The organism is Pseudohongiella sp. (assembly GCF_040877505.1).
GTDB lineage: Bacteria > Pseudomonadota > Gammaproteobacteria > Pseudomonadales > Pseudohongiellaceae > Pseudohongiella.
The window spans coordinates 1-57,036 of the sequence record NZ_JBBDNQ010000013.1; the positions used below are offsets into that span (position 1 = coordinate 1).

The following is a 57,036-nucleotide window of genomic DNA, read 5'->3' on the forward strand; positions in this document are numbered from 1 at the left end:
CAGCGCACGAATCAGCATTTCACCACCAGAAAGCAATTCCACTTTTATAGCCTCTCAAAAATGTGACGTCAGAAATAACGTCAATAAGACACTGTCTTGGGACAGTATCTTCGCAGATAAAGTTATCCTTTTATATTCAGAACCAATCAACAAGATCTTTCAGCAAGTATATCAGCGCGATATGACAGCCTTGAGCGACTTAAACAGCCCTGAGCCAGAAAACAGCCTTGAGCCATAAACAGCCCTGAGCGACATAAGCAGCCCTGATACATGCCGGTTCCGCACGTCGGTAACGTATTGGAACCTAGGTGGATGTTGTCTGACACCTAGCGAGCCCCGGGGCTGACATTTTTCGACGCAACCCGGCCAGAGCAGATTTGGGGAGGGGATTACCTTCTCAGTCTGCGTGCAGTGGAGGAACCGGATACGGCTCCCCCAGCGGCAACGCACAATTTTCCCACGATTTCAGGCATTGTCAAGCGTGAGGCCCGTCTTGCCTGCGTTTGTCGAAAATAAAACCATTTTCATCCACATCAACCAGGATACAGTCGCCGGGCGCATATTCGCCCTGGATGACACGCTGCGCCAGCGGGTTCTCAATCCAGTTCTGCAGCGCACGGCGCAGCGGGCGGGCACCATACACCGGGTCGTAACCCAGCTCGGCAACCTTGTCGAGCACCGCATCGGACACCTCAATGGCCAGATCATTGTAATTCAGACGCTTATTGAGCGAGGCAATCTGAATATCGGCGATACCCCGGATCTGGCTGGCAGCCAGCGGATGGAACACCACCGTTTCATCAATACGGTTAACAAATTCGGGCCGGAAGTGCCGCGTCACCACTGACATCACATCATGCTTCACACGCTCGTAAGCGACCTCGTCGGTCGGATCATTGCCCAGCATATCCTGAATACGGTCGGACCCCAGGTTGGAGGTCATGACGATCACCGTATTGCGGAAATCCACCGTGCGCCCGTGACCATCAGTCAACCGGCCATCATCAAGCACCTGCAGCAGGATATTAAACACATCCGGGTGCGCTTTCTCCACCTCATCCAGCAGCAGCACTGAATACGGCCGGCGGCGCACTGCTTCGGTCAGGTAGCCGCCCTCTTCATAACCGACATACCCCGGAGGGGCGCCGATCAGACGGGCTACCGAATGCTGTTCCATGAACTCGGACATGTCGATGCGCACCATGGCCTCTTCAGTATCAAACAGGAATTCGGCCAGGGCTTTGCACAGTTCGGTTTTGCCGACCCCGGTAGGCCCCAGGAACAGGAAAGAGCCATTGGGCCGGTTGGGATCCGACAGCCCCGAACGCGAGCGCCGCACCGCATTGGCCACCGCGGTAACCGCCTCATGCTGACCGATCACCCGTTTGTGCAGCGCGTCCTCCATCTGCAACAGTTTCTGTTTGTCACTCTGCAGCATTTTGGATACCGGAATACCGGTCCAGCGCGATACCACATCGGCAATTTCTTCCTCGGTGACGCGGCTGCGCAGCAGTTGCATGTCCATCATCTCGGCCTGCGTGGACATATCCAGCGTCTTCTCCAGATTGGGAATGACACCGTATTGCAGTTCCGACATGCGCGCCAGGTCACCGGCACGACGGGCGGACTCAAGATCAGCACGGGCCTTTTCCAGGTTGCTCTTGATCGACTGGGTGCCGTGTACCGAGGCTTTTTCTGCCTTCCAGATCTCGTCCAGATCGGCAAATTCTCTTTCTACGCGCTGAATATCTTCGGCCAGTTTCTCCAGGCGTTTGCGCGAGGCCTCGTCTTCTTCCTTTTTCAGCGCTTCACGCTCGATCTTCAACTGGATCAGGCGACGCTCCAGCTTGTCCATTTCTTCCGGTTTGGAATCGATTTCCATACGGATCATGCTGGCCGCTTCATCAATCAGGTCGATGGCTTTGTCCGGCAACTGGCGATCAGGGATATAGCGCTGCGACAAACGCGCCGCCGCAATGATTGCCGCGTCAGCAATCTGTACACCGTGGTGGACTTCGTAGCGCTCTTTCAGGCCGCGCAAAATGGCAATGGTGTCTTCCTCGGTCGGCTCATCCACCAGCACTTTCTGAAATCGGCGCTCCAGTGCCGCGTCCTTTTCAATATACTTGCGATATTCGTCCAGGGTGGTGGCACCCACACAATGCAGCTCGCCTCGGGCCAATGCCGGTTTCAGCATATTGCCGGCATCCATGGAGCCCTCTGCTTTGCCAGCGCCAACCATGGTATGAATTTCATCAATAAACAGGATGACTGAGCCTTCCTGTTTGGACAGCTCCTTAAGCACGCCTTTCAGGCGTTCCTCAAATTCACCACGGAACTTGGCGCCAGCGATCAAGGCGCCCATGTCCAGTGCCAGGATCTTTTTGTCTTTCAGGCCTTCGGGTACCTCACCGTTGACAATGCGCTGCGCCAGGCCTTCGATGATGGCTGTTTTACCTACACCCGGTTCACCAATGAGCACCGGGTTGTTTTTTGTGCGGCGCTGCAACACCTGAATGGTGCGACGAATCTCACTGTCTCGACCGATGACCGGATCAAGGTCGCCTTTGCCTGCGCGTTCGGTCAGATCGATACAGTATTTGGACAGCGCCTGCCAGGATTCTTCGGCGTCGGCGTCAGTGACTTTCTCACCACCACGCAGATTGCTGATGGCGGTCTCCAGTGCTTTTTCCGAGATCCCGAAACTACCCAGCAAACGCCCCACTTCGCCTTTATCAGCCATGGCGGCCAGAATGACCGATTCACTCGAGATGTATTTGTCACCGTTTTTTTGTGAACTCTTGTCGGCTTGATTCAACAAACGCCCCAGGTCGTTGGACATGGTCACATCAGCGCCATTGCCTTCCACCTTGGGCAGCCTTTGCAGGATGTCGTTCAGGCCTTTACGCAAGCTGGCAATATCGAAACCGGTTTGCGACAACAAAGGCCGGACAGAGCCGCTCTTCTGTTCGAGCAGACTGATCATCAGGTGCACCGGCTCGATAAAATTGTTGTCATTACCCAGCGCCAGCGACTGCGCGTCGGCCAGCGCCGCCTGCAACTTGCTTGTCAGTTGATCCATTCTCATCTGTCACCTCAATAAACCAGCGTCCGCAGCGGACAATGGCTCAGAATAATATGTTACTGGCTCTTTAGATTGAGGTGACGCCGGGCAAATTCAAGCGTGCCCCTGGACATAACAGGCAAACAGAACGCCTGATTCAGTGATTCTTGAGGTAGATCAAGCTGGCCATGCGGCCGGTCACACCGTTGCGTCGATACGAGAAAAACTGTTTGTCATCACACACAGTACATTGCCCGCCGCCATAAACGTTGCTGATGCCTGCCTGTAACAGGCGTTGCCGCGCAACAGCGTAGATATCCATGAGACTTTTGCCTGCTTTGTCAGGCAGTGGGGTAAAAGCACTGGCAGCAGCAGCTTTGGCATCAGCAGCCGCCGCCGCGATAAACGCGGTTCGCACCTCGTCGCCCACTTCGAAACAGCAAGGGCCGATCGCCGGACCCAGCCAGGCCATCAGATCGGAACCCTGTCGGCCCATCGCCAGCGCCGTGTTCTCCAGAACGCCGTCCAGCAATCCCCGCCAGCCAGCGTGAGCCGCTGCAGCAACCCCACCATCACGTGAGCAGAACAATACCGGCAGGCAGTCGGCCGTCAGGATCGCCACCCCGTCCCCTGGCTGCATGATGCAGGCCGCATCGGCCCGGCGACGTCGCAGCGGTGATTCGCCGGCACTTATCGATATGACAGCATTGCCGTGCACCTGGTTCAGCCACTGCAAGCGCTTCAGTCCGGGCACGGCATTGCGCAGCACCCGGCGATTGCGCCGCACCGACGCCAAGTCATCACCGACATGGGTACCAAGGTTAAAGCCGTCATAAGGCGGCAGGCTGAAGCCGCCGGGCCTGGTCGTCACCAGTGCGCCGACTGCTGTGGGCGTCGGCCAATCGGGTGTTTGCCAGGAAAATCCGCCGAACTGTGCCGTGCGGAATCCGACGCTCACAGCTCCCGCCATCAGCCTGCATCCCGTTTCAGAACATCGAGCAGTGTGCGCATATCATCCGGGGCCGGCACTTCCCAGCTCACCTCTTCACCGCTTTCCGGATGCACAAATCCGAGTTTTGCCGCGTGCAGCGCCTGGCGCTTGAACTGCCGCAATTGTTCGGCCAACTCGGGGCTGCACCCTGCCGGGATATGCAGGCGCCCGCCATACATGGGGTCGCCGATCAGCGGGTGCCGGATGTGGCTCATATGAACACGAATCTGATGCGTGCGCCCGGTCTCCAGTTTCAGCTGTACATGTGTATGGGCAGTAAAGCGCCTGATCACTCGGTAATGCGTGACCGACGCCTTGCCGCTTTGCACAACTGCTCTTTTTTTGCGCTGCACCGGGTGGCGACCCAGGGGTTCATCAACCATGCCACCGGCGGTCAGCACGCCCTGAACTACGGCTTCGTACTGACGGGTTACCGAGCGTTTCTGCAACTGGCGAACCAGTCGATGATGGGCGGGCAGTGTCTTGGCCACCACCATTAATCCCGTTGTATCCTTGTCCAGGCGGTGCACGATACCGGCACGCGGCAAATGCTGCAGCGACGGGCAGTAGTGCAGCAGACCGTTCATCAGGGTGCCACTGCGATTGCCCGCTGCCGGATGTACCACCGTGCCCGCCGGTTTGTTCAACACCAGCACAACATCATCTTCATAAACGATGTCCAGCGCCAGCGCCTCGGCCTGCCAGCCATTGTTCTGGGTATCATCCAGTTCCGCTCTCAGCTCCAGCCTGTCACCCGCACTGAGCCGGTCTTTGGCCCGCTTGTGACCGGTGTTGACCAGCAAAAAGCCGTCCTTTATCCATTGTTGCAGACGCCCGCGCGAATAATCTGCGAACAAACTGGCCGCAGCCTGGTCTAATCTGGCGCCATCAAGATCATCGGGTACAACGGCGGTTAAAGAAATTCGTTCTGACATATTTGGGTATAGACCGGATGGTGTGGTTAAATAAGCGATTAATGACAGGCATTATAGTCTGTTTTGCCAGTCGAGAGGTGTTTTGAGCGTGCGAGTCCTGCTAATCATTGCTTTGTTGATAACTGCCGTGTCCTGTTCCTCGTTTGGCGGGGACCGGGATGAGTTTGCGTCCCTGTCAACTGAAGAACAATTCTACCGGACAGCCAATCAGCAGTTGAATGCGTCCAACTTCTCCGGTGCCGTGCAAACCTACCAGGCTCTGGAATCCAGGTTCCCGTTTGGCCAGTACGCCGCGCAGGCGCAACTGGAACTGATTTATGCGCATTATCGCTCCTCTAACCTGGAGGGCGCGCGAGCGGCAGCGGACCGTTTTATTCGCCTGCATCCCGACCATGAGAGTATCGACTACGCCTATTACATGAAAGGCGTGGCGACATTTTCAGAGAACACCGGTTTCATGAGCCGCTTCCTGCCGACTGACCCTGCCAAGCGGGACATCAGCCGCGCCCGCGACGCCTTCAATGAATTTTCTCTGCTGATGACGCTGTACCCGGACAGTGACTACACAGCCGATGCGCGCGCCCGCATGGTGTTTCTGCGCAACAACCTGGCCCAGTACGAAATTCATGTTGCCAACTACTACATGGAACGCCGGGCGTATGTTGCCGCCTTGAATCGTGGCCGATACGTGGTGGAAAACTTTCAGGGCAGCCCTGTCGTCGCTGATGCTGTCGCCATCATGGTGGAGTGTTATCTGCGCCTGGGTCTGAACGATCTGGCAGACACCTCGCTGGCACTGCTGCGCGATAACTATCCTGATCATGAAACACTGAATAACCGCGGCGAGTTTGTCGTGCGCAACCACGTGACCAACCCGTCGTTGCTGTATACCGTCACCTTTGGTCTGCTGGGCAGCAATGAAGACAATACGCCGCTGGCGCCAACCACCCGGCCGCAGCGTTCAATCGAGCCGGAAAGGGCAGTACCTGAACGCAGCCGGTCGCTGCTCAATATACTGACCCTGGGGCGCTTTGGCCGGGATGCAAACACGGTGCCGACGCCGACGGAGCCACCACCGGGCACGCCCGATCCCATCTGACCCCACCCGACCTCATCTGACACACGGGGGGCCGCATCCTGAGGAGTTTGCGGCCCCCCGGGTCAAAACCAACAGACGAATCAGACAGACAGCATTCAGGCCGTGTAATTTTCCGGAAAGAAATCCCGCTCGATCAGCTCGATCAGGATATGAATCACCTTGATATGAACCTCCTGCACCCGATCCGCGTAGCGGCTTGCGCCCGCACTGATATCAACGGTCGCCAGCGTACCCAGCGATGACCCGGGTGCGCCGGTCAGGCTGATCACCTGTATCCCGTTGTCACGGGCATGTTCAGCCGCCTTAAGCACATTCTTGCTGGTGCCACTGGTGCTGATGGCAAACAGGCAATCACCAGGTCGGCCGCGTGCCTGCAGGTAACGCGAAAAAATGTGTTCGTAACCAAAATCATTGGCCACACAACTGATATGCCCCGGATCGCTGATCGCCGTCGCAGAGAGCCCCGGGCGGTTATCACGATAGCGGCCGGTGAGTTCCTCGGCAAAATGCATGGCATCACTCATCGAGCCCCCGTTGCCGCAACTGTAGATGGCACCCCCGCCACGCAGTGCCTCGATCAGCACGGCAGACGCCTTTTCGATGGCGTTGATATTGCTGTCTTCAGATAAAAACCGGCTTAAAAAATCCCGGGCATCTGTCAGTGTGCCGGTAATGATGTGTCTGGTGTCAGTTGCGTTCAAACTATCCTCCTTGTCCTGCACGACTGCTTTATTCTGATTCGGCCTGCCGGGCTGCTCACTCTCCTGCGGCCCAGCCCTGCGTAATGGGGTAGCGGCGGTCACGGCCAAAGGCTCTTTCTGTCAAACGCACACCAATCGGAGCCTGCCGTCGCTTGTACTCATTGATGTCCACCAGACGCAGCACCCGGTGAACCTCCTCTTGTGCAAAACCTCTGGCGACAATGGCATCTGCGCTCAGATCCGCCTCAATATACAATGCCAGGATCTGATCAAGTCGATCGTAGGGTGGCAAGCTGTCGTCATCTTTCTGTCCCGGCGCCAATTCGGCGGAAGGAGCACGCTCGATAACCTCGACCGGGATCACATCGTCCTCCCCATCGGAGGCAGCGACGGCGTTGCGATACGCTGCCAGACGATAAACCAGCGTCTTGCTGGCATCTTTCAGCACATTAAAACCACCTGCCATGTCACCGTACAGGGTAGAGTAACCCACGGCGATCTCGCTTTTGTTACCCGTGGTCAATACCAGAGCGCCTTTTTTATTGGAAATCGCCATCAGCATGACACCCCGGCACCGGGCCTGGATATTCTGTTCTGTCAGATCTGTTGGCAAACCAGCGAACTGCGCTGCCAGAGCACCGGCAAACGCCTGGTAGCAGTCGGTAATCGGAATGACATCGTAGTGTACACCCAAACGTTCGGCCTGAGCGGCGGCCAGCCGAATGCTCAGGTCCGACGTGTAGGTGAAGGGCATCATGAGCGCGGTCACTTGCTCAGCGCCCAGTGCATCAACGGCTATTGCCAGCGTCAGCGCTGAATCAATACCGCCGGACAAACCAAGAATAACCGACGTGAAACGGTTCTTTCGCACGTAATCACGCAAGCCCAGCATCATCGCCTGATAGCAGCGCTGCTCGACGACACTCGCCGTTGGCGCCATCGGCACTGAGTCGGGGGTGACGCCTTCAGCATGGGCATCAATCACCGGCCTGGCCAGTGCGTTGTCAATGCGGAATACCACGGGCATTAGCGCTTCGGCGAATGCCGGACCCACAACGGTTACCTTGCCTTCAGAATCTGCCACCATGGAGTTGCCGTCGAACACCAGTTCATCCTGGCCACCCACCTGATTCACATACATGATCGGCGTGCCCGACTCGAAGGCGCGCCGCGCCAGCAGACGTTGGCGCTGCTCCAGCTTGTCAGTATGGAAGGGAGATGCATTGATATTGATCAACAGGCCGGCACCAGCCTGCGATGCCTGCCGGATCGGCAATGGATCCCACAGATCCTCGCAAATCGTCAACGCAACAGACAAACCCTTTATGTCGACAATGCAGGGTGAATTGCCGGCCTGGAAATATCGGCGCTCATCAAACACCTGGTAATTGGGCAAGCTCTGTTTACGGTAAGTCGTCACGATGCTGCCGTTGTGGATGACCGACAACGCATTGAACAGGAGCCCGTTTTGCGTCAACGGGTAGCCAACTATCAGATAGGCTGGAATCTGTGCCTGACACAACTCATTCAGGGCTGCCTCGATCCTGTTTGCCAGGCTCGGCCGTAGCAACAGGTCCTCGGCAGGATAACCGGTCAAACTCAATTCCGGGAAAACCACGACATCCGCTTTATGCTTACTGACAGCGTCACGCGAGGCCCGCAGGATTGCCTGGGTGTTGCCGGGGATGTCTCCCACCAACAGATTCAATTGCGCCATCACTATCGTCAACTGGCTGATCATACGATCCTCTATAGTCTGTGTCGTCCTGCACCTGCGGAGAAAAGCTGCGGTATTGTCTGTCAATCGAGCAGCGGAAGTAAAACCCCAATCACTTGCAACCTTCGGTATACGCCCTTCAGAGCGAAAGTGATCAGATAAAAATCGGGTTATTCAAGGTTTTACCGCCTTGACGCCGCGTAGCTCAGGGTCATAGGGCCGACCATCCAGCTGACCGGGTGTCCGCGCCAGAATATCCACCAGCAGATCAGCCGACGCCGGCGCCAGCACCAGGCCATTGCGATAGTGACCGGCGTTGATATAAACATTGCTGAAACCCGGAACCCGGCCGATGAACGGAACGCCGCCCGGCGCCCCGGGACGCAGACCGGCCCATTGCTGCAGCACTGGAAGTGAGGACAACACCGGCAGCATCTGTTCCGCCGATGCGCGCAGGCTATCACATGCCTCGGCGGTAATGGATTTGTCGAATTCGGCATGCTCCAGGGTACTGCCCACCAGAATATGATGATCGCGACGAGGGATCAGGTAGCGCCCCTGGCTCAGCACTATACCGTTGAGCAATGCGGTATCGGCCTTGTACAACAGCATTTGTCCTTTGACGGGCACCACCGGCATCTCCAGCCCCAGACGCGCCAGCAACTGCCCGGTCCAGGCACCGGCTGCCAGCACAAAGGCATCTGCCTGCATGCGGGTTTCCTGCCCCTGTTGCCGCACCCACAGCGCCGCCATACGACCACCGTGATGTTCAAAACGCAGGATTTCGGACTGTTCATGAACACGGACGGATTTCTGCAGACCCAGGCTGGCGGCCAGGGCTTTCACCAGTCGGGGATTGCGTATATTGGCAACGGCCGGCATGTGCAGCGCGCGTTCGCTGCCCGGCGCCAACGCTGGCTCATGCGCATAAATCTGTGATGTCTGCCAGGCCTCCATCCGGCGGTCGTGACGTTGCGCCCATAACAGAGCGTCAGCATGGTCATCCGCGTCCAGCATCGTCAGACCGCTTGCTGTCAATTCCGGATCAATGCCGGTTTCATCTGCCAAGGCTTTCGCCAGCTCGGGGTAGGCATCCTGCGCCCTGTTGGCCAGTGCCGTCACCGGTTCGGAATAACGCCAGGGATACAGCGGCGACACAATGCCACCGCCGGCCCAGGAAGCTTCCCGTCCACAGACACCCCGCTCCACAAGCTGCACGCTCGCGCCATGCCGGCTTAACCCCCGCGCAACCAGCATGCCTGACACACCGCCGCCACAAATCAAAAAATCACTCAAAACTGCGCACCCTGTTGCGAGCGGCAACTACACTCTGGATACGGAGGTAGCAAATGCCCGATAAATCAAACGCCCATGCCCAGCGAGGCATGAGCTTGCTGGAACTGTTTTTTACGCTGGCGATTATAACAATACTGACAACACTTGCCCTGCCGGTTTTCTCCATGCTGGAGCAGGAAGAGTCGTCTCGCGTTCTGCGCCAGTTCCTGAATCTGGTCGACAGTGCACGCAGTGCCGCGATCCGGCAAGGCCGGACAATCACCTTGTGCCCCAGTGATGAGCACCACAACTGTGCCGGAGACTGGCAATATGGCGCCATGATTTTCATCGATGATGATGCCAATCGTCAGCGTGACAACAATGAGGAGGCAATCACCCTGGTGCAATGGCGCGACATGAAAGGGGAGCTAAGCTGGCGTGCTTTCGGTAATCGCCAGCGACTCCTTATTGACCGATATGGCGGACTGACAGGTCAGAATGGCAACCTGACCTGGTGTCCTCCGGAACACAGCGCCGTGCCCGCCCATCAACTTGTACTCAACGGCAGCGGTCGCTTCAGGTTTGCCCGGGACAGCGATGGCGATGGTTACCGGGAAAACAGTGGCGGCGATCCGCTGCGCTGTTCCTGAGCGCGGCGCCATGACCGCTCCATCGATACAAAATCGCCCGCCTCGCAGGCCGCCATGTCATCACAGCAGATCCGCCGTTCCAAAACCAGGCTGATCACCGTCCCCGGCCGTCTGCCCGATGCCTGCACTGACACCCGGTACAGCGGCCCGCAAACAACCGCGTCCACCGCTGTGTCTGCCAGCGGTGCAACACTGAACCCGGCAGCGTCGGCCCGATACACAGCGGTGCTTGTGCCGGTTGTTTCGACCGCCCCGGGGGACATCACAATGTCTGTTTCCGATCCGGTCAAACCATCCATGGCAACGCTCAGACCTTCGCGCCTGATCAACCCAAGCAGTGAGGCATCAAGTGCTGTCAGCAAAGATTCTGCAGTACGGAAGGCGCGATCATGATCCCTGTAATTCAACGCCGATCTGGTAGCCAGCGATGCTGCATCCATGCCCGACAATGCCATGGACGCCAACACAGCCATAAAAATCAGTGCGAACAGCAACACGGAACCTCGTTGTGATTTCATCTGTTGCGATCTGCCCTGTTGTGTTGTCACACCAACGCACAGACAAATGCCTGTGGGTGTCATGAATCGCTGCCGGACGAGTGCGGTTCCGCGTGACGCAGCGCTGTGCTGAATTGCACTGTCATCCCGTCAGCAGGGAAATCTGTGGCCGCATCAGCCTGCGCAACCGCATCAGTCAGGGGCTGCACAGACAATGTAATCTCCACGACAAATACGTCAGACCAATCCGCAAGCTGATCAATATCAACATAAGCCAGGACACAGCCGGGCGCAGTGCCAGCCTCTGTCAGAGGCTCTTCAGGGCACACGGTGACACCCACCGACGTTGTCATTGCGCTGACGCCTTCCACCAGCTCTTCTGCGGCCTGGTACGACCCATCGCTTCGCTGCCTGCGCCTGAACAATCCGGCCGGGTTCTCCGCATCATTTGCACGCCGCCCGATGTAATAAAAGTGAGCTGGCGCCTCGCAATCACTGGAACGCAGCCTCAACACCTGACTTTCCGGCAGGGCATCTGGCGCAGCGGCGTGTGAGGCAAAGATCCGGAGCGGGTGACCAGGCTGATCAGACAACATGCCAACAACCGGCGCGCAGGGTGATGCCGATGCGTAAATACCCGATCGCAGCAAAAACTGCGCGTATGCCGTTCGATGTTGAAGATCCTGAACGGCGCTGTGCATGGATTGAATGCGCATGCTGCCCGCGAACAACTGCAGGATCGCCACACTCAGGCTGGCACCCAGCGCAAGAGAGATCAGCAACTCCATCAGCGTCATGCCCCGGCAACAGAACCACGACTGTTTCATCACAACACCACGATAGCACTGCTGCCCGGCAGCGCTAACGGCCCCTGCGCTGTCTGCCAGAGGACAGATACCTGGTAAATCCTCGCCGAGTCCGGATAACCCTGAACTGTCGTCGGCACAATTTCCGCATTACCACCGGGCAGCCGCGTTTCCACCTGATGGTGCCAGCGAGCCAGGTCATGCGCGGCAAGCGCAGCGGGCGAACACCCTGACAAGGTCTCACATCGGGGTGTTATCCGCCCGCGCGGCGTTGTCTGCAGCGACCGGTCAAAGCCTCGAGGATTGGCTTGCATACGCTCCAGCATATCGTTGAGCAACCATTCCGCCTGCAACAGATGGCTGGTGACCTGCGTCCGGCCCAGCGCCATGGTCTGCAGGCTCAACACAGCAAGCATGCCAGTGGTCATAATAAAACTGCTCAGCAGAACTTCGATCAGTGCAATTCCGCGACTTTTGTTCAATTCTCCGGTGGTACCCGCCATCTCATTCACCTCTTCATCCACCTCTCCCTCAAACAGAATGCCCGTCATTCAGTGCCTGTCACTTCCAGTACCTGATACCAGTATAGTCAATCTGCCTGCCCGCCACCGTCGTAGAGACAAGACTGTGCGGCATGCCACAATCCTGTGCTTACAGTCATCAGCTGTGCGCTTTGGCTTTCGTTCAGATTTTTCCCTATAATCCGCGCTTCACCTGCTCAGTGCCACGCGGACCCGCCATGGAATATGATCCTTTTTTACTCGCCTTGCTGGCATTCCTGGGGTTGATCGCGGGCTGGATAAATACACTGGCCGGTGGCGGGTCAAACCTGACCCTGCCCATGCTTATGGTGCTGGGGCTGCCGCCGGATGTTGCCAACGGCACCAACCGGGTCGGGGTGATTCTGCAGGGTGTTGTGGCGGTTCGTGGTTTTCACCACTATGGCAAACTTGACACCCCTTCTATCTGGTCAATTCTGGTACCCAGCATGATCGGCGGAGCCATGGGTGCGCTGATTGCTGCGCTGATGCCTAACGTCGCCCTGAAGCCTTTATTGCTGGGCACCGTTCTCACCATGTCTGCCATTATTTTACTGCGCCCGGGCTTTATTGCGCCGCCGCCCGGCACGCCCGTGAAATCAGTCAATGACAGCCGGGTGGCCTGGTGGGGACTTTTTTTTGCCGGCATCTATGGTGGTTTCGTGCAGGCCGGGGTCGGGTTTATTCTGCTTGCCGCACTGGCCGGCGGCCTGCGTTATGATCTGGTGCGCGCCAATGCGCTGAAGATGGTCTGCACCCTGGCGTTCACGTCCATATCACTGCTGATATTCATCTGGTTTGATCTGGTTGAATGGGTTCCCGGTCTGATTCTGGCAGTGGGCACCATGCTGGGCAGTTACTTCAGCGTACGCTTTGCCATTTCCGTTCAGCAAAACACCATCAAATGGTTTTTGTTTGTCATGACCCTGGTGTCATGTGTGGCCGCCGTGCTGTTCTGAAACTGTCCGCAAACGGGCAACGCTTTTCAATCCGTTATTCGGATGTTGTCAAACACGACTGTGATTGAGGCGCCGCCCAGCGCACTGTCACCGATACTGACCCTGGCGCCATAGCTGGCGGCAATATCAACGACCACGGCAAGACCGATGCCTTGCCCCTGCGCCAATGTGTCCAACCGCACCCCTCGCTGCAGAACACGATCGCGGTCAGCCGGACTGATACCCGGGCCGTTGTCGTCCACTCGCAACAGCATCCGCGGCGGCGCAGCAGACTCAAGTACCGCCGTAGCAGCGACGTTACCATGACCATATTTACAGGCGTTATCCAGCAGATTCCCCAGTATTTCCAGCAGGTCCCGTTCGTCGCCAAGAAAGTTGAATGCATTGTCAATATCAAGCGCAATTGTGACCGGTTTATCCGCATACACCTTTTCCAGCGTTCGGCCGACTTTGGCGGCAGCATCAGCAACGCTTACCTGCCTGGCCAGCGTGCTGGCACTGCCCGCGCTAACCGCACGCTGCAACTGATAGCTGACGATCTGATTCATACGGTCCAGCTGTTCCTGAACAATTCTGCTTTGGCTGCGTGCTTCGGCGTCGCCGCCAAGCTCACCCTGTATCACCGCCAGCGGCGTTTTCAGGCTGTGCGCCAGATCAGCCAGTGTGGTTCGATAGCGCGACTGCTGTTTGCGCTCGGACTGAATCAACAGATTAAGATTCTGGGTGACGGCGCTCAGCTCCCGGGGATATGAAGTATCAAGTACCTCACTTTGGCCTGTTTCGATCTGCTTCAGATCACGCGCCAGTCGGCGCAGGGGTGCCAGACCCCAGCGCAACAGCAATAATTGGAGCACCAGTAACAACACTGCCAGCCCACCCAGCCAGGACCAGAGGCTGCTTCTGAAATTGGCCACTTCGATTTCGAAGGTGTCTGTCGCTTCCAGTACCGAAAACTGAATGGGCGAAGGCCGGTTCTCCCAGGTGACCGCGTAGCTGCTGACAAAAAATTCGCCGCGCCCTGCCATTTGCAAGCGGCCAAAACCTGTTTCACCAATGGCCAGGTCATAACCCAGCCCAAGGGAGTCATAACTGATGTCGAGCGCCGACGCAGTTCGCAGCAGCTCGCCGTCATCGGCGCTGCTGATAAAGCCATAAAGATCCGAGTTCAACTGCGAAAAGCGCGGCTCGCGCAGATTCCCACTGAAGTAGAAATTGCCGCCGGCTTCATCTACCGCCGCCAACAGTACATAGATCTGTACCTGCAGCTGTTCGGCTACGCCGGTTTCCAGACTGTTTCTGAATGCCCGATCAAGCACGGCGCCGGTCAGCCCGAGAAACACCGTCAACAGGACACTGACCGCAATCAGAAGACGATTTTGCAGGGAGTAACCACCGATGATGCGGGCAGTCACCGTTTCAATCCATTGCCCGCATGCGGTAGCCTTGGCCACGCACGGTTTCAATCGGTTGCAGCGTCTGCTCAGGATCCAGTTTCTGCCGCAAACGGCGTACAAAAACTTCCAGCACATTGCTGTCGCGATCAAAGTCCTGGGCGTACAGATGTTCAGTCAGTTCGGCCTTGGAAATGACCTGATCGGGATGCAGCATGAGGTATTCCAGCGTTTTGTACTCATACGCGGTCAGTTCAACACCAGCGCCGTCGACGGTGACGCGTTTGGCAGCGGTGTCCAGCTGCACCGGTCCGCAACTGATGACAGGGCTGGCAAAACCCGCCGCTCGGCGCAGCAGGGCATTCAGCCGGGCCTGTATCTCTTCCAGCCGGAACGGTTTCACCACATAATCATCGGCACCCGCGTCCAGGCCTGCTACTTTATCCTGCCAGTCGCCGCGGGCGGTCAGGATAAGCACCGGATACATTTTACCGGCTTCTCGCAATTTTGAGATAACGCTGATACCGTCAAGCTGCGGCAGCCCAAGATCGATGATGGCGGCATCGTAGTCGTACTCGATGGCCTGGAACAGGCCCGTTTTGCCGTCAGAGGCATCATCAACAACATAACCGGCGCGCTCCAGCCCCATTTTTAATTGCTGACGCAACAAACTCTCATCCTCGATGACCAACAACCGCATATGCCCTACTCCCTGCCCAGGGCGCCGGTCGCCTGATCAACAAAAACCGTGTAGATATTTCCCTCGTTATCCAGCCTGACCCGAAACCGCAGGCGCCCGTCCTGGCGCACCTCGTTAATGCTGATCACCGTGCCGGGGAAATTTGCCCGCACTATTGCCAGTGCCTGTTCCTGATTGACCGGGCGACCCTGCTCTTCGGACGCCTGATCTGCCTGGCCCTGCGGCTGGGCCATGGCTGCCACCGGCATGCCGGCCAGCAGGCCGACAACTATCAAACCCAGTGCGCCAGACCAGACAAGCTTCCGGATGCATTGCAGATGACCCCTTATCCAAACTGGCAGTTCCATATAACCCCACTGAAAATGACTGGTATTGACTGTTCATTACCGGCGCCGCGAGCCAGGCAGCCAATCCGCCACCGGGGCCCTCAGCGCACCGGCTCGACCTGCACCCGCAAGCGGATGCGTTCACCCGGATCATCATCCATACGCACGGAAAAATCTTCACCGTTATAGCGGTATCTGACCTGGTAACCCATCAGCCGCTCCTCGTCGTAATATTCCTCGACAAGCTCGCATTGTTGCACCGTCTGATACCGGGCAGGCTCATGCCGACTGTTGGCAGCCACTATATCACGCCCGACAGAGTGCCCCAACACGGCACCCACAACGGTACCCACTTTGCGACTGGAACTGTTGTTGCCCACAGCATTTCCCAGCGCACCACCCACGATGGCGCTGATCAGTGCCGGTGTACGGCTGCCCGAGCGGTGTGAATCCTTGACCCGCACCTGTTCCTGCCAGCACTCCTCCCGGGGAGCCGAGACGGTTACCGATTGATAAATCGGGCGCGAGTCCAGCACATCGGCATATACATATTGTGTCTGGGCCAGAGCAGATGATGATATCCACATGGCCCCGGCCCCTATACCCAGGGTACCTGCCGCTTTTAACATCTTGCCTACGGACTTTTTCATGGTGCATCTCCATATTGATATGTCACGTCAGTCACTTTAGTGCGCGGCAGCTGAATCGAGACTGAATGGCATGACAATATGTTCCGGGATCTGGTGATTCGGGCTCCGCAAACTGAAACTCAGCCGCATACAGCACGCAGGCAAGACATAGACTATTGATTTTAAGGGAGATGCAGGTACAATCCGGGCTGCTTCATATAACAAAAATTACAATCCACCATGCCTTAGGTACACCGCTGGCCTACGCACCACCAAGAGATGACACATGTTCCGCAAAACCCTTGTTTCCGCCATTTTAGTCACCCTGATCAGTATTCCCGTCATTTTTTTCCTGCATCCACTGATCGACACCCCCATCTTTTATATCGGGCTGATCTTTCTGGCTTGCCTGGCAACAGCCGCGCTGGCACAGCTGGGGACAAAACCAGTCACAAAGCGCAAGTCTGCGCCGCGACGCACCAGCACCAGCACCAGCAATGCGTCGCGGGAACTTGGCAAGGTCAAATGGTTCAACGCCAGCAAAGGCTTCGGTTTTATTACGCGCGACAGCGGTGATGATGTTTTTGTGCACTTCCGCTCGATTCGCGGTGAAGGCCACCGGGTGCTTAAAGACGGCCAGCGCGTTGAGTTCAGTGTCAGTCAGGGCGACAAAGGCCTGCAGGCTGACGACGTCTCTGCCGTTCAGGGCTGAGAACCGGCTGGTTGCAGGATGGATATCGCAGCTGCCGGCCAGTTCAGCTTGTTGCTGATGAGCCCGAATCAGTAATGGGGCGGCCGGTCCTCTGCGACGCCACTTTGAACCATGCTCTCGGATTGCGCCTCCAGAAGCTCAGCCAGTTTTTCCCGATGCAGACCAAGCTCTCGCGTCAGAGTTTCTATCTGCTGCTGCTGTCGGGTGACAACCTCGTTAAGGGCCTGAAGACTGTCCTCTTGAAAGGCAAACCGGGTTTGCAGATCGACCAGCGTTGTATCGGTAGACATAATTAACCCCCTTTCAGTAACACGTAGGTGTTTGCCCGAACTAGGGCAAAGCTCGGCACTGCATTGGTCAGGCCGTGCATTCAGGCTGATGATAACGCGAGGCTGGCCATCACTCCAGCCGGATTCATGCACCTGGCTGTGCCCGGCTGTTTTCATTCATCTTTTTATTAATTGGCAAGTCATGTAATAATCAGCGATAAATAACTGTCTTAATACCCATGACGAGAGACTTGGTTAGCCATCCGAATCCAGGCCCCGATCACTCGTATTATCGTTATGCAGGAGGCACGTCGTCTTGACCGGTCAATCTTCATCACAAACCTCATCACAGAACACGCCAGAGCCCTCAACCAGTGAGAACTGGGAGCATGCACCGGTGAACTGGGTCAACATGATCCTGTTTACGCTGACCCCTTTGTTCGCAGTTACTCTGGTGCCTTTGTACGGCTTCGTTTATGGCTACAGCGCCTACGATTGGCTGGTGTTTATCCTGCTGATGGGTTTCTGCGGCATTTCCATTACCGCAGGCTACCATCGGCTTTGGTCGCACAAGGCATACAAGGCGCATCCGGTGTTGCGCTTCATGTTCGCACTGGGTGGCGCCTGTGCGCTGCAAAACGATGTATTTAACTGGGCCTCCGACCACCGTCGGCATCATGCCTTTGTTGACAACAATGACAAGGACCCCTACTCGGCTGGTCGCGGCTTCTGGTTTTCCCATATCGGCTGGATACTTCGCCATTACCCCAGCAGTTCCAAGGATTTTTCCAATATCAAGGACCTGCAAAAAGACCCCATTCTGCAATGGCAGCACAAACACTACCTGGCGCTGGTGCTCTTCATGAATATCGCGCTACCTGCATTTCTGGGTTACCTGGGCGGCAGCATCATCGCCGGTTTGTTGCTGGGCGGTCTGTTGCGCCTGGTACTGAGCCAGCATGTAACCTACCTGATTAATTCGCTGGCCCACATGTGGGGCAGCCAGACCTTCAGTGAAAAAAGCTCCGCACGTGACAATCCCGTTATCGCACTGCTCACCTATGGCGAGGGTTATCACAATTACCATCACACTTTTCAGTGGGATTACCGCAACGGCATTCGCTGGTGGCACTACGACCCGACCAAATGGCTGATTCGCAGCTGTTCATGGGTTGGCCTGACCAGTGACCTGAAGCGGGTTTCGCCGTTAAGCATCGAAACCGCGCGCCTGGAAATGCAATACCGCAAAGCCACCGAGCGCTGTGATCAGCTGGCCAATGCCGATACCTGGCGTATGCGCCTGGAAGATGAATATCAGCAATTGAAACAAACGCTTGATCTGTGGGCCCAGCACCGTCAGCAGTGGTATGCCGCCAAGTCCAGTCAGATCCATGATCAGATTCATGAAAAATGGGACCGGATCGCCTTGCGCGACAACTATCGGGAAGTTCGTTATCAACTCAAATTGCGCCGCCAGCGCTGGCGCGAGCTGATTCAGAGCTTCTCTGATGTACCCCGGATCACGGCGTAACCGAACTTGCCTGGGCACACTCAAACCAACATTGGCATTAACCTCAGGATAACCATGACTGTTTTACCTGCATTAATCAGCAAACCCATCCTTGCAGCTTGCGCCATGGCACTGGCTTTGCTTGCGCCAGCAATCGCTTCAGCTGTCGAAGAAGGTGATCGTGCACCAGACTTTACGCTGCCGGGTGTGCGCGCCAGCGACCCGGACATTCAGCTCAGTGACCTGCAGGGCAAGATCGTTTACGTCGACTTCTGGGCCTCCTGGTGTCTGCCCTGTTTGCGCTCTCTGCCGCAGGTCAACGGTCTTTACGAGCAATATCGCGACCAGGGTTTTGAGGTGGTGGCCATAACCATCGACGACCCGGTGGCAGACGCCACGGAATTTCTTGACGACCTGGAAGTACCGCTGGCCTACGCCGTTGTACTTGATGCGACTGCCGATGTCATGGACCAGTACCGCGTCGTTGGCATGCCGACCTCCTTTCTCATCGACCGGGACGGTGTCGTGCGAAAAGTCCACAAGGGCTTTCGGGAAGGCGATACCGAGCTGCTGGAAGCGTCGCTGGTACCGCTGTTGGCAGAATGAAGCCGGATCAGGGATACAAACGCAGCAACGGTTCATTAAGCGCTGACATCTGTTCGCGCAACTCCAGGATGTGCTCGGCCCAGTAACGCTCGGTGTTAAACCACGGAAAGCTGTGCGGAAATGCCGGATCCTGCCAGCGCCGCGCCAGCCAGGCACTGTAATGCATGATGCGCAAAGTGCGCAGCGGTTCAATCAGTGCCAGCTCTCGCGCATCAAAGTCATAAAACTCTTCGTAACCTTCAACAATCTCCAGCAGTTGTCCTTGCTGCTGATCGCGATCACCCGCCAGCATCATCCACAGATCCTGAATCGCGGGACCGTTCATGGCATCGTCGAAGTCAACAAAATGCGGTCGCTCGTCGCGCCACAGAATATTGCCCGGATGACAGTCGCCATGTAATCGCAGCACGCGACAGCTGTTGGTTTGCGTAAACACGGGCCGCAACCTGTCGATCAGATCACGGCTCAGGCTGTCGTAGGCGGCCACCAAAGATGATGGGATAAAGTCATTGCCGAGCAGGAATTCGCGGCTGGCGATGGCGAACTGATCCATGCTCAGGGAGACGCGATGATCAAACAGTCGCTGCGCGCCGGCCAGATGCACGCGCCCAAGAAATCGCCCCATCACCAACAGATTGTCGGGATTATCAAGCTCGGGCGCCCTGCCTGCCAGGCGGGGAAACAGCGCAAAACGGAAATTCTGCTCACCGCAGCTGAAATTGTGCAAGGTCTGTTCCGCCTGCCCGGCACCGGGACTGATCCACATCGGCGGCACCACCGGAATATCCAGATCGGCGAGCTCCTGGGCAAAACTGTGTTCCTCAAGAATCTGTTCGTTGCTCCAGCGCTCAGGCCGATAAAATTTGGCGACAACGTATTCACCTGACTCCAGACCGATCTGATAAACCCGGTTTTCATAGCTGTTAAGCCCGAAAACGCGCGCTGTGGTTTCCAGGCCGAGGCTCTCCACCGCGTCCAGCACCTGGTCGGGGCCCAGCAGCTCGTAGGGATGCATCAGCGTCGGGGATGTCATGGTTTTATCCTGCATGTATTTGTAGCCTGTGGATCGAGTTTGGCGCGAGTATACTGTAAAATACCGTTTTGAAGCCGAAAACTTCAACCCGTCCCTATCTCAGCAAGAGCACTCAGCATACGCAATAAAACGCGCAGCCAGAGTCAGCAAGGAGTCTTTCTTGAGCAGCAACAACGCAGCCCAGCATCAGAATCTGTTAGACCAATATCAACAAATTCAGGCAAAGAAACTCAACCTGGATCTGACCCGGGGCAAACCAGCTACCGCCCAGCTCGCCCTGAGTGACGCACTGGATGGCATTCTGCAAGGCAACTATAGCTGCGCCGATGGCAGTGATGCGCGCAACTACGGCGGCGCTCTGGGCATTCCGGAAGCACGCCAGTTTGCGGCAGATTATCTGGGCGCCAAACCCTCTCAGGTATTGGTCGGGGGCAACAGCTCCTTGCAGCTGATGTACCAGGTTGTTACCAACGCCTATTATCATGGGGTGAACAACAGCGAACAGGCATGGATTAAGGAGGCAGGCAGCGCAGGTAAAATCAAGTTTTTGTGCCCGGCACCAGGTTATGATCGCCACTTCAGCATCTGCGAAACCCTGGGCATTGAGATGATCCCGGTCACCATGGACAGCAACGGGCCGGACATGGACCAGGTCGAAGCACTGCTGCGCAATGATCCCCTGATCAAAGGGATTTGGTGTGTGCCCAAATACGCCAACCCGAACGGCGTGGTTTACTCCGATGATGTGGTTGAGCGTTTTGCACAACTGGGCAAGATCGCCGGCGCCAATTTCCGCATCATCTGGGACAACGCCTACGCCGAACATCATCTGGTAGAGAATCCGCCGGAACTGGCAAGCCTGCTGGCTCTGAGCGAGAAGTACGGCACGCTGGACAACGCTGTTGTCATTGGCTCGACGTCAAAGATAACGTTTGCCGGCGCCGGCATCTCCTTCCTGGCGAGCTCGGAGTCGAATATCGCCGGGTTTGTTGACCAGTTGGGCATCGCCACCATCGGTCCGGACAAAGTCAATCAGTTGCGCCATGTGCGCTTCCTGAAAGACCTGCCAGGCCTGCGCGCACTGATGCAGGAGCATCGCAGGATACTGCAACCGAAATTCGAGCTGGTGCTTAAACACCTTGATGAAGGGCTGGCAGGCAAGACCCACAATGGCCGGCCGCTGGGCACCTGGACCCGGCCCGACGGTGGCTACTTCGTCCTGTTTGATACCCAGCCGGGCCTGGCCGATAAAGTCGTCAAATTGTGCGCCGGCGCGGGCGTCAAACTGACGCCTGCCGGCTCTACCTGGCCATACAAAAAAGATCCGGCCAACAGCAACATCCGCCTGGCCCCGTCATTCCCGGGCCTGAGTGAAATCGACGAGGCCATGCAGGTCTTTGTCCTGTGCGTTGAGCTGGCCACGCTGGAACAGTAAGACGACTATAAGCGGGGAGATCAGCGCCGGCGTTCCCGTATGATCACGCTGTTGCGCTCGACCCGCCGATAGTTGGATTTTTTGCGTGCGTCCCTGTCGACGTAAATCACCTCGCGGCGATCGCGTGACCAGCTGCCACGGACAGGCGCATGGCGATCGTAGTGCCGGTCATGGTCATAGTAGTTCCGACCATGGTCATAATGGTGCCGGTCATGGCCGCCGTAACCGTGTTTGCTCCGGTAGCCATGCGCCTTGCCGTAAGGCGCATGGCCAAACGCCGATGAACGGTGACCGTGTGAATTATATCGGGGCGACGTGCGGTGAGAGGTGGTAATCACTCTTGTCGAGTGCGAAGGTCCATAATAAGAGGACCCGTAATAAACCGACAGCGGACCGCTGTGGTACGCCAGCACCGGCGCCGAGTAGATGGTTTCACGAACGACCACCCTGCGGTCATGATCAGCCAGTGCCTGTGTCGCACCCAGTGCGGCCACCAGCGTTGCTGCCAGACCTGATATCAATAACGTCTTTCGCATTTTCATTTGCTGCTCCTCCATAATGCCGGGTTCACGGACTTAGTTATAGAGCAGCACGGCTGAACACAGACTGAATGAGCGGGACGATATGATGGCGCTGGCGGGCCGCCGGCTAGTTGTCACTCAGATTGCGGGTACCAAAACCCGGCATCGGGAAAGGCATGATGTTGTCGCCACTGGAGATTTTAGCCACACCGGTTTTTTCGACCTCATCAATGCGCAGAATTGCCTGTAGCGGTATAAAGCTGCGCTTGACGTCCTGAAACTCCATCTTCAGCTTCTCTTCACTGGGATCCACCACGACCTGACTGCGCTCATCGAACAGGAACTCTTCCACCTCGATAAAGCCGTAAAGCTCGCTCTGGTATACCTGGCGGGCGAAGACTTCATAGACTTTGCCCTTGTTGAGGAAGGTAATGCGGTAGATTTCCTGGCGGCTGGCCATTGTGCTGAATACTCTTGCGTCGTGGGTGTTTGCGCGGTTGTCTATCGGTGACCCCATATTGTAGCCTAAACCAACCCTCCAGATACAGCATCTGCATCAATTTGCTGTTATAATCCGCGGCTTTTCGACGTTTTCCGGATACGCTATGAGCACCACCACCGACCCGACAGCACCGCGCAAAAAAGTCTACATCAAGACCCACGGCTGCCAGATGAATGAATATGATTCATCGCGCATGCTGGATCTGCTGCGTGAGTCACAGCAGGCCGACCTGGTCGACACGCCGGAAGAAGCCGATATCCTGTTGCTCAACACCTGCTCGATCCGCGAAAAAGCCCAGGAGAAGGTGTTCCATCAGCTTGGGCGCTGGCGCGCACTGAAGGAAGCCCGCCCGGGCGTCAAAATCGCAGTGGGTGGCTGCGTCGCCAGCCAGGAGGGCGCGGCTATCGGCAAACGTGCACCCTATGTCGATGTTGTATTTGGTCCGCAGACCCTGCACAAACTGCCCGACATGCTTAACGCATCCGGTGGCAAAGGCCCGGTGGTTGACATCACTTTCCCGGAAATCGAGAAATTTGACCGCCTGCCTGAACCCAAAGCATCAGGCTGTGAAGCCTTCCTGACCATCATGGAAGGCTGCAGCAAATATTGCTCCTTTTGTGTTGTGCCGTATACCCGCGGTGAGGAAGTCAGCCGTCCGCTTGACGATGTGCTGGCCGAAGCCGTTCACCTTGCCGGACAGGGCGTGCGCGAAATCAATCTGCTGGGCCAGAATGTGAATGCCTATCGCGGACTCAGCCACGACGGCCAGATTGTCAACATGGCCACCCTGATACAATATATCGCAGGTATCGACGGCATTGACCGCATCCGCTTCACGACATCGCATCCGGTCGAATTCAACACCCATCTGATCGACATGTACCGACACGTCCCCGAGCTGGTAAGCCACCTGCATCTGCCTGTACAAAGTGGTTCAGATCGCATTCTGGCCGCCATGAAACGAGGCCATACCGTTCTGGAGTACAAGTCCATTATCCGCAAGCTGAAGGCCATACGTCCTGGTATCAGCATGTCATCGGACTTCATTATCGGCTTTCCGGGTGAAACCCAGAAAGACTTTGAAGACACCATGAATCTGATCATTGATGTGGGTTACGACCACTCTTTCAGCTTCATTTACAGCCCCCGCCCGGGCACGCCAGCTGCCGACCTGCCCGATCACACCAGTGAGCAGGAAAAGAAACATCGTCTGGCAGTATTGCAGGCGCAGATATTGCGGCAGGCGGCGGCGATCAGCGAAGGCATGGTCGGCAGCACACAGCGCATTCTGGTCAGCGGCCCCTCCAAGCGTGGCGATGCCATGATGCAAGGGCGCACCGAAAACAATCGTGTTGTTAATTTCCGCTGCGACGATCTGTCGCTGGCGGGCAGCTTTACCGATGTGAAGATTGTGGAAGCATTCCCCAACTCACTGGCGGGTGAACTTTAACTTGCACTATACTGATCCGACCGGCCCGTGTGTCCTGAACGGACACACGGGCTGAGGACTCTCAATTCTGACGCACACTCATGTCTGCTGCGCACAAAGGCGCCAGACTGACCGGAGGTATGACCCCAGCTGCATGGCTACTGAACAACAGACTCAACAGTTCACACTGGAACCTGAAAATGCGCTTCGCCTGGCCAATCTGTGCGGACACCTGAACGAACATATCCACCAGATTGCCAAGTCACTGACCCTGGAAATACGTCAGCGTGGCAGTGTGTTCCAGCTCTCCGGCAGTCAGCCCGCCATCAGGGAAGGCACGCGCGTGCTCGATACCCTGTATCAGGCAACGGCAGATGGGTCGGTGATCAGCCCGGACATGGTGCACCTGACCTTAAAAGAATCAGGTTATCAGGGTGCGCCTGACCCGGCGTCTGGCGACAGCCAAGCGGCCCAGGACATTGAGGACAATTTCAAGGCGGTGCTGATCAAGACGCCGCAAAGTTCCGTCAAGCCCCGTGGCAAACACCAGCGCCAGTATGTCGAGTCCATCCGGCAGCTTGACATCAACTTTGGCATCGGCCCGGCCGGCACCGGCAAGACCTACCTGGCGGTGGCCTGCGCTGTAGAGGCCCTGTTACAGGACAAGGTCAAACGCGTATTGCTGGTACGCCCGGCGGTTGAGGCTGGCGAAAAACTCGGCTTCCTGCCTGGTGACCTGGCGCAAAAAATCGACCCCTACCTGCGTCCTCTGTACGATGCACTTTACGAGATGCTGGGTTTTGAAAAAGTCACTCGCCTGATCGAGAAAAATGTTATTGAGGTTGCGCCCCTGGCGTATATGCGAGGGCGCACATTAAACGGCGCCTTTATCATCCTGGACGAAAGCCAGAATACAACGGTGGCGCAAATGAAAATGTTCCTGACCCGTATCGGTTTTGGCTCGACGGCGGTGATCACTGGCGACGTCACACAGATCGATCTGCCCAGAGGCACCCGCTCAGGCCTGGTCCACGTATTGAAAGTACTGCATGACGTCCAGGGCATCGGCTTCAATTTCTTTGACTCCAAGGATGTGGTCCGGCATTCACTGGTGCAGAAAATCGTGGAAGCCTATGACCAATACGAGCGTAAAAACACGATCACCTCTCTGAATCAGGACAGCGGCTCAAGCCATGACCGTGATAACTGACCTGATCAATGACAGCGGTGAAACTGACATTCCCGAAGCAGCCCGCTTTCAGCAATGGGCAGAAACCACACTGATCGGGATCAACGCACCGGGCACGGCGGAGAAACCTGTGTCACTCAGCATTCGTATCGTGGACAGCCTGGAGTCTGCCGCACTCAACAAGTCCTACCGGGGCAAAACTCATGCAACCAATGTATTGTCATTCGGCTGCGACCTGCCCGATCTGATGCTGGCACAGCTCGATGAGACGCCATTGGGGGATCTGGTGATCTGCGCGGCCGTGGTTAGGCAGGAGGCACAGGAACAGAACAAACCCGCCACTGCGCACTGGGCGCACATGGTAGTGCACGGCGTCCTGCACCTGAATGGCTACGATCATGTTAACGATCACGATGCCGAACAGATGGAAACCGAAGAGATTCAGATCCTGGCGAAACTGGGTTTCGGCAACCCCTATATCACGCAATAAAACGGAGACTATTTCAGGCATGACTGAAGAACCACCGAGTACAGAACCCAAACAACGATCCTGGCTGGAACGCATTGTTCAGGTTTTTTCCGATGAACCCACAGACACCAAAAGTCTGCTGACACTGCTGCGCAACGCTGAACAGGACCAGGTGCTGGACGCCGAGGCCCTGAGCATTATTGAAGGCGCACTGCAGGTTTCCCAGATGCAGGTGCGTGAAATCATGATCCCCCGCTCACAGATGGTGACGGTATCGGTTCGCCAGTCCTTGCAGGAGATTCTGGACATCGTGGTCGAAGCGGCACATTCTCGCTTCCCCGTCACCGGCGAGAACCCCGATCAGGTTATCGGTATCCTGCTGGCCAAAGATCTGCTGCCCCTGGCGCTGGCAGACAACGCCGAACGCTTCAACCTGAAGGACATCATGCGCCCGGCTACCTGTGTGCCGGAAAGCAAACGCCTTAACGTGCTGTTGAAAGAGTTTCGCGAAACCCGCAATCATATGGCGGTGGTGATTGACGAGTACGGTGTGGTCTGCGGCCTGGTCACCATCGAGGATATCCTTGAGCAGATTGTAGGTGAAATTGATGACGAGTATGATGTCGACGATGAAAGTTACATCAAAAAATTCGATGACAATCAGTACATCGTCAAGGCACTGACACCCATCGACGAGTTCAACGAACACTTTGCGACCGAATTCAGTGACGACGAAGCCGACACGGTTGGCGGCCTGGTGTTACAGCACCTGAGGCACATCCCGGAGCGCGACGAAACCGTCACCATCGGATCATTTTTGTTTACCGTGTTAAATGCGGACAGCAGGCAGGTGCGTCTGCTGAAGCTGACCCTGCTGGATGATCCGGCGGCAAGTGACAGTATCGACGGGTAACAATATCCCGGCAAACGTTTATCAGTAGCAGACCTATCAGAGACAGACGGAAATCCATGAGCACAACAAGCGAAACCCGGTACCAGCCTCAGGAAGTCGAGGCTCAGGCCCAGCAATACTGGGACAGCAAGCAATCATTCAAGGCAGTTGAAGACAGCAGCAAGGAAAAATTCTATTGCCTGGCCATGTTCCCCTACCCCAGTGGCCACCTGCACATGGGCCATGTGCGCAATTACCTGATCGGCGATGTGATCGCCCGCTTTCAGCGCATGCAAGGTAAGAACGTGCTGCAACCCATGGGCTGGGATGCTTTTGGCCTGCCGGCTGAAAACGCCGCCATGCAGCGCAAAACTGCGCCGGCCAAATGGACCTGGAGCAACATCGACTACATGCGCAGCCAGCTCAAACAGCTGGGGTATGCCTACGACTGGAGCCGCGAACTGGCTACCTGCCACCCGGATTACTACCGCTGGGAACAGTGGTTTTTCACCCGCCTGTTTGAAAAGGGTCTGGTTTACAAAAAAGAAGCAGAAGTGAACTGGGACCCGGTGGATCAGACCGTGCTCGCAAACGAGCAGGTGGTTGATGGTCGCGGCTGGCGCTCCGGCGCACTGGTTGAACGCCGCAAAATACCGCAGTGGTTTATCCGTATTACCGCGTATGCGCAGGAATTGCTGGATGATCTCGACAAACTGGATGGCTGGCCCGAAGAAGTGCGCATCATGCAGGCCAACTGGATTGGCCGCTCGGAAGGCATCGAGCTGACGTTTGATGTTGAAGGCCGTGACCAACTGAGCGTTTACACGACACGCCCTGATACCCTGATGGGCGTGACCTATGTTGCCGTGGCACCCCAGCATCCGCTGGCAACCGAGGCTGCAGCCAGTAACCCGGCCATTGCCGAATTTGTCGAGCAGCAAAGCCATATCAAAGTGGCCGAAGCTGATATGGCGACCATGGAAAAGCTGGGCATGGACACCGGTTTCAAGGCAGTGCACCCGATCACCGGCGACACGGTGCCGATCTATGTGGCCAACTTTGTCCTCATGGCTTACGGTTCCGGCGCTGTCATGGCAGTACCGGGTCATGACCAGCGCGACTACGAGTTTGCCAAAAAATACGGCATCGATATTCGCCAGGTCGTCAAACCGGCAAGCGATGATGTGGCCTGCGATCTCACGGAAAAAGCCTTCACCGAAAAAGGCATCCTGATCAATTCGGGCAAATTTGACGGCATGGACTTTGACCAGGCTTTCGACAGTATAGAAAGCTGGCTGCGCGAACAGGGCAAAGGCGAGAAAAAGGTCAATTTCCGTCTGCGCGACTGGGGTGTTTCCCGGCAACGATACTGGGGCTCCCCGATACCCATTATCAACTGCAGTGACTGCGGCGCCGTGCCAGTACCGGAACAGGATCTGCCCGTTATTCTGCCGGAAGATGTCAGCTTTACCGATTCGGGCTCACCCATCAAGAAAATGCCTGAGTTCTACCAGACAACATGCCCGAAGTGCGGCGCCGACGCCGAGCGCGAAACCGATACTTTCGACACCTTCATGGAATCGTCCTGGTATTACGCCCGTTTTACCAGCGCCGATTTAAAAACCGGCATGCTGGATCAGCGTGCTGACTACTGGTTGCCGGTGGACCAGTATATCGGTGGTATCGAACATGCCATCCTGCATCTGTTGTACGCCCGTTTTTTCCACAAGCTGATGCGTGATGAAGGCCTGATCGGTTCCGACGAACCTTTCAAACGGCTGCTGACCCAGGGCATGGTGCTGAAAGACGGCACCAAGATGTCAAAGTCCAAAGGCAATACCGTTGAACCGGCCGTTTTGATTGAACAGTATGGTGCTGACACCGTGCGCCTGTTCACCATGTTCGCCGCGCCGCCCAACCAGTCACTGGAGTGGTCAGACAGCGGCGTTGAGGGCAGTGCGCGCTTCCTGCGCAAACTGTGGCGCACCATGACCGCACATGACAGCAGCGGCCTGGTCGGACTTGCCGGGCAGGCGTTGTCTGCAGAGCAGAAACAGTTGCGCTTCAAAACTCACAATACTCTGCAGAAAGTCACCGATGACCTTGGCCGGCGCCAGACATTCAACACCGCAATCGCTGCCATCATGGAGCTCGTCAATGCCATCAACAAATTTCAGGACGACACGCCTGGCGATTTGACGCCGTCACAAACGGCGCTGAACACGAGCATCGTGCACGAAGCGCTGGAAGTTGTGTTGCTGACTCTGTCTCCCATTGTGCCGCATTTCTGCCATGTGCTGTGGCTGCACCTGGGGCACAAGGAGGCCATCATTGAATGTCCGTGGCCTGCAGTTGATGAGAGTGCACTGGTGCAGGACGAGATGCAGCTGGTGATTCAGGTTAATGGCAAGCTGCGCGGGAAATTGAATGTCGCCAGGGACACCGATCAGAAAACACTGGAGACTCTCGCCCTGGCCGACGCCAACGTGCAGAAGTTCGCCGAGGGCAAAACGGTGCGCAAGATCATTGTGGTACCGGGCAAACTCATCAACATCGTGGTGAGTTGATGAGTGCCTTCAGGTGCAATTGGCTGAGACCTGGACTGAGACCGGGACGGCGACTGGGGCTGGTACTCGGGACGGGACTGCTGATGCTGACTGTCAGCGCCTGCGGCTTTGCACTGAGAGGCTCCGGCCAGGCTGCCCTGTCGTTTGATGAGATGGCCATCATTCAGCCCGCGGGTTATTACCCATTGGCGGACGCGCTCACCGAGGTACTGCAGGCCAACGGTGCCTCGGTACCCGATGCGGACACCGCTGACCAGGGCTACGCACTGGCACTGAGTCCGGAAACACTGGAGCAGCGCACCATCAGCATCAATACCCGCGCCGGCGCAGGTCAGTACGAACTGATATTGAGCGTTGATGCCACGCTCTACCTTGATGGTGAGCTCATTGGCGGACCGGAAACCATCACGACCCGTGGCAACTTTTACGAAGATACCGCCAATATCAGCGGCAGCAACAGTGCCCGGGATCTGGCGCTGGAGGACATGCGTCGCACCATGGCGGAACAGATGCTGCGACAGCTTCAGGCCCTCAACCTGTAGCAGATGGTTTTTCAACATCCTGCCAATGTGACAGACTTATATGAAAATCTATGCGGATCAATTAGGTACACAGCTGGGCAAGTCACTGCCTGCCATGATATGGCTAAGTGGTGACGAACCCCTGCAGATGCGTGACGCCTCCGATCAGGTACGCCGGGTTTGTCGGGATCAGGGGTTCAACGAACGCGAACTGCACGACGTTGATGCCAGTTTCGACTGGCGGGAACTGGTCAACGCAAACAACAGCCTGTCGCTGTTCTCCGACAAAAAACTGATCGAACTGCGACTGAAAAGCAGCAAACTTGATGATACTGCGCGCAAGACACTGCAAAGCTGCCTTGACGACCCTGCGCCCGACAATATACTGCTACTGACAAGCCCTCGTATTGAGGCCGCCAGTACCAAAACCCAATGGTTCCGGAAACTGGAAGCGGCATCGCTGGTCGTCCAGATCTACTCTGTTGACGCTACCCGATTACCACGCTGGATACAGCAACGTATGCAGCAGCAGGGACTGCGCGCCGACGCAGATGCGGTGCAATTGCTCGCCGATCGAATCGAAGGCAACCTGCTGGCGGCGGATCAGGAAATCGAGAAGCTAAGCCTCTTGTTTGGCAAAGACGCGCATATAACAGCAGACCGTATAGCGCGTAGTGTCGCCGACAATGCGCGATACAATGTGTTTGGACTGCTCGATGCATGCCTGGCAGGTAATGCACAGCGCGCCGTCAAAACGGTGCGGCGTATGCGTGATGAAGGTTCGGAAGCACTGATGATTACTGCCATGCTGGCGAAAGAGCTCCGGCAACTGACAGAGATGGGCAACCGTTTGCGACGCGGGGAAGCACAGGCGGCTGTTTTTCAGAGCAATCAGGTGTGGAAAAACAAGCAGGCCCTGACTGAGAAGGCCCTGCGCCGATTAAAACCAGCACAAACACTGCGCTTGCTGAATCAGGTCAGAGAAGTCGATCTGGCGGTCAAGGGCATGCATCAGGTGCCGCCCTGGATAATGCTTGAGAGACTGGTTTATAGCTTCGCCAGTGATTGAAACCGGTTGTCAGATGCCTATTCGACTCAAGGTGGCAATCAATTCGCGCATAATGCGCTCCGCAACAGGGTGGGTTGCGGCAAAACGGGCCTCGAGGGCTATCGCATCGTCCAGCTCCGGGCTGTTGGGCTGTGAAGACTCGACCAGTTCGTCGATATTTCTATCCACTTTTTCGGCAAGCTCGCGCGTATCTGCATCCAGTGTATCGGTACCGGATAACTCGGTGCGTAATTCCTCTAACAGCCGTTTAACTTTGTCCTGACTCAAGACGGGATCCTCCTGCCACTGCGACGAAAATCGTTGCTCTGCAGGTAATCATAGTCATTGTCTGGCCGCGGCACAAGCAAACCCGACCGTATCCTTACGGGCGGGTTTTGCCAGCCTACCAACAACGTTCGCCTAGAGCCCGAATCAGGCCTTGGCAGCCATCCTGGAGTAAGCACGCTGTTTCAGGCGACGGTGGAAGCGACGCTCACGACTCTTGTACTCGAACCAGTAGCGGGGCACATTCAACAGTAACGACCATCTTGTGGTGTAACTGACCCGTATGGACGAGTGACTCTTCTCGCCGGCCATCAGCATGGGCTCACCCTCATAGATATCCTTGGCACCGGTCATGGCATGTACGTGCCGGATATTGAGGTTTCGCTGGTTGGCCATCAGTAATACGTACTGCTTTCGGCACTTAAAGGCATCCAGAATAAGGCGCAGCCAGATTCCGAACTGCTCTGCCGCAGTCTTGAGCGAAGCGCTCATCCAGACCCCGTTAATTTCCATCATATCGTAACTATCATTCTTGAAGAAATCATGTTCCGCACGAACAGAATCAGGTACAAACATCAGGCTACGGAATTCGGGCTTGGTGACCAGCATATAACCACCAACCATTTCATCACCCTTAAAGCCTGCCACAAAGGTGCTGCGCTGTGCGTAGTCATAGGGCAGCTTTACGCCCACGTAACTCTCAAACCGGCTCAGGAATGTGTCGATTTCGCTCTCATTGGTCAAGGTTCTGAATTTGATTGCTTCCATTTTTTTATCCTCGGTAGGAACATGCCTACATGTTGTTGGTAATATTGGTACTGCTCGGCTTGCGTGCTCTTCAGAATCAACCCTTCCTCCTTCCGCGCGGAAAGTGCATAAAAGGCGATCAAATAAACCAGTGTTAACCACAAAAACGGAGAGTTGAACAACACGGTACTGCCAATCCAGGCAAGCATGTATGATACGTAAAACGGGTGCCTGAACAGACCAAAAGGACCTGTTGTCACAATACTTCCTACGTGGTTACTAAAAGCAAAATCGAGTGACTTTGCAGTAAAAATTGCCCACCAGAATAGCATCAGGGAACACAGATACAATAGCAGGCAAAATCCTAAGACAGGTTTTGTGACATCCGTCACATTAATGAAGAAATACGCGGTCAGAATCATTTGCACAGCAACAGCAAAATCGTAAAGCAATGCCGCCAGTCGCGGCGTACCGGCGTTGACCTTGAAGAACCGCAACCTCCCCCATATCAGACTGAGCACAATAAGCAGGTAAACAACAAATGCGAGCAAGGAAAGCATGCGATGAAACTCCGTCAGCCAATAAATCGTGTAGATGCTTTTATACACTCAGCCTATGTCGTGTGCAATTGCCGATCAGATGTAAATCTGTATAATCGACTCACCCGTCGACAGAGTAACAAACCGCCGGATGGCGCATCGGGTTGACCGCCCCGGACATCTGGTACCCGGGGTGATATCGCCGACTGCCCGACCATAAAATTCATCCCGGAGCCGCAGCGACCAATAATAATATGAACTTTGATAAATACTCGGCGTACTGCAAAGAACACCTCGATGAGTTCCGCGACGAACTGCGCGATGACGCATCACGCGCCCTGCGCAACTGGCCAGGAAAAACGGCCGCCCTGCTGTTGATCGCCTCATCCATCTTTACCTGCCTGAGTTTAAGGGCCGCTGAAAACCCGATGGCCAACAAAGCGCTGCTGGCCTACGCCTTTCCGATACTGCTGATCTTCGCGTATCCCTGGGCTTCATTGATCTTTTCCAGACTGGACAAGTATTCACGCACCGTTCTGGACATCTTTTTGCTGGGCATCCTGTTTGGATTCTGCCAGTCGCTCAGCTACGTGTTTACGCCGGAAATGAACACTGCCGAGCAGTCCGATACCTTTCTGGCACTTTCCGGCCAGATCAACTTTGTCATCCTGATGACAACGGCGTTCTCCTATCATGCGTCTTTCGCCGTGACGCTGGGTCGCAACACGGTATTCACCTTGCTGGCCGCTGTCCTGGTCTACCTTGTCAACGCGCAGTACCTGTCCATCAATGCCATGCAGTTTGTCCAGGGTTATCTGGGCGGCATTATCGTCAGCTGGATATTTTTCCGGCGCATTCAGACACGCTTCTATTACAAATCGATTGACGCCGACACCCGGCAACACCTGTACAAACAGCTATCGAAGCTGGTGTACCCTCACCAACTGGCCAGAATCAAAGCCGGCGACCAGCTCGAAGACACCATGCCGGTTGCCAAGGGCCAGGCCATCATTAATGTGTTTGATGTTCAGAACTCCAGCGCCATCAAACATGAGCGCACACAATCGTTCTTTCTGGAGATTTTTCGCGCATTTTCCCAGATCTGTATGATGGGCTACCAACACAACCCGCTGCAGTCACGCGCTTTTCGCCTGAAAGAAACCGGGGACGGTTTTATCAGCGCTATCGGATATCCGTTTCTTACCGACCAGAAAGACACCCTGGCTGACCACGCCGTTGAAACTGCCCTGCTCATGTTCCGCGCATTCAATACTGAAGTGGACAAATTTGCTTACGGTTATCCAATCAAGGCAGCCATGGGACTGGCATACAACTCGGTACAGGGCACCTTCCAGAGCAGCGGCATTCGATCCTATGACCTGTTTGGCGATGCACTGATCCAGGCGTATCGTTACGAAGAAATGCGCAAGAACCCCATGATTTCAGATATTATCCGCCAGCAGGCCAGCCAGATGGGGTTGACGCACTATAATCTGCTGATCATTCAGGAAGTCGTTTTCAACTCCCTGTGTGATCGGTACAAAAAACTGTTCCACAGGATTACGCTGTCTGATATTGGTTATCCGGTGCCACAGGACCCGGATGCCCGCTACGTCTATTTCCATATTCTCGAGTAAGGGGCCGCTGATAGCGGCCTGTGGGGCTGACATGAAATCGCGGGCTCATTGCGCTATAATACGGCCCCTTTGATCCGCTCAGCCTTAATCGCTGTTCAATTCATACCGACCCACAGGACACGAAATGACAGACGCGCAAGCATCAGACACGCATCTCCAGCACACCGTCGAGAAAATCGGCGGTACCTCAATGAGCCAGTTTGACGCCGTCAAAAAGAACATTTTCATGAACCCGGCGCTGCAGGGGAACTACTATCAGCGCATATTCGTGGTCTCCGCCTATTCCGGCATTACCAATATGCTGCTGGAGCACAAAAAGACGGGCCAGCCTGGTATTTTTGCACTTTTTTCGGATGCCGAGGAGCAACAAAGCTGGCGTGATGCCATGGCTGATCTGCGCTCACGCATGCTGGAGATCAATGGCGAGCTGTTTGTCGGCCAGAAAGAAGAGCACCTGAAAAAGGCCAATGAGTTCATCACGGGCCGCCTGGACGATGCCGAACATGTGCTGCAGGACGTGTCGAGTCTCTGCCAGCACGGTCACTTTGCCCTGAGCGACTATATCCAGACGATCCGGGAAATGCTGGCCAGTCTGGGAGAGATTCACAGCGCCTACAACACGACCCAGCTTCTGCAACTGAACGGCATCAATGCGCGATTTGTGGACCTGTCGGGCTGGGCGAGCACCCAGCAGTATTCACTGGACGAAAATATCAGCCATGCCTTCAAGGACATAGACCTGGACAAGGAACTGCCCATCACCACCGGATACAGCCATTGCCAGGGCGGGCTGATGGCCATTTTTGACCGTGGCTACAGCGAAATGATCTTCAGCCGGATCGCGGTACTCACGGGGGCCAGAGAAGCCATTATCCACAAAGAGTTCCATCTCAGCAGCGCGGACCCCGGTATTGTGGGCGCTGACAATGCCGTGCCGATCGGCCGAACCAATTACGACGTTGCTGACCAATTGGCCAATCTGGGCATGGAAGCGATCCACCCGCGAGCGGCGAAGGGACTGCGTCAGCAGAACATTCACCTGCGCGTGAAAAACACCTTCGAGCCCGAGCATGGCGGCACCTTGATTACCCGCGACTATGTCAGTGACTCCGCTTGTGTAGAGATCATCGCCGGGCGGGTCGGGGTTTACGCCATCGAACTTTTTGACCAGGATATGGTGGGTGATCTTTCCCACTACGAGAAACAGTTTCTGGCACAGATAACCCGCTTCAAGGCCCAGGTCATCAACAAAGACCTCAATGCCAATACCATCACCCACTACCTGTCCGCCAACCTGAAGACAGTGAAACGTATTCAGGCCAGCCTGGGTGAACTCTTCCCCGGCGCCGAGATCAATGTGCGCAAGGTATGTATTGTGTCCGCCATTGGCAGCGACCTGAAAATACCGGGCATGCTGGCGCGCAGTGCTCAGGCGCTGGCTGATGCCGGTGTTGATATTCTGGGCGTCCATCAGTGCATGCGCCAGGTTGACATCCAGTTTGTGCTGGACGAAGAAGATTACACTACCGCCATCAAGGCTATGCACAAACAGCTGGTCGAGGTCTACAATCACGGGCGCGCCATCAAACTGGCGTAACGGGACGCACATCATGAATACAGATCTGTTACGCGCTCAAACACCCGCCTGCCATGATCTGATTCACTTTAATAACGCCGGTGCGGCGCTGTCGCCGCAACCGGTCAACGATGCATTGTTTGAACACCTGCTGCTTGAACAGCGCATTGGCGGCTATGAAGCGGGCGAAGCCACGCTTGACGCTCAGGAAAACTTCTATCACGCCTTCGGTCGCCTGCTACGCTGCAATCCGCGTGAAATCGCCTACATGGAGAACGCCACACGGGCCTGGACGCTGATGCTGCAGGCAATGCCACTGGCTCAGGGCGACCGCATCATCACCGGTCAGTCGGAGTACGCCAGCAACTACATGACCCTGCTGCATCTGGCGAAAACCCGGCATATCCGCATCGACGTCATCCCCAATGACAACAACGGCCAGATTTGCCTGCAGACCCTGCGTCAAAAACTCGATGAAGACGTGCGCCTGATTGCTCTGACCCACGTGCCGAGCCAGTCCGGAGTGATTCATCCGGCGGCAGAAGTCGGCAAGCTGGCCCGCAAGCACCGGATTTTCTACCTGCTGGACGCGTGCCAGTCTGCCGGCCAGATTGATCTTGATGTGGATAAAATCGGCTGCGACATGTTGACCGGCAGTGGCCGCAAATATCTGCGCGGACCACGAGGCACCGGCTTCATGTACGTCAGACAAAGCATGCAGGATTACCTGGAACTGCCCAGCGTCGACCTGCATTCGGCCAGTTGGACCCGGAAAGACCACTTCACCATTCGCGACGATGCCCGCCGCTTCGAAAACTGGGAACACTATGTCGCCGGCAAGATCGCACTGGGCGTTGCCGTTGACTACGCCTGCGATCTTGGCATGAACGTTATCGAAGATCGCGTGCGCATCCTGGCTGCGCTGCTGCGTGAGAAACTGAGGCAATTGCCCGGTGTCAATGTATATGAGGAAGGTGACGCGCTCAGCGGCATCGTCACGTTCAATTGCGACAGCCATGACGCATCGGCACTGCAGAAATTTCTTCGCGGCCACCGCATCAACACCTCGGTGGTGCGCCATCAGATCAATCAGCTGGATTTTGCGCAACGGGGCCTGCCGGACATCAATCGCGCGTCGGTGCATTACTACAATACTGAACAGGAAATCGACACTTTCTGCCGATGCCTGTCAGTCCGCAACTGATTCATCCAGTCAGCCGTCTGGTCTCAACCCAGCAGCATCTGCGCATACACCGCCAGGATAGCCAATGGACAGATGTAACGGATATAAAACGGCCAGATCTTCCAGAACAGTCCCTGTTCAGCGTCGGGACAACCCTGTTTGATCTCTGCCAACACACCGTTGCGGTGCCAGATCCAGCCCACAAACACCGCAAAGAAGAAACCCAGCAGCGGTTGGCTGTACTCGGTTGTCAGGCTGACCACAAAGTCAAACAGGGTGTTGAAGTTGAGCACCAGCAGCAGGCTGATCACAGTAATTGCCAACCCAAGGATCAGGACTGCTTTGCGTCTTGATGCGCCTTTTTCTTCAACAACATAAGACACAGGCACTTCCAGCATGGAAATGGAGGAGGTCAGTGACGCGATGGTCATCAGCACAAAAAACGCCAGTCCAACCAGAACACCGGCATCGCCCATTTGCTCAAACAAGGCAGGCAGCACGGCGACAATCAAACCCGGGCCTGCGATCAAACCACCCTGAGCATCATAGATCTCGATGCCACTGGCCAGTGCCACGTACATGGCCGGCAGAATCAGCAGACCGGCGGTCACAGCGATAGCGATATCCAGCAGCGTGACCATGCCACCCAGCGCCGGCAGATTTTCACGCTTGCTGACGTACGAGCCATATATCAACATGGTACCTACACCCAGAGACAGTGAGAAAAACGCCTGGCCCAGCGCGCTTAACAACAGACCGGTATCAGCGACCCGGGTAAAATCAGGTACCAGATAAACCCGCAGCCCTTCCATGGCTCCTTCAAGTGTCATCACATAAACAATCAGTGCCAGCAAAATCAGCACCAGCGCGGGCATCAATCTTGTCGCCCATTTTTCGATACCGTGGCGCACGCCGGCATTGACCACGTACAGGGTCAGTAACATGAACACCGAGGTAAACAACATGTCGCGCGCAAGACCGCCTGTCGCCAACCATTGCGACAGCCCGTTCAGGCCAAAAATGTCGGCCACGGCAGAAAACATGAAAGCCATCATCCAGCCGCTGACAATGGCATAAAAGCTCAGAATCAGACTGACCGTAATCATGCCCGCGTAACCCACCGCAACACCCAGCTTCTCGGTAGCCGGCCCACGCGCGAGCCCGCGCAATGCGGTCACGGCATTGGCTTTGGCATGGCGACCGATAATCAACTCCGCCATCAAGGCGGGATACGCCAACGCAAACGCCAGCACCAGATAGGTAAACAGAAATGCGGCACCGCCGTTGCTGGCGGCGTTGGTGGGGAAGCCCCAGATATTGCCAAGTCCGACCGCTGAACCAGCAGCGGCCATCAGAAAACCAAAACGTGAACTGAACTCGCCGCGGGGTGCACTCATAGTATTTTTATGACTCTTGTTTAATTATTATTCTTCGTAAGACTCAACAACAAAACGTAGTTGCGCACCGTCTGTCATGCGCAACACCACATTGTTGATAACGCTCACCTGACCATTGTCATTAAGTTCAACCTGAGGCAGGCGCAAACGCTGCTCAGCTTCATCAAACACACCTCTCCCGTCCGGCGCTACTGACAATGGCACGATGCTGGTGGGGTCCATTTCGAATACCAGTTCGGGACCATCACTGACCAGACGCATGTTGAGGCTCAGGTTGCCCAGATCACCTGCATCAACCGATGTGGTCAGCAACGCCGTGCCGTATTCAAATACATTCACCGCCGAGCTGAAACGCTCAACCCGATGCATATTGATCAGCACCAGGTTGGCCTCGGCTGGCAACTGGTTCTGCTGCGTATCGAAGTCCCGGACCGGCAATTGCTGTGCTTCTCCGCCTACATTGATAACCGGCAGATCGTTGATTGCATCGGCAACCGCCAGGCCTTCGCCCAGCACCTTGCCGAAGACAGTAAATCCACCGTTCTGTTCATCCAGATCGGTGTTGTCTGCCAGGTTAACGAACCACTGACTGGTAGCACTGTCGGGTGCGCCGCCGAATTTAGCCATGGCCAGCGTGCCGCGGGTATTGGACGCACCGGGTTCATTGCGCACACTGCCTTGCGAAGGAATAGCGATAGCCGAACACGTGGTGGCATCCATACCGGTGGCACAATCGCGCTGCCATTGATACGCCCCGGCCTGCACCACAAAATCGCTTTCCGAGCGATGAAACAGTGAGCGAGCATAGTCGCCCCGGTCAACATACCCCAGGAAATTGGATACGGTGTCTGGCGCTGCCTCATCAAACAGCTCGATGGTAAAACTGCCATAGGTAGTGTTGACCCGCACCAGCGTATTTGCCTGCACAGTGACAGTGGCGAATAGCGCAGTCAACATGCCGCCGGTGAGAACTGCTTTTTTCAGATTTGGCAAAAAACTCATTCGAACTCCTGTCTGACATCTATCCAGCTATACTGGCCGAGCTGCGGCAACAACTGCTGCAGCAATAATTTTTCCATGGTAACCATTAATTCCGATGCATCAGCATCTCTTACAAAATCCGCAACCTGCTTCACTGCCAGGCCCTGATAACCACACGGATTGATACGGGCAAACGGCTCCATATCCATCGCGACATTCAGGCTGAGGCCATGATAGGAACAACCGCGCCGGATTCTCAGCCCCAGGGCAGCAATCTTGGCGTCAGCGACATACACACCAGGCGCACCTGCCCGCGTTGCGGCATCGATACGCACAGACGACAGGGTATCTATTATCGCCTGTTCTATCAGACTCACCAGATCCCGCACACCCAGCCCGGAGCGCCTGACATCAATCAGTAAATACATTACCAGCTGGCCGGGGCCATGATAAGTTACCTGCCCGCCACGATCTATCTGTATGACAGGAATATCGCCCGGGGCCAGCAGATGTTCGGGTTTGCCCGCCTGCCCCTGAGTAAACACCGGTGGATGCGACAACACCCACACCTCGTCTGGTGTGTCTTCCTCGCGCTCGCTGGTAAACGTCTGCATGGCGCGCCACACTGGTTCATATTCGCGCAGCCCCATGCGGCGAATGATCAGCGGGAGATTGCCCGTCATAATACCAGCTTGACCGCCGGCAGGGTTTTGAGATCAGCAAACAGTGCTTCAAGTTGCCCGATACCGGTTGCCTCGATAGTGATGGTCAGGGCAAGGAAGTTGCCCTTGGCACTGGGCCGTGCCACCAGATCTGTTGCCATGGTGCCGGGCGCATGACGCTGAAAAACAGCCAGCACCTGCTGTTCAAAATCGTCGCCGGCGTCACCCATGACCTTGACCGGGTAGCGGCATGGAAAGGCTATTTTGGGGGCCTTCTGGTCCGACTCGGGCGCGTTGTTGGCGTTATCAATTGTCATCTGAACTGAACAATCCCATAAAGAACAAGGTCAAGGCATCTATCAGCCGACGCAGGAAACCGCCACGCTCGACCGACTGCATGGCTACAACATCGCCGGCATGAATCACTTCTTCGTCCAGAGTTATCTGTACAGTACCCATGACCTGACCGGCTTCGAAGCCCCCACGGATTATTTCGTCGGTCTCCACTGTCGCCACCAGATCATCAGCCCGACCACGCGGGATGGTAATCAGCACCTCATCGGCAATACCCAGGTCTACTGTGTTTTGGGCACCGGACCAGACCCGCTCCGAATTAATGACCTCGCCAGCATCATACAATTTGTAGGTTTCGAAGAAACGGAACCCGTAGCTCAACATCTTTTGTGTCTCAACTACCCTGGCATCTTCACTGGCGGTCCCCATAACCACGGCAATCAGGCGCATGCCATCACGCTCGGCTGAGGCTACCAGACAGAACCCTGCCTGGGTGGTCCAGCCGGTTTTCATACCATCCACGGTCGGATCACGGAATAACAGGGTATTGCGGTTGGCCTGGGTAATACCATTGAAGGTGAACTCACGTTCCGAGTACATGGCGTAGTGCGCAGGGTGTTCCAGAATTTTTGCCCGCGCCAGCGTCGCCAGATCCCTGGCAGACATCAGATTGGTATTGCCATCGTCGTCCAGACCGCTGGAGTTCACAAAGTAGGAATTCTCCATGCCCAGTGCTCGCGCATGCTGGTTCATCAGATCGGCAAAGGCAGCTTCACTGCCGGCGATATGTTCCGCCATGGCGACGCTGGCATCGTTGCCCGACTGAATAATGATGCCGCGCAGCAGATCCTCAACGCGGACCCTGCTGTTAACGTCCACAAAGGTCTTGGAGCCTTGTGTGCGCCAGGCTTTTTCACTGATGAACACCAGATCGTCATAACTCATATTGCCATTGTCGATTTCGACCTCGGCAATATAGGCGGTCATCATCTTGGTCAGACTGGCCGGTGGCAATGCCTCTTCGGAGTTCTGCTCCATGATGACGTGACCGGTGGTGGCATCAATCAGGATATAACTGCTGCCCGCGATTTCCGGCGCCCGCGGCATGATGGATTGCGCCGATGCACCGACACTGGCTGTCAGCCAGGCGGCAGCCAGGGCTGCCGTCAGCAGCGCACGCCAGCATGAAAGTCGTTTATCTGTTGTCCTGTTAACACCTGTCCTGTTAATACCTGTCATACATACAATCCCGGTCTGAATATTCATTCGTCTACCATATAGGGTTGGCCAAGATCGGCCGCCATCATCATGTCAGTGATGCGTTGAATTTCTTGTGCATCGACAATCGGCCCGACTCTGACTCGATGCAGTTGCTGGGAGTCCCGGGCCTGCACAGACCGGATAAAAACCGGTCTGCTGGTCAGTTCCCGCAGCCGGCCGGAAAGTCGTTCGGCGGCGCGCAGATCAGAAAAAGCACCGGCCTGCAGATACCGTCCACCGGTGCTGGCGACAGTGTCACTGCCAGCAGGAGACCCCGCCAGTATCACGTTCTGCTGCCCCGGGATAATCGATTCCACATGCACCAGGGCAGTACCCTGATCGGAAAACCCCAGTTTGTAGGCAGCTGCGTAGGACAGATCAATGATGCGGTCATTATGGAAAGGGCCCCGGTCATTGACCCGGACAATAATGCTGCGCTGATTCTCCAGATTGGTAACCCGCGCGTAACTTGGAATCGGCAGGCCGGTATGCGCAGCGGACACCTGATACATGTCAAAGATTTCACCGTTGGACGTCAGGTGTCCGTGAAATTTCTCGCCGTACCATGACGCCAGCCCGGTTTGCTGGAAACCTTCTTCGCTGGCCATAACCTGATACTGCTTGCCGTTGACTGTATAGGGAGAACGATTACCTGCCCTGCCACGATTCAATGGTTTCAGCTCTACATCGCGGATCAGTGCGGTGTTCATCGGTGCGCTGGGGGCGCGATCCTGGGAAATGCTGTAACGACCGGCATTGGCGACCGGCGCAGAACCGGACGACTGCGGAGGTGATGACACGCTGCTGCAAGCCGCGATAAAAACGCTGCCAAGCGCTAGAAATATTATCCTATAATTCAATGCCTTAACCTTTTTTATCACAACAACTCAGGTCCATTACTACAACTCAGGCTTTGACCGCCAGCAAGTCCGTCAATCGTGTCATGTTACCGCAGTTAGTGATTGCTTGTCAGTATTTGGCCACCCTCACCGCCCAGCTCCAGCAGTTGCTCCTGCTCGATCAAAGGCAACATATAAGCATCCAGTACTTCACGCGCCAGCGGTCCGGCGACCGAACTGCCGCCTTCACCGTTTTCAACAAACACGGCAACCGCGATACGGGACACCGGGGAAGCATCAAAGGCAATGAACATCGCGTGATTCAGATGTTCATCACTGATCTCGTCGGGCTCTATGCGATTTCCCCGGGCGTCAACCTGGACCCCAATAACCTGGGCGGTACCTGATTTTCCCGCCATGGGGTAAGCCAGCGGTTTGGCGGCCTGTACGTAATCATAGGCCGTTCCTTCATGGCGGCGATGCTCGCGTTCACGCGGTTTGCTGACGGTGTGCTCCATGGCCTTGCGCACCAGTGCAACATTCTCGGCAGATGGCAGCAACGGCTGCATCACATCACCTTCATCAAAAATGATATCGGCAAAATCCTGGTCATCGGTGCGAATTGATTTGAGCATTCGCGGACGCACGAATACACCGTGGTTGGCCAGCGTGGCAGCGGCGCTGGCCATTTGTAATGTGGTTGCCTGGAACATGCCATTGCCAAAGCCTTCTGCCGGAGTTTCCCCGGGATACCAGGGTTCGCCGCGGGTTTCCCGCTTCCACGCCGGCGACGGCACCAGGCCCCGGGAGGCCTGAGGCACATCAAGCGCCATGTTGGCACCAAAGCCGAAAGTCAGCAGATAGTCGTGAATTCGATCAATGCCCAGCTCCACGGCAACATGACTGAAATAGGTATTGCAGGACTGATAAATGGCACGCTCGAGATCAATCGGGCCGTGGCCGGATTTATCTACCCACCAGGTCCAGTCATAGTAGGGACGCGAACGCTCGGGCAATCGATAGTAGCCCGGATCATTGATGACAAATTCCGGCGTGATCACGCCGTGATACAGACCGGCAAGACCGATAAACGGCTTGATGGTGGAACCGGGCACTCTGGCATGGGTTGCCCGGTTAAACATCGGCGAGTGCCGCGAATTATTCAGCTCAGCCAGTTGACTCCGACTGATGCCGGTGACAAAAAGATTGGGGTCGTAACCCGGTTGACTGACCATGGCCAGCACACCTCCGGTCCTGGGGTCGATGGCCACAATAGCGCCGCGCCGATCACCCAGTGCGGCTTCTGCTGCTGTCTGCAGGGCCACATCCAGATGCAACTGGATGTCGGCGCCGGGAGCAGGATCTGTTCGGCCCAGCACACGCGTCACGCGGCCACGGTTGTTTTTCTCCACGGTTTCAAAACCCACGCTCCCGTGCAGATACTCCTCATAGGTTTTTTCTATACCGTTTTTGCCGATCTGATTGGTGCCCCGATAATTGCGCACCTCCTCCTCTGTCATGTCCTGCAGCTCATCGCGGTTGATTTCAGAGACGTATCCCAGAGCATGGGCGGCACTTTGACCATACGGATAGTAGCGAACCAGCTGAGCTTCCACCGCAATGCCCGGCAGTTTGTGCTGATTGACGGCGATGTATGCAATTTCCTCATCATTAAGCTGAAATTTCAGTGGCACTGATGACTGCGGCACCGCACGACGACTCAGACGGGTATTGTATTGCTCGATATCCTCATCGGTCAGGCCGATCACTTCGCGCAGAATCTCCAGCGATTTGTCAAAATCACCAGCGGCCTCCCGCACGACTGTCAGGTTGAAGATAGGCCGGTTATCAGCAAGCAGATTACCGTGGCGGTCATAGATCAGGCCGCGGGTCGGCGGGATATATTGTGAGTGCAGTCGGTTGCCATCAGAGCGGGCGGAAAAATATTCGTGATTCAGAAACTGCAGGTTGACCATGCGGGCAATCAGGATCAGAACCAGCAACATAACGACCACGCAGGCAAACACCAGACGGCGATTGAAAATCCGAAGTTCCTGCTTATGTCCGTCAAGACGAAATCTGGGTGCCATAGTCTCTGATTTGATCGCGTAAAAGTGGAGTAGCCCGGTTATCCCGAATACCCGACACGGACCGTGCGTTTTCCGGGTTTATTCCAGATAAGACAGATATTTGCGCAATTAGTTTACATTTCTTTCAAGCGCGATGATAGGGATGCCCGGACAGCAGACTCCACACGCGATAGATCTGCTCCGCCATGACGGTTCTGACCAGCGGATGCGGCAACGTCAGTGCTGACAATGACCAGCGTTCATCCGCACGCTGCAGGCAGGTCTGTGTTAACCCATCAGGGCCTCCCACGAGGAAGCTGAGGTGGCGGCCTTCATCCCTGATTTGCGAAACCCTGGCTGCCATTGCCTCAGTGCTCAGCGCCTTGCCTTGCACATCCAGAGCAACCAGGTAGTCTCGCGGACTGACCCGCGCCAGCAATGCCTCTTCTTCCTGACGCATGGCCTGCTCAACACTGCTGCTTTTCCCGCGTTTGCCAAGCGGCACTTCAATACAGCTGAAGCTGAACTCGGCGGGCAGGCGCTTGCTGTATTCCAGCACGCCCTGCTCAACCCACGCCGGCATTTTGGTACCGACTGAGATCAGATTAATCTTCACCGTTGTCCCGTGGCATTTTGCGGTCTTCAGGTTCCAGTGTGAAATCCCACAGATCCTCCAGCCGGTAAAGGGCGCGGGTAGCACCCATCATCAGGTGCACGATGACAGAACCCATATCCACCAGCACCCATTCAGCCTGCAGGCGGCCTTCAACGCCGTTGACGTGCAGGCCCGCGGCTTTGGCCTTGACCACAACCTCGTCAGCCAGGGCTTTCAGGTGGGTGTTGGATGTGCCGGTGCAGATAATCATGGCATCTGTCACCGGGGTCAGGTCTTTCACATCAAAGGTTTCGATATGCTGACCCTTCACATCTTCCAGCGCAGCGATGACCAGCGCGATTATGTCTTTAGTATCCAATTAAACTCTTCTCCTGCCTTCAGGTATTGACGATGGGCGTTGTGTAAAGTTGATGTTGCCGAATGTAGTCCATGACCACGCCCGGTATGTCTGTAATTGTTTGCTCGCCGGCGGCCAATGCCTGGCGAATATCGGTGGAAGCTGCCGGCTCGGCGAGTTCATCAAGCAGGTAAAGACAGCCATGCCCTTGTTCAAACAGGGACGACACATCGCGGGCCTGCCGGCTCAGCAACCAGTCTGCATCGTCTGTGGCCATGCTGCCGGCCGCCAATTTCACATCCGGACGACTGACCGCGCAGAGATGGCAATAATCCAGCAGCTGGCGCCATTTGTGCCAGGTCGGCAGCGTATTGAAGCTGTCCCAGCCCATGATATAGACCAGCGTTGCATCCGGGAACTGCGTTGCAAATGACGCCAGCGTATCGACCATGTAGGACACGCCCGGGCGATGGAACTCGCGGTCATCCGTTTGCAGGCGCGGCTCACCGAAGTCTGCCAGCGCCAGTTCCAGCATGGCCAGTCGCTGTTCAGCGGTGGCGGTGGCCTGCCCCCGATGATTCGGCACCGCGCAGGGCACCAGTCTGACGTGGTCCAGTTCCAGTGCCATTCGCGCCGTTGCTGCTACCTGCAGATGCCCCCGGTGGACGGGATCAAACATGCCCCCCATGATACCGATGCGTCGGTTCATGTGCGAATGTGACCATCACCGATGACAATGTACTTTTGCGATGTCAGCCCTTCCAGCCCGACCGGACCGCGCGCGTGCAGCTTGTCGGTGGAAATACCGATTTCCGCCCCCAGACCATACTCAAACCCATCAGCAAAGCGGGTCGACGCATTGACCATGACCGAGCTGGAATCCACTTCCCGCAAAAAACGCTGAGCACGGTGGAAGTCTTCGGTGATGATGGCTTCCGTGTGCCCGGAACTGTACTGATTGATATGGGCAATGGCCTCATCCAGATCCCGAACCAGGCGCACAGACAATATCGGCCCCAGGTATTCCTCTGCCCAGTCCTGCTCACTGGCGGGCACGGCACCGGGCATCAGGGTCAGGGACCGTGGACACGCGCGCAATTCCACGCTGTGGGTTTGAAACAGCGCAGCCAGTTCCGGCAACAAACGCTCCGCCACCGCGTCGGCGACCAGCAGTGACTCCAGTGTATTGCAGGTACCATAGCGCTGGGTTTTGGCGTTCAGCGCCACCTTGATGGCTTTGTCCAGGTCCGCTTTGTCATCGATATAAACATGGCAGTTGCCGTCCAGATGTTTGATCACGGGCACTTTGGCGTCGGCACTGATGCGGGCGATCAGGCTTTTACCGCCTCTTGGAACAATCACATCAACAAACTCAGGCATGGTAATCAACAAGCCCACGGCTGCACGATCAGTGGTTTCCACAACCTGTACGGCATGCACAGGCAAATTTGCTGCCTGCAGCCCACGGCGAATACAGGCGGCAATCGCCTGATTGGAATGGATGGCCTCGGAACCGCCGCGCAGTATGGCGGCATTGCCGGACTTCAGGCACAGACTGGCTGCCTCACAGGTCACGTTGGGCCTGGATTCATAAATGATACCGACCACGCCCAGTGGCACCCGCATGCGCCCGACCTGAATGCCGCTGGGGCGATAAGACATATCAGTCACTTCGCCGACCGGATCCTGCAAAGCGGCCACCTGGCGCAGACCTTCCAGCATGCCGTCAATGCGCGCCGGGGTCAGTTGCAAGCGATCCAGCATGGCGGCATCCAGGCCTTTGTCCCGGCCAGCCTGCAAATCCAGTGCATTGGCTTGTTGCAAGCGCTCACGGCTGCCATCAATGGCGTCCGCCATCGCCAGCAAGGCGGCATTTTTCTGCGATGTGGTTGCCGCAGCCATGACACGGGACGCAGTTCGGGCCTGCTCACCAAGCGTGTTCATGTAAGCGTTTATATCGCTCATTGGTATCATCCGGCATGTTGTCAATTCGGGAAAGGGCGGCATTATAGCGCTGCACAGGGGCCAGACACAAAAAAACAGACCTGCTCAGCAGGATTTAATCGCGGCATTAACCGGTAAAGCGGTCAAATATGGTTCTGCAGGCTCATTCGGGCAGGATATGGGTGCATATACCAGGAGCGACCAATGTACTCATTGGGGTAGCGCCGGAAATGGTGATTCAGCAGTGTTATGGGCACGATCAGCGGCAACTGGCCCAGCCGGTAGCGTTCGTATGCATCAATCAGTTCGGCCTTGTCACCGGCATCCAGATGGTCACGCAGATAACCCTGGATATGCTGCAGGACATTGACATGGTCGCCGCGGCTGGCACGCTTTTTCAGCGCCGCCATTAAAATCCCGATGTACTTGTCTGCCGTGTCGGCCACGGTGTTCTTGCGTACCGAGGCCAGCAGCGGCCCAAGCTCGCGGTAGGTTTTCTGGCAGTGACTCATCAGGATGAGTTTGTGCCGGGCGTGAAAGTCGGTCAGCGATGCAACGGTGATCCCCTCTGCCAGCATCTGACGCCAGCGGTGCATGACATAGACGCGCTGGATAAAGTTTTCCCGCAACACGGCGTCGCCCAGCCGCCCCTCCTCTTCAACCGGCAGCTCAGGGAAGTTCTGCATCAGCCGCGCGGCAAAAATGCCAACGCCATCACGCACCGTCTGTTTGCCATCGTAGACCTTGGCGCGCTCCATGCCGCAACTCGGGGAGTCCTTCTTGAGAATGAAACCACACAATTCTGCCTGCCATGATCGCTGTGCATCAGCGCTGTCAATCAACTGCCGGGTGTAATCCAGCTGATAGTCTTCAATATCGACGCAGGCCAGTTCGCCCCCCTGACGAATCAGGCGAATGGGGCGACGCGGAATGCCCAGGCCGATATCCACTTCCGGGCAAAACGTGCGGAAGCTAAAAAATTCGCCCAGTGTTTTATCAATGTAGGAATGTAGTTTGTGGCCGCCATTGAAACGTACTTCCTCTCCCAGCAGGCAGGCACTGATGCCAACGGGAATTTTTCCGGACTGATGCTGGTTCACTGTTCCCCCTGATGGATAGATTACCTGGCACAGGATAATAACAGCTGCGGATCACCCGCAACCAGTCTGAGCTTGTCGGCCCTGGACAACTGCTTGATCCGGTATTCCAGCTTCAATGCCTGGCTGCGGTCCCCGGCCGGGCACTGAAACACCAGCGTCAACGGTGCACGCCCACGGAGGTACCTTGCCGTTTTGGGCCCCTGGGCCTGATGTTCGGTGAAACGACGCAAGACATCCGTGGCAATACCGGTGTACAGACTGTCATCCGCACAGCGCACCAGATACACCGACCATGGCGCCGCGTCGGGTTGAGCAGCCTCAGTCATGCTGCGGCGACCATTGTGTTGTCGCCCCGGTAACCTCACCATCCGCACTGGCACGGCCATCACGTTGCAGTTTGATGAGATGCGCGAGCAGGGTCTTTTTTGCCCAGGGAATAAGGTGTTCAGCGACGTCATCGTAAGCCTGCAGGACCAACTGATCCAGCGTGGCCGGCCCCAGATCCAGCAATGCGGTCACGATTTTTTGCTCGCGCCGCATGCGATGGCGAATCAATGTCGTGATCATCTGCTCCGGCTCTTGCATGATATCGCCATGGCCAGGCGCAAGCGCCTTCAGCGGCAGCTTGCGCAGATTTTCCAGAGAGGTCAGATAGTCTCTCATATCGCCATCAGGCGGCAGAATCACGGGCGTGGTGCCCTGCAGGATATGATCTCCGGTAAACAACAGACCATCTTCTTCCAGTAAAAAGCAGACGTGATTGGACACATGGCCAGGCGTGTGTACCAGGCGCACGGTAAACCCATCACAGACAATCCTTTCGCCGTCCCGAAACACCCGGTCCGGTGTAAAGCTGGCATCCTGATACAGGGCGCCCGATGGCGGCGCGAAACCGATCACGCTGGCCCCCGTCAACGCCTGCAGGGCACCCGTGCCCGGGGAGTGATCGCCATGCGTGTGGGTGACAAATATCCACTTCAACGGCCTGCCTGCCAGTGCCTGCATGATGGCTGCAGTATGTTCAGGCAGCGCCGGCCCAGGATCGACCAGTGCCATGTCACGGTCACCGATCAGGTAGGTGTTGGTGCCGGGCCCCGTCATCATGCTGGCGTTTGCACACAGCACGCGCTGCACCGACACGCCGCCAGTGCCAACCGTGATCGCTTGTCCGGCAACAAAGCGTGATTCTTCCAAAGTCTCCCCCTGTCACAGCTGGCGCGGTGTGCGCTCCGCTGCTGTCTTCAGCATCGTCATGATAACGGGTTTATGATTCGGGGCAAACAGGCCCGTCTGTTATCGGACAGTGGCGTGATCGACCCGCGCGGCAGGCTGGTTTTTGCCGACGATTCACGTTATAAAAGACTGCTTTTCTCACCCGGTATCAAGGCAAGGGAATCATGTCAGACACTCAATCTCTAAGAATAAAAACCTATAACCAGATTTCAGACAAGGGTCTCTCGCGTTTCAACAGCACACACTACAAGGTTGATCCGGCAGTGGAAGATGCCGATGCCATCCTGTTACGCAGCTACAAGTTGCAGGTCAACGAGCTGACCAACAGTGTCAGGGCTGTGGCCCGGGCCGGTGCCGGCGTCAACAATGTGCCATTGCCCACCTGCACCGACAGAGGCATTGTGGTGTTTAATACCCCCGGGGCCAATGCCAATGCCGTCAAGGAACTTGTCCTCAGTGGCATGTTGCTGGCATCTCGCGGCATCCTGCCCGGCATGCGTTATATCAACGAACTCAAAGACATGACCGACAATGCCGAGATGTCCAGGCTGCTGGAAGCGGAAAAGAAGCGGTTTGCCGGCAATGAACTTGCCGGTAAAACCCTGGGCGTGATTGGCCTGGGCGCGATCGGCTCACTGGTGGCGGGCATGGCCATTGACCTGGGGATGACCGTGCTGGGTTATGATCCGGCGCTGTCGGTGGATGCCGCCTGGCGCCTGCCCAATCAGGTGCAGAAAATCGAAAACATCAGCGCCCTGCTGGGCAATGCCGATTATGTCAGTTTGCATCTGCCGGTACTGGAGTCTACGCGCAACCTCATCAGCACCGACCTGGTCGCCGCCATGAAACCCGGTATGTGCCTGCTGAATTTCTCCCGTGATGAGATCGTCGACACCGAGGCTGTCATTGCCGGCCTGAACGCAGAGCAGTTGCGACTGTACGTCAGCGATTTCCCGCGCCACGAACTGATTGGCCGGGACGATGTCATTCTGCTGCCACACATCGGTGCCAGCACCGCCGAGGCCGAAGAAAATTGTGCCATCATGGCAGCAGAACAGCTGAAGGATTTTCTGGAGAATGGTAATATCCGCAACTCGGTGAATTACCCTCCGCTGTTCCTTGATCGTGTACCGGGCGCAGGCGCCGGAACACGTCTGGCGATCACTAACAAAAACGTGCCAGGGATGCTGGGCAAGATACTGTCCATTCTCGCCGAACAGAATATCAACGTCATCGACATGATCAATAAAAGTCGTGACGAGATCGCCTATACCCTGATCGATCTGGCAGCCGCGCCGTCCGACAGTGCGGTCACCGCCATTGCTGACACCGGGGACGTGATCAAGGTCACTGTGCTGTGAGCACCGGGCATGGCGCCCTGATTTAAACCCGTTTATTAATGACTATTGTTCAGGAACCACAACTATGAATCGCGTGTATAACTTTGGTGCCGGCCCGGCCATGCTCCCGACCTCGGTGATGGAACGGGCGCAACGGGAATTTCTTGATTACAATGGCATGGGTGCCTCGGTTATTGAAATCAGCCACCGTAGCAAGGAGTTCGAAGCCCTGCTGACCCATACGGACGAACTGATTCGTGAAATCTCGGGACTGCCTGACGACTTTGAAATACTGTATGTGCACGGCAGTGCGCAGCTGCAGTTCTCTGCCGTACCACACAACCTGCTGAACCTGAACCCGGCCCACAAGGCAGCGTACCTGGAAACCGGAAATTTCGCGCAACTGGCACGCAAGGAAGCCGCCCGGTTTGGCAATATCACTGTCGCCGCCACCAGCGAAGCCAGCAATTTTGACCGGATACCGGATTTCGACCCTGCCACCCTGGACCCGGACACCTCTTACGTGCACCTGACCAGCAACAACACCATTTTTGGTACGCGCTGGAATGACTTCCCGGATACCGGCAAGATTCCGTTGGTTGCTGACATGACCTCTGAGCTGATGTCCCGGCGTCTGGACTTCAGCAAATTCGGGCTGATTTTCGCCGGCCTGCAGAAGAACCTGGGGCCATCCGGTATGGCGACAGTGCTGATCCGCAAGGAGCTGCTAGGTCATGCGCTGCCCAATACACCGAACCTGTTGAACTACGAAACCTATGCCAAAAATCACTCCATGCCCAACACCATCAACACCTTTGCCGTGTACATGATGAACCTGGTGCTGCAGTGGCTGAAAGAACAGGGCGGCCTGTCCGCCATGGAAGCCCTGAACGCGAAGAAAGCACAGCTGATCTACGATGTCATCGACAACAATGATTTCTACATCGGCTCGGCTCACCCTGATCACCGCTCAGAGATGAATGTGTGTTTCAATCTGCAGGACAGCACACTGGACAAGAAATTCCTCGACGAGGCACTGGTTCGCGGGCTGTATGCGCTGAAGGGCCATCGTCTGGTTGGCGGTATCCGCGCCTCCATCTACAACGCCATGCCCATGGCAGGCTGTCAGGCACTGGTGGACTTCATGCAGGAGTTTGCACGCCAGAACGGATGAGCCGATACCGACCACCTGCGCCACCCAAATCCAATTACCTGACCGCGGAAGGCGAAAGCCGGATGCGGCAGGAACTGGATTTTTTATGGCGTGATGAACGCCCCAAAGTGACGCAGCAGGTCAGTGAAGCGGCAGCGCTGGGCGATCGCTCCGAGAACGCGGAATATATCTACGGCAAAAAACGCCTGCGTGAAATAGATCGTCGTGTGCGCTATCTGCGCAAACGCCTGGAAGATGCCACGGTTGTGACGACGCTGCCCTCTGATATCAGTAAAATCTATTTTGGTGCCTGGGTAGATCTGGAAGACAGCAATGACAATGTCCACGAGTATCGCATCGTGGGCCCGGACGAGGTCGGTGACAAACCCGGTTACGTCAGCATGGACGCCCCGCTGGGTCGCGCGCTGCTGGGCAAACAGGTAGATGACGAAGTCAGTATCGTCACGCCCGCAGGGCGCTCTCGCTACACCGTTGTTGCAATCCGGTATACCATGCCTGCATGAAACTGATCAGCATCCTTGCATTGCCTCAGGCACTGGCGTCCAGCATGGCCATACCGCTGGAGATGATCAGTGCTGCTGATACCATCTATCGCCTGCGCCATCATCAGCGCAGCAGTTCAGTTTCGCTGCACATCGTGGCGGAAAAAATCGACAGCATGACTGTATCAGGCGGCATGGGTATCACACCTTCTGCCCGACTGTCTGACACGCCGGCGTGCGAGCTGATTTTTGTGCCGGCGTTATGGGGCAATCCGCGCGCCGCTGTCATGCAGCATGCCGACACGGTCGCGTGGCTGGCCCGACAATACGCCGCCGGCGCCACCATCTGCAGCGTTGGCAGTGGCAGCTATTTTCCGGGCGCAGCCGGCCTGCTGGACGGCAAACCCGCCACCACTCACTGGCGCTATTTTGATGATTTCGAGAAAAATTTCCCGAAAACAAAACTGCATAGAAAACGTTTTATTACCCATCAGGACCGGCTTTATTGTACCGGCAGCGTAAACGCCGTACGCGATGTCATGCTGCATTTTGTTGAACAGCTTTTTGACGCCAGCACGGCAGATGAAGTGGCACGGCATTTTACGCACGAGCTGAAACGCTCTTATGAGTCTTTATTGCTTGCCGTCGATCAGCAGGATACCCATCACGATGAACTGATCATCAAAGTACAGGAGTGGTTGCAGAAAAATTTCCAGCACGATATCCGAATGCATGATCTGGCACTCAGATTCGGGCTCAACAGTCGATCTTTTAATCGCCGATTCAGACAGGCGGCGAACAAAACACCCGTGGAATATTTACAGGAAGTTCGTATCAATCAGGCACGCGAATTATTAAAACACAGCAATCTCAGCATTGCAGAGATTGCCTTCTCTGTTGGTTATCAGGATGTCAGCTATTTCACCGGCCTGTTCAGACGCATGCACGACGTGACGCCCAATGCCTATCGGCGGCTGGTCAGAACCAAACTGTTTAATGTGGGAAACCCGCCGCCTTCAAAGTAGCGCGGAAGTAGCGCGAAAACCAGGAAGTGCCCGACCAGCCGATGCTCCATCAGGGGGCTGGTGTCTGAAACTTGTCTTTCCACTCGGCATAGGGCATGCCGTAGACACGCTCCCGCGCTTGTTCGTAGTCAATATTCAGGTCTTGTTCCTGCGCCGCGGCCGCATACCACTTGGCCAGACAGTTGCGACAGAAGCCGGCGAGGTTCATCAGATCAATATTCTGCACCTGTTTATTGTCATCCAGGTGTTTCAATAACCGGCGAAAGGCAGCTGCTTCAAGTTCAAGGTTTTGTTGCTCGGACAGGTTTTCTGTATCAGACAGCTTTTTATCAGACAGCTTTTTATCAGACATTTGGGCTACTGGCTCCGGTCACTTCAGTTAGTTCGGCAGCCGGCTGAGAAACCGGCTGCCATGTCGCTTAGCATTTACAATATTGACAGTCAGCCATCAGCCAACCGCACTGTTGTACTCAGGCAGGTCATCTTCATCAACAATACCGTCCATGCCATCGTCTACGGCATCAGGGTTTTTGTGCATTGCCTGTTTGCGATGTTTTTTATCCACCGACTTCAGCTGGCGTTCGGCAGCATTAAAGGCATCCCGAATCGCAACGTATAAATCTTCGTGAGCATGATTGTCATGCTGCTCCTGCGTGACCACGACCTCTTTGTTCGGTGTATGCAACTCAAGGGTGACAGAATAAACTTTACCTTTGTGATGGTTGTTATGTGGTGAATCCAGCACCACACGACCGCCGATGATATCGCCATTGTATCGGCGCAACTTCTCGACACGCTTGTTGACACTGTCGGTCAGGGCATCGGACTGGTCTATATTGTGAAAAACAATCTGAAATTCATTGGACATAATCAATTATCTCCTGATTTGCTTTGTTCATCTGTCATAGGGATATGGCTTCTTGATGCTGCTCGCTACCCTCCTCGCCCGGTGCAGGCTTTTTTTCAATTTTGGGTCAAATCACATACTTGTTATCTAGTAGCTGTCGGCCAGTTTTGCAACTGCCAGCGCATAATTATTTGCACAGTTATAAGTCAGAATGACACGAAAATTCGGATACGTCATAAACGCGCTACCACCTTCACCATCGGGCAGTACAATTGAACCGGGAAAGTCGGCCTGAGGCAGATCGGTACCGGCAGCCGTGCGTACGCCTGCCATTTGCCAATCGGCCAGTGAGCGCTGAACGGTGTGCCGACGTAAAACACTGCAGGAAAAACTGGCGTCACCCTGACTCCATTGCTCAGCGCGCTGATGATAATCGTCAGGCAGCGTGATTTCCCGCCCCCAGCGCTGGCCGGCCTGCCAGCCACGCTGGCTCAGATAATTGGCAATCGAGGCAAACACATCAGCCTCACTGGTCCAGATATTGCGACGTCCGTCGCCATCAAAATCCACCGCGTAATTAACAAAACTGCTGGGCATGAACTGACTCTGACCCATCGCGCCCGCCCAGGAGCCTTTCATGTCGGTGTGGCTGATATGGCCTTCCTGCAGAATCTGCAGTGCCGCCAGCAGCTCACGGCGAAAATAGTCAGCACGCCGTGGATCGTAGGCAAGTGTTGCCAGTGCGCGGACAACATCCGTGCCTCCGGTAAAATTGCCATAGTTGGTTTCTATGCCCCAGATGGCAACTATAAATCGGGCCGGCACGCCATATTCAGCGGCTACCTGAGCCAATACGTCACCATGCCGGGCCATGCGTTCGCGGCCGGTCTGAATGCGCCAGTCGGTCACGCGCTTGTCCAGATACTCGTCGAGCGTTTCGACAAACTCTGCCTGGTTACGGTCGTTGCTGACGACCTGGGGGATGGGTGTGACAGGCACCAGCGCCTGCTCAATGATGCTCTCAGAGATACCCAGCTCACGAGCTTCAGCGATCAGAGCCTGAAGCCACTGTTGAAACGCTGCGTCCACCTCCACATCGTCTGTCTGCGATTGCGCCAGCGCACTTGAGCTCAGGTACACCGCTGCTAACAGTGATAAAAAAACCGGATATCTACTTACCGCAACAGCGCGTAACGCGTTCAACATTCAACAACAACTCCTGTTCCACTGCAGCCCCTGGCGGGGCTGACTCACCCTCACGGGGCTGGTGCACGCGATTACCTGCCTGCCCTGAATTTTAGCCTACTCCTTTGGATTTGTTTTGTCCAAGGGATGAAGAGCGATATTTATGCCGGGTTTTACGCTTGGCTTTAGACCCGGTTTTGATGCCCTCGTCAGTCGGCCCTGAGGCACCAGTGCCAGGGCTCATAAGTGATCGCCGACACGCTCTCTTTAGGATATGACAGCACAAACCCGAATTCGTCCGCATTTTTCATCAGCCAGTCGAAAGCGTCAGTCTGATCGAATTCGGTTTCCAGCGGCGGGCTGCCCGGTGTGGCAATATCCAGTGCTCGCCCGGTGTGATGTTCACTGTATCCTGGCGCTGCATTCACTTTAAGTATGTCATCCAGTGTGCGACCACCATCAAGCTTGCGCCGGATCAGGTCAGCCTGATATGTCGCGCCGCGGTAGGCAGACACCAGGCACAGGGTGATGCCATCGCGGGCGGCACGATCACGCATTGCCTGCCAGGCTGCAAATGTCGCTGGCGTCATTTGTTGCGGCCGCCCGAACATATCCGGACCGGCGCTCACCAATTGCGCGGGTTCATGCTGCAGGGGCAGGCCAATCCATTCGCCGTAATCGGACGCTATGCCCAGTGCCGCATGCAAGGCATTGATCTGTGAGGTGTAACCGGATTCATCTCCTGGCACATTTCTTTCCTGCACCTCTGTTCCCGGCGCCTCTCTGACCTGGTTTTTTGTAATAAAGTTGACTGTCTTTTTTACCATATTAAATGACCATTTAAGCCTATTTTTACCGGCCTCACTTTCGTTATAGTAGCTTAAACCTGATTGCCGCACAGGGTCAGTGCGCGCACAGACCAAACCATAGCAGTTGAACAGGACATATTTGAATGGCAGCACTTCCGGTTATTATCGGCTTTGGGGGTATCAACCCGGCCGGGCGCAGCTCCTTGCATCATGGCTATCGCCGACTGGTCCTGGACAATCTGCCCGTAGACGCAGCCATGGAAACCCGTGCCAGCCTCGCCGGGCTGATGGGGCTGCTGCAGCACAAGGACGGCAAGTGGTTGAGCGCTACCGGTGACGTCATTGATCTGCCAACCTATCTGCAGAGTATAGACCCGACTCTCAAGGCTGGCACACTGATCCGCAAACTGGAAAAAAACCTGTTCGACCCGGACCAATTGCTGTTTCACAAACGCGCCACCCTGCATGCCGACAGCGATCACCCGGTCAGCTT

Annotated in this window: 60 protein-coding genes and 1 pseudogene (1 of these 61 only partly in view); 23 read left to right on the forward strand and 38 right to left on the reverse strand. The window is 55.9% G+C overall.

Features of this window, described 5'->3' with window-relative positions; translation table 11 throughout:
- Window positions 1-238: hypothetical protein (locus tag WD071_RS03920; protein WP_368047027.1), on the forward strand; the 238-nt coding region annotated here is incomplete at its 5' end.
- A gap of 237 nt (window positions 239-475) precedes the next feature.
- Here WD071_RS03920 and clpB read toward each other — a convergent pair.
- From clpB to rluD, 3 genes are all read right to left on the reverse strand, one after another.
- A complete protein-coding gene (clpB, locus tag WD071_RS03925) occupies window positions 476-3,088 on the reverse strand; it encodes an ATP-dependent chaperone ClpB (RefSeq protein ID WP_368047028.1) in 2,613 nt (870 codons plus the stop codon).
- 133 nt (window positions 3,089-3,221) lie between these two features.
- A complete protein-coding gene (gene pgeF / locus WD071_RS03930) occupies window positions 3,222-4,034 on the reverse strand; it encodes a peptidoglycan editing factor PgeF (RefSeq protein WP_368047029.1) in 813 nt (270 codons plus the stop codon).
- A complete protein-coding gene (rluD, locus tag WD071_RS03935) occupies window positions 4,034-4,990 on the reverse strand; it encodes a 23S rRNA pseudouridine(1911/1915/1917) synthase RluD (protein ID WP_368047030.1) in 957 nt (318 codons plus the stop codon). Before rluD ends, pgeF begins: the two co-directional genes overlap by 1 nt.
- Before the next feature lie 82 nt (window positions 4,991-5,072).
- On the opposite strand from rluD, the gene WD071_RS03940 reads away from it, so the two are divergent.
- Window positions 5,073-6,089: an outer membrane protein assembly factor BamD gene (locus tag WD071_RS03940; protein WP_368047031.1), complete on the forward strand. Its 1,017-nt coding sequence runs from the start codon at window positions 5,073-5,075 to the stop codon at window positions 6,087-6,089.
- 95 nt (window positions 6,090-6,184) lie between these two features.
- On the opposite strand, the gene WD071_RS03945 is transcribed toward WD071_RS03940, so the two are convergent.
- From WD071_RS03945 to thiO, 3 genes are all read right to left on the reverse strand, one after another.
- Window positions 6,185-6,790: an SIS domain-containing protein gene (locus tag WD071_RS03945; RefSeq protein ID WP_368047032.1), complete on the reverse strand. Its 606-nt coding sequence runs from the start codon at window positions 6,788-6,790 to the stop codon at window positions 6,185-6,187.
- A gap of 55 nt (window positions 6,791-6,845) precedes the next feature.
- Window positions 6,846-8,531 (reverse strand): NAD+ synthase, encoded by a 1,686-nt coding sequence (locus WD071_RS03950; protein WP_368047033.1) that lies wholly within the window; start codon window positions 8,529-8,531, stop codon window positions 6,846-6,848.
- A gap of 150 nt (window positions 8,532-8,681) precedes the next feature.
- On the reverse strand, window positions 8,682-9,803 hold the full coding sequence (gene thiO / locus WD071_RS03955; RefSeq protein WP_368047034.1) for a glycine oxidase ThiO: 1,122 nt from the start codon (window positions 9,801-9,803) through the stop codon (window positions 8,682-8,684).
- A gap of 53 nt (window positions 9,804-9,856) precedes the next feature.
- Between thiO and WD071_RS03960 the strand changes: the two genes are divergently transcribed.
- On the forward strand, window positions 9,857-10,432 hold the full coding sequence (locus tag WD071_RS03960; protein ID WP_368047035.1) for a GspH/FimT family pseudopilin: 576 nt from the start codon (window positions 9,857-9,859) through the stop codon (window positions 10,430-10,432).
- Here WD071_RS03960 and WD071_RS03965 read toward each other — a convergent pair.
- Genes WD071_RS03965 through pilV form a run of 3 tightly spaced genes read right to left on the reverse strand, consistent with a single transcriptional unit; the run spans window position 10,390 to window position 12,286 of the window.
- Window positions 10,390-10,950: a PilX N-terminal domain-containing pilus assembly protein gene (locus WD071_RS03965; RefSeq protein WP_368047036.1), complete on the reverse strand. Its 561-nt coding sequence runs from the start codon at window positions 10,948-10,950 to the stop codon at window positions 10,390-10,392. The genes WD071_RS03960 and WD071_RS03965 overlap by 43 nt on opposite strands.
- 59 nt (window positions 10,951-11,009) lie before the next feature.
- Window positions 11,010-11,756 (reverse strand): PilW family protein, encoded by a 747-nt coding sequence (locus WD071_RS03970; RefSeq protein WP_368047037.1) that lies wholly within the window; start codon window positions 11,754-11,756, stop codon window positions 11,010-11,012.
- Window positions 11,756-12,286 (reverse strand): type IV pilus modification protein PilV, encoded by a 531-nt coding sequence (pilV, locus tag WD071_RS03975; protein ID WP_368047038.1) that lies wholly within the window; start codon window positions 12,284-12,286, stop codon window positions 11,756-11,758. Before pilV ends, WD071_RS03970 begins: the two co-directional genes overlap by 1 nt.
- 188 nt (window positions 12,287-12,474) lie before the next feature.
- Between pilV and WD071_RS03980 the strand changes: the two genes are divergently transcribed.
- Window positions 12,475-13,233, forward strand: coding sequence for a sulfite exporter TauE/SafE family protein (locus WD071_RS03980; protein WP_368047039.1), 759 nt, complete (start codon window positions 12,475-12,477; stop codon window positions 13,231-13,233).
- A gap of 26 nt (window positions 13,234-13,259) precedes the next feature.
- Here WD071_RS03980 and WD071_RS03985 read toward each other — a convergent pair whose 3' ends face one another.
- The 4 genes from WD071_RS03985 to WD071_RS04000 form a co-directional block, all read right to left on the reverse strand.
- The gene (locus WD071_RS03985; RefSeq protein ID WP_368047040.1) at window positions 13,260-14,645 is read right to left on the reverse strand and encodes an ATP-binding protein; all 1,386 of its coding nucleotides are present in this window, start codon (window positions 14,643-14,645) and stop codon (window positions 13,260-13,262) included.
- Window positions 14,646-14,649: 4 nt separating this feature from the next.
- The gene (locus WD071_RS03990) at window positions 14,650-15,324 is read right to left on the reverse strand and encodes a response regulator transcription factor (RefSeq protein WP_368047041.1); all 675 of its coding nucleotides are present in this window, start codon (window positions 15,322-15,324) and stop codon (window positions 14,650-14,652) included.
- Window positions 15,325-15,329: 5 nt separating this feature from the next.
- Window positions 15,330-15,671, reverse strand: coding sequence for a PepSY domain-containing protein (locus WD071_RS03995; RefSeq protein ID WP_368047042.1), 342 nt, complete (start codon window positions 15,669-15,671; stop codon window positions 15,330-15,332).
- An 80-nt stretch (window positions 15,672-15,751) separates the two neighbouring features.
- Window positions 15,752-16,300, reverse strand: a complete 549-nt coding sequence (locus WD071_RS04000) for a glycine zipper 2TM domain-containing protein (RefSeq protein ID WP_368047044.1) — start codon at window positions 16,298-16,300, stop codon at window positions 15,752-15,754.
- A gap of 427 nt (window positions 16,301-16,727) precedes the next feature.
- On the opposite strand from WD071_RS04000, the pseudogene WD071_RS04005 reads away from it, so the two are divergent.
- Window positions 16,728-16,991 (forward strand): annotated as a pseudogene (locus tag WD071_RS04005) (cold-shock protein); the annotation flags it as partial.
- A gap of 68 nt (window positions 16,992-17,059) precedes the next feature.
- Here the strand turns inward: WD071_RS04005 and WD071_RS04010 are convergent.
- Window positions 17,060-17,281, reverse strand: a complete 222-nt coding sequence (locus WD071_RS04010) for a SlyX family protein (RefSeq protein ID WP_368047045.1) — start codon at window positions 17,279-17,281, stop codon at window positions 17,060-17,062.
- A gap of 295 nt (window positions 17,282-17,576) precedes the next feature.
- Between WD071_RS04010 and WD071_RS04015 the strand changes: the two genes are divergently transcribed.
- On the forward strand, window positions 17,577-18,791 hold the full coding sequence (locus tag WD071_RS04015) for an acyl-CoA desaturase (RefSeq protein WP_368047046.1): 1,215 nt from the start codon (window positions 17,577-17,579) through the stop codon (window positions 18,789-18,791).
- A gap of 54 nt (window positions 18,792-18,845) precedes the next feature.
- The gene (locus tag WD071_RS04020) at window positions 18,846-19,376 is read left to right on the forward strand and encodes a TlpA family protein disulfide reductase (RefSeq protein WP_368047047.1); all 531 of its coding nucleotides are present in this window, start codon (window positions 18,846-18,848) and stop codon (window positions 19,374-19,376) included.
- 7 nt (window positions 19,377-19,383) lie between these two features.
- Here WD071_RS04020 and WD071_RS04025 read toward each other — a convergent pair whose 3' ends face one another.
- Entirely contained in the window at window positions 19,384-20,394 is a 1,011-nt protein-coding gene (locus tag WD071_RS04025) for a serine/threonine protein kinase (RefSeq protein WP_368047142.1), read from the reverse strand.
- Window positions 20,395-20,569: 175 nt separating this feature from the next.
- On the opposite strand from WD071_RS04025, the gene WD071_RS04030 reads away from it, so the two are divergent.
- On the forward strand, window positions 20,570-21,844 hold the full coding sequence (locus tag WD071_RS04030) for an aminotransferase class I/II-fold pyridoxal phosphate-dependent enzyme (protein WP_368047048.1): 1,275 nt from the start codon (window positions 20,570-20,572) through the stop codon (window positions 21,842-21,844).
- Window positions 21,845-21,864: 20 nt separating this feature from the next.
- On the opposite strand, the gene WD071_RS04035 is transcribed toward WD071_RS04030, so the two are convergent.
- The gene (locus WD071_RS04035) at window positions 21,865-22,386 is read right to left on the reverse strand and encodes a hypothetical protein (protein ID WP_368047049.1); all 522 of its coding nucleotides are present in this window, start codon (window positions 22,384-22,386) and stop codon (window positions 21,865-21,867) included.
- Between the two features lie 106 nt (window positions 22,387-22,492).
- On the reverse strand, window positions 22,493-22,825 hold the full coding sequence (locus tag WD071_RS04040) for a DUF1820 family protein (protein WP_368047143.1): 333 nt from the start codon (window positions 22,823-22,825) through the stop codon (window positions 22,493-22,495).
- A gap of 145 nt (window positions 22,826-22,970) precedes the next feature.
- On the opposite strand from WD071_RS04040, the gene miaB reads away from it, so the two are divergent.
- From miaB to holA, 7 genes are all read left to right on the forward strand, one after another.
- On the forward strand, window positions 22,971-24,317 hold the full coding sequence (gene miaB / locus WD071_RS04045) for a tRNA (N6-isopentenyl adenosine(37)-C2)-methylthiotransferase MiaB (RefSeq protein ID WP_368047050.1): 1,347 nt from the start codon (window positions 22,971-22,973) through the stop codon (window positions 24,315-24,317).
- A 133-nt stretch (window positions 24,318-24,450) separates the two neighbouring features.
- The gene (locus WD071_RS04050; RefSeq protein WP_368047051.1) at window positions 24,451-25,506 is read left to right on the forward strand and encodes a PhoH family protein; all 1,056 of its coding nucleotides are present in this window, start codon (window positions 24,451-24,453) and stop codon (window positions 25,504-25,506) included.
- Window positions 25,490-25,975: an rRNA maturation RNase YbeY gene (gene ybeY / locus WD071_RS04055; RefSeq protein WP_368047052.1), complete on the forward strand. Its 486-nt coding sequence runs from the start codon at window positions 25,490-25,492 to the stop codon at window positions 25,973-25,975. Before WD071_RS04050 ends, ybeY begins: the two co-directional genes overlap by 17 nt.
- 19 nt (window positions 25,976-25,994) lie before the next feature.
- Window positions 25,995-26,867, forward strand: coding sequence for an HlyC/CorC family transporter (locus WD071_RS04060; RefSeq protein ID WP_368047053.1), 873 nt, complete (start codon window positions 25,995-25,997; stop codon window positions 26,865-26,867).
- Between the two features lie 56 nt (window positions 26,868-26,923).
- Window positions 26,924-29,413, forward strand: a complete 2,490-nt coding sequence (gene leuS, locus WD071_RS04065) for a leucine--tRNA ligase (RefSeq protein WP_368047054.1) — start codon at window positions 26,924-26,926, stop codon at window positions 29,411-29,413.
- Between the two features lie 83 nt (window positions 29,414-29,496).
- On the forward strand, window positions 29,497-29,955 hold the full coding sequence (gene lptE, locus WD071_RS04070; RefSeq protein ID WP_368047055.1) for an LPS assembly lipoprotein LptE: 459 nt from the start codon (window positions 29,497-29,499) through the stop codon (window positions 29,953-29,955).
- A gap of 40 nt (window positions 29,956-29,995) precedes the next feature.
- Entirely contained in the window at window positions 29,996-31,003 is a 1,008-nt protein-coding gene (gene holA, locus WD071_RS04075) for a DNA polymerase III subunit delta (RefSeq protein ID WP_368047056.1), read from the forward strand.
- 9 nt (window positions 31,004-31,012) lie between these two features.
- On the opposite strand, the gene WD071_RS04080 is transcribed toward holA, so the two are convergent.
- From WD071_RS04080 to WD071_RS04090, 3 genes are all read right to left on the reverse strand, one after another.
- Window positions 31,013-31,270 (reverse strand): DUF4404 family protein, encoded by a 258-nt coding sequence (locus WD071_RS04080; RefSeq protein ID WP_368047057.1) that lies wholly within the window; start codon window positions 31,268-31,270, stop codon window positions 31,013-31,015.
- A gap of 144 nt (window positions 31,271-31,414) precedes the next feature.
- Window positions 31,415-32,035, reverse strand: coding sequence for a hypothetical protein (locus WD071_RS04085; protein WP_368047058.1), 621 nt, complete (start codon window positions 32,033-32,035; stop codon window positions 31,415-31,417).
- Window positions 32,008-32,574: an isoprenylcysteine carboxylmethyltransferase family protein gene (locus WD071_RS04090; RefSeq protein ID WP_368047059.1), complete on the reverse strand. Its 567-nt coding sequence runs from the start codon at window positions 32,572-32,574 to the stop codon at window positions 32,008-32,010. Before WD071_RS04090 ends, WD071_RS04085 begins: the two co-directional genes overlap by 28 nt.
- 233 nt (window positions 32,575-32,807) lie before the next feature.
- Here WD071_RS04090 and WD071_RS04095 point away from each other — a divergent pair, with 233 nt between their 5' ends.
- From WD071_RS04095 to WD071_RS04105, 3 genes are all read left to right on the forward strand, one after another.
- On the forward strand, window positions 32,808-34,190 hold the full coding sequence (locus tag WD071_RS04095; protein ID WP_368047060.1) for a hypothetical protein: 1,383 nt from the start codon (window positions 32,808-32,810) through the stop codon (window positions 34,188-34,190).
- A gap of 124 nt (window positions 34,191-34,314) precedes the next feature.
- Window positions 34,315-35,787 carry an aspartate kinase gene (locus WD071_RS04100; protein ID WP_368047061.1) on the forward strand — a complete coding sequence of 491 codons (1,473 nt, stop codon included), beginning with the start codon at window positions 34,315-34,317 and terminating at the stop codon, window positions 35,785-35,787.
- Window positions 35,788-35,800: 13 nt separating this feature from the next.
- Window positions 35,801-36,970, forward strand: a complete 1,170-nt coding sequence (locus WD071_RS04105; protein WP_368047062.1) for an aminotransferase class V-fold PLP-dependent enzyme — start codon at window positions 35,801-35,803, stop codon at window positions 36,968-36,970.
- Between the two features lie 23 nt (window positions 36,971-36,993).
- Here WD071_RS04105 and WD071_RS04110 read toward each other — a convergent pair whose 3' ends face one another.
- The 14 genes from WD071_RS04110 to WD071_RS04175 form a co-directional block, all read right to left on the reverse strand.
- Window positions 36,994-38,346, reverse strand: coding sequence for a sodium-dependent transporter (locus WD071_RS04110; protein ID WP_368047063.1), 1,353 nt, complete (start codon window positions 38,344-38,346; stop codon window positions 36,994-36,996).
- Between the two features lie 27 nt (window positions 38,347-38,373).
- The gene (locus WD071_RS04115; protein WP_368047065.1) at window positions 38,374-39,348 is read right to left on the reverse strand and encodes a peptidylprolyl isomerase; all 975 of its coding nucleotides are present in this window, start codon (window positions 39,346-39,348) and stop codon (window positions 38,374-38,376) included.
- On the reverse strand, window positions 39,345-40,010 hold the full coding sequence (lipB, locus tag WD071_RS04120; RefSeq protein ID WP_368047066.1) for a lipoyl(octanoyl) transferase LipB: 666 nt from the start codon (window positions 40,008-40,010) through the stop codon (window positions 39,345-39,347). The genes WD071_RS04115 and lipB overlap by 4 nt, the downstream gene beginning before the upstream one ends.
- Window positions 40,007-40,306, reverse strand: a complete 300-nt coding sequence (locus WD071_RS04125; protein WP_368047067.1) for a YbeD family protein — start codon at window positions 40,304-40,306, stop codon at window positions 40,007-40,009. The genes lipB and WD071_RS04125 overlap by 4 nt, the downstream gene beginning before the upstream one ends.
- Window positions 40,296-41,522, reverse strand: a complete 1,227-nt coding sequence (locus tag WD071_RS04130) for a D-alanyl-D-alanine carboxypeptidase family protein (protein WP_368047068.1) — start codon at window positions 41,520-41,522, stop codon at window positions 40,296-40,298. The genes WD071_RS04125 and WD071_RS04130 overlap by 11 nt, the downstream gene beginning before the upstream one ends.
- 23 nt (window positions 41,523-41,545) lie before the next feature.
- Window positions 41,546-42,343: a septal ring lytic transglycosylase RlpA family protein gene (locus WD071_RS04135; protein ID WP_368047069.1), complete on the reverse strand. Its 798-nt coding sequence runs from the start codon at window positions 42,341-42,343 to the stop codon at window positions 41,546-41,548.
- 155 nt (window positions 42,344-42,498) lie between these two features.
- A complete protein-coding gene (gene mrdA, locus WD071_RS04140; protein WP_368047070.1) occupies window positions 42,499-44,472 on the reverse strand; it encodes a penicillin-binding protein 2 in 1,974 nt (657 codons plus the stop codon).
- Between the two features lie 124 nt (window positions 44,473-44,596).
- A complete protein-coding gene (gene rlmH, locus WD071_RS04145) occupies window positions 44,597-45,067 on the reverse strand; it encodes a 23S rRNA (pseudouridine(1915)-N(3))-methyltransferase RlmH (protein WP_368047071.1) in 471 nt (156 codons plus the stop codon).
- Entirely contained in the window at window positions 45,057-45,425 is a 369-nt protein-coding gene (gene rsfS / locus WD071_RS04150) for a ribosome silencing factor (protein WP_368047072.1), read from the reverse strand. The genes rlmH and rsfS overlap by 11 nt, the downstream gene beginning before the upstream one ends.
- A 19-nt stretch (window positions 45,426-45,444) precedes the next feature.
- Entirely contained in the window at window positions 45,445-46,113 is a 669-nt protein-coding gene (gene nadD / locus WD071_RS04155; RefSeq protein WP_368047073.1) for a nicotinate-nucleotide adenylyltransferase, read from the reverse strand.
- Window positions 46,110-47,369, reverse strand: coding sequence for a glutamate-5-semialdehyde dehydrogenase (locus WD071_RS04160; protein WP_368047075.1), 1,260 nt, complete (start codon window positions 47,367-47,369; stop codon window positions 46,110-46,112). Before WD071_RS04160 ends, nadD begins: the two co-directional genes overlap by 4 nt.
- Window positions 47,370-47,491: 122 nt before the next feature.
- On the reverse strand, window positions 47,492-48,448 hold the full coding sequence (locus WD071_RS04165) for a YbgA family protein (protein ID WP_368047076.1): 957 nt from the start codon (window positions 48,446-48,448) through the stop codon (window positions 47,492-47,494).
- Between the two features lie 20 nt (window positions 48,449-48,468).
- On the reverse strand, window positions 48,469-48,774 hold the full coding sequence (locus tag WD071_RS04170) for a GIY-YIG nuclease family protein (protein ID WP_368047077.1): 306 nt from the start codon (window positions 48,772-48,774) through the stop codon (window positions 48,469-48,471).
- Entirely contained in the window at window positions 48,767-49,642 is an 876-nt protein-coding gene (locus tag WD071_RS04175) for an MBL fold metallo-hydrolase (protein WP_368047078.1), read from the reverse strand. The genes WD071_RS04170 and WD071_RS04175 overlap by 8 nt, the downstream gene beginning before the upstream one ends.
- A 203-nt stretch (window positions 49,643-49,845) precedes the next feature.
- On the opposite strand from WD071_RS04175, the gene WD071_RS04180 reads away from it, so the two are divergent.
- The 4 genes from WD071_RS04180 (at window position 49,846) to WD071_RS04195 (ending at window position 53,702) form a co-directional block, all read left to right on the forward strand.
- Entirely contained in the window at window positions 49,846-51,042 is a 1,197-nt protein-coding gene (locus WD071_RS04180; RefSeq protein WP_368047079.1) for a phosphoglycerate dehydrogenase, read from the forward strand.
- A gap of 64 nt (window positions 51,043-51,106) precedes the next feature.
- The gene (gene serC, locus WD071_RS04185; protein ID WP_368047080.1) at window positions 51,107-52,195 is read left to right on the forward strand and encodes a 3-phosphoserine/phosphohydroxythreonine transaminase; all 1,089 of its coding nucleotides are present in this window, start codon (window positions 51,107-51,109) and stop codon (window positions 52,193-52,195) included.
- A complete protein-coding gene (greB, locus tag WD071_RS04190; RefSeq protein ID WP_368047081.1) occupies window positions 52,192-52,698 on the forward strand; it encodes a transcription elongation factor GreB in 507 nt (168 codons plus the stop codon). The genes serC and greB overlap by 4 nt, the downstream gene beginning before the upstream one ends.
- Window positions 52,695-53,702 carry a GlxA family transcriptional regulator gene (locus tag WD071_RS04195; protein ID WP_368047082.1) on the forward strand — a complete coding sequence of 336 codons (1,008 nt, stop codon included), beginning with the start codon at window positions 52,695-52,697 and terminating at the stop codon, window positions 53,700-53,702. Before greB ends, WD071_RS04195 begins: the two co-directional genes overlap by 4 nt.
- A gap of 49 nt (window positions 53,703-53,751) precedes the next feature.
- Here WD071_RS04195 and WD071_RS04200 read toward each other — a convergent pair whose 3' ends face one another.
- The 4 genes from WD071_RS04200 to WD071_RS04215 form a co-directional block, all read right to left on the reverse strand.
- Window positions 53,752-54,006, reverse strand: a complete 255-nt coding sequence (locus tag WD071_RS04200) for a DUF1244 domain-containing protein (RefSeq protein WP_368047144.1) — start codon at window positions 54,004-54,006, stop codon at window positions 53,752-53,754.
- A gap of 144 nt (window positions 54,007-54,150) precedes the next feature.
- Window positions 54,151-54,570 (reverse strand): ribosome-associated translation inhibitor RaiA, encoded by a 420-nt coding sequence (gene raiA, locus WD071_RS04205; protein WP_368047083.1) that lies wholly within the window; start codon window positions 54,568-54,570, stop codon window positions 54,151-54,153.
- Window positions 54,571-54,696: 126 nt separating this feature from the next.
- A complete protein-coding gene (locus tag WD071_RS04210) occupies window positions 54,697-55,755 on the reverse strand; it encodes a lytic transglycosylase domain-containing protein (protein WP_368047084.1) in 1,059 nt (352 codons plus the stop codon).
- Window positions 55,756-55,943: 188 nt separating this feature from the next.
- Complete coding sequence (locus WD071_RS04215; protein ID WP_368047085.1) at window positions 55,944-56,483, reverse strand: M15 family metallopeptidase; 540 nt, start codon at window positions 56,481-56,483, stop codon at window positions 55,944-55,946.
- 203 nt (window positions 56,484-56,686) lie between these two features.
- Between WD071_RS04215 and WD071_RS04220 the strand changes: the two genes are divergently transcribed.
- A protein-coding gene (locus WD071_RS04220; RefSeq protein WP_368047086.1) for a beta-ketoacyl synthase crosses the window boundary here: on the forward strand, window positions 56,687-57,036 show its beginning. Its footprint extends 1,579 nt past the window's final position; only the first 350 of its 1,929 coding nucleotides appear in the window; the start codon lies at window positions 56,687-56,689; the stop codon falls past the right edge of the window.

What these genes read in the sequence shown, in the direction of transcription:
- clpB (WP_368047028.1), bottom strand. Translation starts at nt 3,088, where the DNA reads ATGAGAATGGATCAACTGACAAGCAAGTTGCAGGCGGCGCTGGCCGAC.
- pgeF (WP_368047029.1), bottom strand. Translation starts at nt 4,034, where the DNA reads ATGGCGGGAGCTGTGAGCGTCGGATTCCGCACGGCACAGTTCGGCGGA.
- rluD (WP_368047030.1), bottom strand. Translation starts at nt 4,990, where the DNA reads ATGTCAGAACGAATTTCTTTAACCGCCGTTGTACCCGATGATCTTGAT.
- WD071_RS03950 (WP_368047033.1), bottom strand. Translation starts at nt 8,531, where the DNA reads ATGATCAGCCAGTTGACGATAGTGATGGCGCAATTGAATCTGTTGGTG.
- WD071_RS03960 (WP_368047035.1), top strand. Translation starts at nt 9,857, where the DNA reads ATGCCCGATAAATCAAACGCCCATGCCCAGCGAGGCATGAGCTTGCTG.
- WD071_RS03965 (WP_368047036.1), bottom strand. Translation starts at nt 10,950, where the DNA reads ATGAAATCACAACGAGGTTCCGTGTTGCTGTTCGCACTGATTTTTATG.
- WD071_RS03970 (WP_368047037.1), bottom strand. Translation starts at nt 11,756, where the DNA reads ATGAAACAGTCGTGGTTCTGTTGCCGGGGCATGACGCTGATGGAGTTG.
- pilV (WP_368047038.1), bottom strand. Translation starts at nt 12,286, where the DNA reads ATGACGGGCATTCTGTTTGAGGGAGAGGTGGATGAAGAGGTGAATGAG.
- WD071_RS03980 (WP_368047039.1), top strand. Translation starts at nt 12,475, where the DNA reads ATGGAATATGATCCTTTTTTACTCGCCTTGCTGGCATTCCTGGGGTTG.
- WD071_RS03990 (WP_368047041.1), bottom strand. Translation starts at nt 15,324, where the DNA reads ATGCGGTTGTTGGTCATCGAGGATGAGAGTTTGTTGCGTCAGCAATTA.
- WD071_RS03995 (WP_368047042.1), bottom strand. Translation starts at nt 15,671, where the DNA reads ATGGAACTGCCAGTTTGGATAAGGGGTCATCTGCAATGCATCCGGAAG.
- WD071_RS04000 (WP_368047044.1), bottom strand. Translation starts at nt 16,300, where the DNA reads ATGAAAAAGTCCGTAGGCAAGATGTTAAAAGCGGCAGGTACCCTGGGT.
- WD071_RS04010 (WP_368047045.1), bottom strand. Translation starts at nt 17,281, where the DNA reads ATGTCTACCGATACAACGCTGGTCGATCTGCAAACCCGGTTTGCCTTT.
- WD071_RS04020 (WP_368047047.1), top strand. Translation starts at nt 18,846, where the DNA reads ATGACTGTTTTACCTGCATTAATCAGCAAACCCATCCTTGCAGCTTGC.
- WD071_RS04035 (WP_368047049.1), bottom strand. Translation starts at nt 22,386, where the DNA reads ATGAAAATGCGAAAGACGTTATTGATATCAGGTCTGGCAGCAACGCTG.
- WD071_RS04040 (WP_368047143.1), bottom strand. Translation starts at nt 22,825, where the DNA reads ATGGCCAGCCGCCAGGAAATCTACCGCATTACCTTCCTCAACAAGGGC.
- miaB (WP_368047050.1), top strand. Translation starts at nt 22,971, where the DNA reads ATGAGCACCACCACCGACCCGACAGCACCGCGCAAAAAAGTCTACATC.
- WD071_RS04050 (WP_368047051.1), top strand. Translation starts at nt 24,451, where the DNA reads ATGGCTACTGAACAACAGACTCAACAGTTCACACTGGAACCTGAAAAT.
- ybeY (WP_368047052.1), top strand. Translation starts at nt 25,490, where the DNA reads ATGACCGTGATAACTGACCTGATCAATGACAGCGGTGAAACTGACATT.
- WD071_RS04060 (WP_368047053.1), top strand. Translation starts at nt 25,995, where the DNA reads ATGACTGAAGAACCACCGAGTACAGAACCCAAACAACGATCCTGGCTG.
- leuS (WP_368047054.1), top strand. Translation starts at nt 26,924, where the DNA reads ATGAGCACAACAAGCGAAACCCGGTACCAGCCTCAGGAAGTCGAGGCT.
- lptE (WP_368047055.1), top strand. Translation starts at nt 29,497, where the DNA reads ATGCTGACTGTCAGCGCCTGCGGCTTTGCACTGAGAGGCTCCGGCCAG.
- holA (WP_368047056.1), top strand. Translation starts at nt 29,996, where the DNA reads ATGAAAATCTATGCGGATCAATTAGGTACACAGCTGGGCAAGTCACTG.
- WD071_RS04085 (WP_368047058.1), bottom strand. Translation starts at nt 32,035, where the DNA reads ATGGAAGCAATCAAATTCAGAACCTTGACCAATGAGAGCGAAATCGAC.
- WD071_RS04090 (WP_368047059.1), bottom strand. Translation starts at nt 32,574, where the DNA reads ATGCTTTCCTTGCTCGCATTTGTTGTTTACCTGCTTATTGTGCTCAGT.
- WD071_RS04095 (WP_368047060.1), top strand. Translation starts at nt 32,808, where the DNA reads ATGAACTTTGATAAATACTCGGCGTACTGCAAAGAACACCTCGATGAG.
- WD071_RS04100 (WP_368047061.1), top strand. Translation starts at nt 34,315, where the DNA reads ATGACAGACGCGCAAGCATCAGACACGCATCTCCAGCACACCGTCGAG.
- WD071_RS04105 (WP_368047062.1), top strand. Translation starts at nt 35,801, where the DNA reads ATGAATACAGATCTGTTACGCGCTCAAACACCCGCCTGCCATGATCTG.
- WD071_RS04110 (WP_368047063.1), bottom strand. Translation starts at nt 38,346, where the DNA reads ATGAGTGCACCCCGCGGCGAGTTCAGTTCACGTTTTGGTTTTCTGATG.
- WD071_RS04115 (WP_368047065.1), bottom strand. Translation starts at nt 39,348, where the DNA reads ATGAGTTTTTTGCCAAATCTGAAAAAAGCAGTTCTCACCGGCGGCATG.
- lipB (WP_368047066.1), bottom strand. Translation starts at nt 40,010, where the DNA reads ATGACGGGCAATCTCCCGCTGATCATTCGCCGCATGGGGCTGCGCGAA.
- WD071_RS04125 (WP_368047067.1), bottom strand. Translation starts at nt 40,306, where the DNA reads ATGACAATTGATAACGCCAACAACGCGCCCGAGTCGGACCAGAAGGCC.
- WD071_RS04130 (WP_368047068.1), bottom strand. Translation starts at nt 41,522, where the DNA reads ATGACAGGTATTAACAGGACAGGTGTTAACAGGACAACAGATAAACGA.
- mrdA (WP_368047070.1), bottom strand. Translation starts at nt 44,472, where the DNA reads ATGGCACCCAGATTTCGTCTTGACGGACATAAGCAGGAACTTCGGATT.
- nadD (WP_368047073.1), bottom strand. Translation starts at nt 46,113, where the DNA reads ATGAACCGACGCATCGGTATCATGGGGGGCATGTTTGATCCCGTCCAC.
- WD071_RS04160 (WP_368047075.1), bottom strand. Translation starts at nt 47,369, where the DNA reads ATGAGCGATATAAACGCTTACATGAACACGCTTGGTGAGCAGGCCCGA.
- WD071_RS04170 (WP_368047077.1), bottom strand. Translation starts at nt 48,774, where the DNA reads ATGACTGAGGCTGCTCAACCCGACGCGGCGCCATGGTCGGTGTATCTG.
- WD071_RS04180 (WP_368047079.1), top strand. Translation starts at nt 49,846, where the DNA reads ATGTCAGACACTCAATCTCTAAGAATAAAAACCTATAACCAGATTTCA.
- serC (WP_368047080.1), top strand. Translation starts at nt 51,107, where the DNA reads ATGAATCGCGTGTATAACTTTGGTGCCGGCCCGGCCATGCTCCCGACC.
- greB (WP_368047081.1), top strand. Translation starts at nt 52,192, where the DNA reads ATGAGCCGATACCGACCACCTGCGCCACCCAAATCCAATTACCTGACC.
- WD071_RS04195 (WP_368047082.1), top strand. Translation starts at nt 52,695, where the DNA reads ATGAAACTGATCAGCATCCTTGCATTGCCTCAGGCACTGGCGTCCAGC.
- raiA (WP_368047083.1), bottom strand. Translation starts at nt 54,570, where the DNA reads ATGTCCAATGAATTTCAGATTGTTTTTCACAATATAGACCAGTCCGAT.
- WD071_RS04210 (WP_368047084.1), bottom strand. Translation starts at nt 55,755, where the DNA reads ATGTTGAACGCGTTACGCGCTGTTGCGGTAAGTAGATATCCGGTTTTT.